The sequence below is a fragment of the Winogradskyella epiphytica genome (assembly GCF_003217215.1).
Classification (GTDB): Bacteria; Bacteroidota; Bacteroidia; order Flavobacteriales; family Flavobacteriaceae; genus Winogradskyella; species Winogradskyella epiphytica.
Window position 1 is genome coordinate 1 of the sequence record NZ_QJTD01000009.1, and the last position, 55,729, is coordinate 55,729.

General features: G+C 34.0%; 61 protein-coding genes, 1 tRNA gene and 2 pseudogenes. 37 read left to right on the forward strand and 27 right to left on the reverse strand.

Annotated elements, in window-relative coordinates:
- Positions 1 to 26 precede the first annotated feature (26 nt).
- From DFQ11_RS13630 to DFQ11_RS15475, 7 genes and pseudogenes are all read right to left on the reverse strand, one after another.
- Positions 27 to 953, reverse strand: coding sequence for a pyridoxal-phosphate-dependent aminotransferase family protein (locus tag DFQ11_RS13630; protein WP_110476439.1), 927 nt, complete (start codon positions 951 to 953; stop codon positions 27 to 29).
- Between the two features lie 69 nt (positions 954 to 1,022).
- Positions 1,023 to 1,424 carry a RidA family protein gene (locus DFQ11_RS13635; protein ID WP_110476440.1) on the reverse strand — a complete coding sequence of 134 codons (402 nt, stop codon included), beginning with the start codon at positions 1,422 to 1,424 and terminating at the stop codon, positions 1,023 to 1,025.
- A 49-nt stretch (positions 1,425 to 1,473) separates the two neighbouring features.
- Complete coding sequence (locus DFQ11_RS13640; protein WP_110476441.1) at positions 1,474 to 1,686, reverse strand: (4Fe-4S)-binding protein; 213 nt, start codon at positions 1,684 to 1,686, stop codon at positions 1,474 to 1,476.
- A 3-nt stretch (positions 1,687 to 1,689) separates the two neighbouring features.
- On the reverse strand, positions 1,690 to 2,265 hold the full coding sequence (locus DFQ11_RS13645; RefSeq protein WP_110476442.1) for a TMEM175 family protein: 576 nt from the start codon (positions 2,263 to 2,265) through the stop codon (positions 1,690 to 1,692).
- On the reverse strand, positions 2,262 to 3,155 hold the full coding sequence (locus DFQ11_RS13650; protein ID WP_110476443.1) for a pirin family protein: 894 nt from the start codon (positions 3,153 to 3,155) through the stop codon (positions 2,262 to 2,264). Before DFQ11_RS13650 ends, DFQ11_RS13645 begins: the two co-directional genes overlap by 4 nt.
- Before the next feature lie 29 nt (positions 3,156 to 3,184).
- The gene (locus DFQ11_RS13655) at positions 3,185 to 3,469 is read right to left on the reverse strand and encodes a GNAT family N-acetyltransferase (RefSeq protein WP_110476444.1); all 285 of its coding nucleotides are present in this window, start codon (positions 3,467 to 3,469) and stop codon (positions 3,185 to 3,187) included.
- 33 nt (positions 3,470 to 3,502) lie between these two features.
- A pseudogene (locus tag DFQ11_RS15475) lies at positions 3,503 to 4,431 on the reverse strand (DUF5996 family protein).
- 183 nt (positions 4,432 to 4,614) lie between these two features.
- Here DFQ11_RS15475 and DFQ11_RS13665 point away from each other — a divergent pair.
- Complete coding sequence (locus DFQ11_RS13665; RefSeq protein WP_110476445.1) at positions 4,615 to 5,055, forward strand: T9SS type A sorting domain-containing protein; 441 nt, start codon at positions 4,615 to 4,617, stop codon at positions 5,053 to 5,055.
- Between the two features lie 92 nt (positions 5,056 to 5,147).
- Here DFQ11_RS13665 and DFQ11_RS13670 read toward each other — a convergent pair whose 3' ends face one another.
- Together DFQ11_RS13670 and DFQ11_RS13675 are read right to left on the reverse strand one after the other, a co-directional pair.
- Positions 5,148 to 5,723, reverse strand: coding sequence for a GNAT family N-acetyltransferase (locus DFQ11_RS13670; RefSeq protein ID WP_110476446.1), 576 nt, complete (start codon positions 5,721 to 5,723; stop codon positions 5,148 to 5,150).
- 14 nt (positions 5,724 to 5,737) lie between these two features.
- Positions 5,738 to 7,195, reverse strand: coding sequence for an FAD-dependent oxidoreductase (locus DFQ11_RS13675; protein ID WP_110476447.1), 1,458 nt, complete (start codon positions 7,193 to 7,195; stop codon positions 5,738 to 5,740).
- A 190-nt stretch (positions 7,196 to 7,385) separates the two neighbouring features.
- Here DFQ11_RS13675 and DFQ11_RS13680 point away from each other — a divergent pair, with 190 nt between their 5' ends.
- The 6 genes from DFQ11_RS13680 (at position 7,386) to DFQ11_RS13705 (ending at position 12,599) form a co-directional block, all read left to right on the forward strand.
- Positions 7,386 to 7,940 carry a helix-turn-helix domain-containing protein gene (locus DFQ11_RS13680; protein WP_110476448.1) on the forward strand — a complete coding sequence of 185 codons (555 nt, stop codon included), beginning with the start codon at positions 7,386 to 7,388 and terminating at the stop codon, positions 7,938 to 7,940.
- A gap of 21 nt (positions 7,941 to 7,961) precedes the next feature.
- The gene (locus tag DFQ11_RS13685) at positions 7,962 to 8,408 is read left to right on the forward strand and encodes a response regulator (protein WP_110476449.1); all 447 of its coding nucleotides are present in this window, start codon (positions 7,962 to 7,964) and stop codon (positions 8,406 to 8,408) included.
- A gap of 3 nt (positions 8,409 to 8,411) precedes the next feature.
- Positions 8,412 to 10,190 (forward strand): CHASE3 domain-containing protein, encoded by a 1,779-nt coding sequence (locus DFQ11_RS13690; protein WP_110476450.1) that lies wholly within the window; start codon positions 8,412 to 8,414, stop codon positions 10,188 to 10,190.
- 199 nt (positions 10,191 to 10,389) lie between these two features.
- A complete protein-coding gene (locus DFQ11_RS13695; protein WP_110476451.1) occupies positions 10,390 to 10,536 on the forward strand; it encodes a lmo0937 family membrane protein in 147 nt (48 codons plus the stop codon).
- 447 nt (positions 10,537 to 10,983) lie between these two features.
- Positions 10,984 to 12,000, forward strand: coding sequence for a helix-turn-helix domain-containing protein (locus tag DFQ11_RS13700; protein ID WP_110476452.1), 1,017 nt, complete (start codon positions 10,984 to 10,986; stop codon positions 11,998 to 12,000).
- Positions 12,001 to 12,140: 140 nt separating this feature from the next.
- Complete coding sequence (locus DFQ11_RS13705) at positions 12,141 to 12,599, forward strand: RNA methyltransferase (RefSeq protein WP_110476453.1); 459 nt, start codon at positions 12,141 to 12,143, stop codon at positions 12,597 to 12,599.
- Positions 12,600 to 12,665: 66 nt separating this feature from the next.
- On the opposite strand, the gene rho is transcribed toward DFQ11_RS13705, so the two are convergent.
- On the reverse strand, positions 12,666 to 14,375 hold the full coding sequence (gene rho / locus DFQ11_RS13710; RefSeq protein WP_110476454.1) for a transcription termination factor Rho: 1,710 nt from the start codon (positions 14,373 to 14,375) through the stop codon (positions 12,666 to 12,668).
- Between the two features lie 230 nt (positions 14,376 to 14,605).
- On the opposite strand from rho, the gene DFQ11_RS13715 reads away from it, so the two are divergent.
- The 6 genes from DFQ11_RS13715 to DFQ11_RS13740 all read left to right on the forward strand — a co-directional run bounded on the left by DFQ11_RS13715 (position 14,606) and on the right by DFQ11_RS13740 (position 18,777).
- Positions 14,606 to 15,016, forward strand: coding sequence for a DUF4293 domain-containing protein (locus DFQ11_RS13715; RefSeq protein WP_110476455.1), 411 nt, complete (start codon positions 14,606 to 14,608; stop codon positions 15,014 to 15,016).
- A 161-nt stretch (positions 15,017 to 15,177) separates the two neighbouring features.
- Positions 15,178 to 15,540 (forward strand): hypothetical protein, encoded by a 363-nt coding sequence (locus DFQ11_RS13720; RefSeq protein WP_110476456.1) that lies wholly within the window; start codon positions 15,178 to 15,180, stop codon positions 15,538 to 15,540.
- 114 nt (positions 15,541 to 15,654) lie between these two features.
- On the forward strand, positions 15,655 to 16,053 hold the full coding sequence (locus DFQ11_RS13725) for a DoxX family protein (protein ID WP_110476457.1): 399 nt from the start codon (positions 15,655 to 15,657) through the stop codon (positions 16,051 to 16,053).
- 19 nt (positions 16,054 to 16,072) lie between these two features.
- Positions 16,073 to 16,504, forward strand: coding sequence for a sulfur reduction protein DsrE (locus DFQ11_RS13730; RefSeq protein WP_233487603.1), 432 nt, complete (start codon positions 16,073 to 16,075; stop codon positions 16,502 to 16,504).
- Positions 16,505 to 16,506: 2 nt separating this feature from the next.
- Positions 16,507 to 18,165 (forward strand): bifunctional metallophosphatase/5'-nucleotidase, encoded by a 1,659-nt coding sequence (locus tag DFQ11_RS13735; protein WP_110476458.1) that lies wholly within the window; start codon positions 16,507 to 16,509, stop codon positions 18,163 to 18,165.
- Positions 18,166 to 18,174: 9 nt separating this feature from the next.
- On the forward strand, positions 18,175 to 18,777 hold the full coding sequence (locus tag DFQ11_RS13740) for a TlpA family protein disulfide reductase (RefSeq protein ID WP_110476459.1): 603 nt from the start codon (positions 18,175 to 18,177) through the stop codon (positions 18,775 to 18,777).
- Positions 18,778 to 18,858: 81 nt separating this feature from the next.
- Here the strand turns inward: DFQ11_RS13740 and DFQ11_RS13745 are convergent, their stop codons facing one another.
- Entirely contained in the window at positions 18,859 to 19,350 is a 492-nt protein-coding gene (locus DFQ11_RS13745; RefSeq protein WP_110476460.1) for a metallophosphoesterase family protein, read from the reverse strand.
- Between the two features lie 239 nt (positions 19,351 to 19,589).
- Between DFQ11_RS13745 and truA the strand changes: the two genes are divergently transcribed.
- Both truA and DFQ11_RS13755 read left to right on the forward strand, forming a co-directional pair.
- Positions 19,590 to 20,339: a tRNA pseudouridine(38-40) synthase TruA gene (gene truA / locus DFQ11_RS13750; RefSeq protein WP_110476461.1), complete on the forward strand. Its 750-nt coding sequence runs from the start codon at positions 19,590 to 19,592 to the stop codon at positions 20,337 to 20,339.
- A 28-nt stretch (positions 20,340 to 20,367) separates the two neighbouring features.
- Positions 20,368 to 22,134: an ABC transporter ATP-binding protein gene (locus DFQ11_RS13755; protein WP_110476462.1), complete on the forward strand. Its 1,767-nt coding sequence runs from the start codon at positions 20,368 to 20,370 to the stop codon at positions 22,132 to 22,134.
- A gap of 42 nt (positions 22,135 to 22,176) precedes the next feature.
- Here the strand turns inward: DFQ11_RS13755 and cdaA are convergent, their stop codons facing one another.
- The 3 genes from cdaA to folP form a co-directional block, all read right to left on the reverse strand.
- Complete coding sequence (gene cdaA / locus DFQ11_RS13760; RefSeq protein WP_110476463.1) at positions 22,177 to 22,959, reverse strand: diadenylate cyclase CdaA; 783 nt, start codon at positions 22,957 to 22,959, stop codon at positions 22,177 to 22,179.
- Positions 22,960 to 23,053: 94 nt separating this feature from the next.
- Positions 23,054 to 23,839: a hypothetical protein gene (locus tag DFQ11_RS13765; RefSeq protein ID WP_110476464.1), complete on the reverse strand. Its 786-nt coding sequence runs from the start codon at positions 23,837 to 23,839 to the stop codon at positions 23,054 to 23,056.
- A 193-nt stretch (positions 23,840 to 24,032) separates the two neighbouring features.
- The gene (gene folP / locus DFQ11_RS13770) at positions 24,033 to 24,860 is read right to left on the reverse strand and encodes a dihydropteroate synthase (RefSeq protein WP_110476465.1); all 828 of its coding nucleotides are present in this window, start codon (positions 24,858 to 24,860) and stop codon (positions 24,033 to 24,035) included.
- A 216-nt stretch (positions 24,861 to 25,076) separates the two neighbouring features.
- On the opposite strand from folP, the gene DFQ11_RS13775 reads away from it, so the two are divergent.
- The 6 genes from DFQ11_RS13775 (at position 25,077) to DFQ11_RS13800 (ending at position 30,308) form a co-directional block, all read left to right on the forward strand.
- Positions 25,077 to 25,619, forward strand: a complete 543-nt coding sequence (locus DFQ11_RS13775) for a DUF1599 domain-containing protein (protein ID WP_110476466.1) — start codon at positions 25,077 to 25,079, stop codon at positions 25,617 to 25,619.
- A gap of 99 nt (positions 25,620 to 25,718) precedes the next feature.
- Complete coding sequence (locus DFQ11_RS13780) at positions 25,719 to 26,813, forward strand: BT_3928 family protein (RefSeq protein WP_110476467.1); 1,095 nt, start codon at positions 25,719 to 25,721, stop codon at positions 26,811 to 26,813.
- A gap of 123 nt (positions 26,814 to 26,936) precedes the next feature.
- Positions 26,937 to 28,013, forward strand: a complete 1,077-nt coding sequence (locus tag DFQ11_RS13785) for an ABC transporter permease (RefSeq protein WP_110476468.1) — start codon at positions 26,937 to 26,939, stop codon at positions 28,011 to 28,013.
- A 147-nt stretch (positions 28,014 to 28,160) separates the two neighbouring features.
- Complete coding sequence (gene tpiA / locus DFQ11_RS13790) at positions 28,161 to 28,919, forward strand: triose-phosphate isomerase (protein ID WP_110476500.1); 759 nt, start codon at positions 28,161 to 28,163, stop codon at positions 28,917 to 28,919.
- 201 nt (positions 28,920 to 29,120) lie between these two features.
- Positions 29,121 to 29,957: a 50S ribosomal protein L11 methyltransferase gene (gene prmA, locus DFQ11_RS13795; protein ID WP_110476469.1), complete on the forward strand. Its 837-nt coding sequence runs from the start codon at positions 29,121 to 29,123 to the stop codon at positions 29,955 to 29,957.
- 75 nt (positions 29,958 to 30,032) lie between these two features.
- Positions 30,033 to 30,308 carry an ATP-dependent Clp protease adaptor ClpS gene (locus DFQ11_RS13800; protein ID WP_110476470.1) on the forward strand — a complete coding sequence of 92 codons (276 nt, stop codon included), beginning with the start codon at positions 30,033 to 30,035 and terminating at the stop codon, positions 30,306 to 30,308.
- A 59-nt stretch (positions 30,309 to 30,367) separates the two neighbouring features.
- On the opposite strand, the gene DFQ11_RS13805 is transcribed toward DFQ11_RS13800, so the two are convergent.
- The 6 genes from DFQ11_RS13805 to DFQ11_RS13830 form a co-directional block, all read right to left on the reverse strand.
- A complete protein-coding gene (locus DFQ11_RS13805; RefSeq protein ID WP_110476471.1) occupies positions 30,368 to 30,637 on the reverse strand; it encodes a heavy-metal-associated domain-containing protein in 270 nt (89 codons plus the stop codon).
- 11 nt (positions 30,638 to 30,648) lie between these two features.
- Positions 30,649 to 32,055, reverse strand: a complete 1,407-nt coding sequence (locus tag DFQ11_RS13810) for an MBL fold metallo-hydrolase (RefSeq protein ID WP_110476472.1) — start codon at positions 32,053 to 32,055, stop codon at positions 30,649 to 30,651.
- Positions 32,056 to 32,127: 72 nt separating this feature from the next.
- Positions 32,128 to 32,931: a sulfite exporter TauE/SafE family protein gene (locus DFQ11_RS13815; protein ID WP_110476473.1), complete on the reverse strand. Its 804-nt coding sequence runs from the start codon at positions 32,929 to 32,931 to the stop codon at positions 32,128 to 32,130.
- Between the two features lies 1 nt (position 32,932).
- A complete protein-coding gene (locus DFQ11_RS13820) occupies positions 32,933 to 33,349 on the reverse strand; it encodes a DUF6691 family protein (protein WP_110476474.1) in 417 nt (138 codons plus the stop codon).
- 2 nt (positions 33,350 to 33,351) lie between these two features.
- On the reverse strand, positions 33,352 to 33,909 hold the full coding sequence (locus tag DFQ11_RS13825) for a YeeE/YedE family protein (protein WP_110476475.1): 558 nt from the start codon (positions 33,907 to 33,909) through the stop codon (positions 33,352 to 33,354).
- A 68-nt stretch (positions 33,910 to 33,977) separates the two neighbouring features.
- Positions 33,978 to 34,613 (reverse strand): Crp/Fnr family transcriptional regulator, encoded by a 636-nt coding sequence (locus DFQ11_RS13830; RefSeq protein WP_110476476.1) that lies wholly within the window; start codon positions 34,611 to 34,613, stop codon positions 33,978 to 33,980.
- Positions 34,614 to 34,696: 83 nt separating this feature from the next.
- Here DFQ11_RS13830 and DFQ11_RS13835 point away from each other — a divergent pair.
- The 5 genes and pseudogenes from DFQ11_RS13835 (at position 34,697) to DFQ11_RS13855 (ending at position 38,941) form a co-directional block, all read left to right on the forward strand.
- Positions 34,697 to 34,770 (forward strand) — tRNA-Arg (locus DFQ11_RS13835).
- Between the two features lie 232 nt (positions 34,771 to 35,002).
- Positions 35,003 to 36,259: pseudogene (locus DFQ11_RS15480) on the forward strand (site-specific integrase).
- A 295-nt stretch (positions 36,260 to 36,554) separates the two neighbouring features.
- Positions 36,555 to 37,208, forward strand: coding sequence for an RteC domain-containing protein (locus DFQ11_RS13845; RefSeq protein ID WP_262508293.1), 654 nt, complete (start codon positions 36,555 to 36,557; stop codon positions 37,206 to 37,208).
- Between the two features lie 621 nt (positions 37,209 to 37,829).
- Positions 37,830 to 38,165, forward strand: a complete 336-nt coding sequence (locus tag DFQ11_RS15115) for a hypothetical protein (protein WP_146221541.1) — start codon at positions 37,830 to 37,832, stop codon at positions 38,163 to 38,165.
- A 227-nt stretch (positions 38,166 to 38,392) separates the two neighbouring features.
- Positions 38,393 to 38,941 (forward strand): hypothetical protein, encoded by a 549-nt coding sequence (locus tag DFQ11_RS13855; RefSeq protein WP_110476479.1) that lies wholly within the window; start codon positions 38,393 to 38,395, stop codon positions 38,939 to 38,941.
- 145 nt (positions 38,942 to 39,086) lie between these two features.
- On the opposite strand, the gene DFQ11_RS13860 is transcribed toward DFQ11_RS13855, so the two are convergent.
- The 4 genes from DFQ11_RS13860 to DFQ11_RS13880 all read right to left on the reverse strand — a co-directional run bounded on the left by DFQ11_RS13860 (position 39,087) and on the right by DFQ11_RS13880 (position 44,369).
- A complete protein-coding gene (locus tag DFQ11_RS13860; protein WP_110476480.1) occupies positions 39,087 to 39,803 on the reverse strand; it encodes a hypothetical protein in 717 nt (238 codons plus the stop codon).
- A 716-nt stretch (positions 39,804 to 40,519) separates the two neighbouring features.
- Positions 40,520 to 40,903: an acyl-CoA thioesterase gene (locus DFQ11_RS13870; RefSeq protein ID WP_110476482.1), complete on the reverse strand. Its 384-nt coding sequence runs from the start codon at positions 40,901 to 40,903 to the stop codon at positions 40,520 to 40,522.
- A 493-nt stretch (positions 40,904 to 41,396) separates the two neighbouring features.
- On the reverse strand, positions 41,397 to 42,281 hold the full coding sequence (locus DFQ11_RS13875; protein ID WP_110476483.1) for a hypothetical protein: 885 nt from the start codon (positions 42,279 to 42,281) through the stop codon (positions 41,397 to 41,399).
- Positions 42,282 to 42,299: 18 nt separating this feature from the next.
- Complete coding sequence (locus DFQ11_RS13880; RefSeq protein WP_110476484.1) at positions 42,300 to 44,369, reverse strand: TonB-dependent receptor; 2,070 nt, start codon at positions 44,367 to 44,369, stop codon at positions 42,300 to 42,302.
- 665 nt (positions 44,370 to 45,034) lie between these two features.
- On the opposite strand from DFQ11_RS13880, the gene DFQ11_RS13890 reads away from it, so the two are divergent.
- Positions 45,035 to 45,409: a Fur family transcriptional regulator gene (locus DFQ11_RS13890; RefSeq protein WP_110476485.1), complete on the forward strand. Its 375-nt coding sequence runs from the start codon at positions 45,035 to 45,037 to the stop codon at positions 45,407 to 45,409.
- Positions 45,410 to 45,470: 61 nt separating this feature from the next.
- On the opposite strand, the gene DFQ11_RS13895 is transcribed toward DFQ11_RS13890, so the two are convergent.
- Together DFQ11_RS13895 and DFQ11_RS13900 are read right to left on the reverse strand one after the other, a co-directional pair.
- Positions 45,471 to 46,601, reverse strand: a complete 1,131-nt coding sequence (locus tag DFQ11_RS13895) for a PepSY-associated TM helix domain-containing protein (RefSeq protein WP_110476486.1) — start codon at positions 46,599 to 46,601, stop codon at positions 45,471 to 45,473.
- 61 nt (positions 46,602 to 46,662) lie between these two features.
- On the reverse strand, positions 46,663 to 49,041 hold the full coding sequence (locus tag DFQ11_RS13900) for a TonB-dependent siderophore receptor (protein ID WP_110476487.1): 2,379 nt from the start codon (positions 49,039 to 49,041) through the stop codon (positions 46,663 to 46,665).
- 381 nt (positions 49,042 to 49,422) lie between these two features.
- Between DFQ11_RS13900 and DFQ11_RS13905 the strand changes: the two genes are divergently transcribed.
- The 10 genes from DFQ11_RS13905 to DFQ11_RS13950 all read left to right on the forward strand — a co-directional run bounded on the left by DFQ11_RS13905 (position 49,423) and on the right by DFQ11_RS13950 (position 55,332).
- Complete coding sequence (locus DFQ11_RS13905; RefSeq protein ID WP_110476488.1) at positions 49,423 to 49,881, forward strand: YciI family protein; 459 nt, start codon at positions 49,423 to 49,425, stop codon at positions 49,879 to 49,881.
- Positions 49,882 to 49,923: 42 nt separating this feature from the next.
- Positions 49,924 to 50,472 carry an SRPBCC family protein gene (locus DFQ11_RS13910; RefSeq protein ID WP_110476489.1) on the forward strand — a complete coding sequence of 183 codons (549 nt, stop codon included), beginning with the start codon at positions 49,924 to 49,926 and terminating at the stop codon, positions 50,470 to 50,472.
- Between the two features lie 10 nt (positions 50,473 to 50,482).
- A complete protein-coding gene (locus DFQ11_RS13915) occupies positions 50,483 to 50,938 on the forward strand; it encodes a VOC family protein (RefSeq protein ID WP_110476490.1) in 456 nt (151 codons plus the stop codon).
- A 2-nt stretch (positions 50,939 to 50,940) separates the two neighbouring features.
- Positions 50,941 to 51,378: a hypothetical protein gene (locus DFQ11_RS13920; protein ID WP_110476491.1), complete on the forward strand. Its 438-nt coding sequence runs from the start codon at positions 50,941 to 50,943 to the stop codon at positions 51,376 to 51,378.
- Between the two features lie 7 nt (positions 51,379 to 51,385).
- On the forward strand, positions 51,386 to 51,748 hold the full coding sequence (locus DFQ11_RS13925; protein ID WP_110476492.1) for a DUF2200 domain-containing protein: 363 nt from the start codon (positions 51,386 to 51,388) through the stop codon (positions 51,746 to 51,748).
- Positions 51,749 to 51,753: 5 nt separating this feature from the next.
- Positions 51,754 to 52,116, forward strand: coding sequence for a nuclear transport factor 2 family protein (locus DFQ11_RS13930; protein ID WP_110476493.1), 363 nt, complete (start codon positions 51,754 to 51,756; stop codon positions 52,114 to 52,116).
- Positions 52,117 to 52,157: 41 nt separating this feature from the next.
- Positions 52,158 to 52,610 carry an SRPBCC family protein gene (locus DFQ11_RS13935; protein WP_110476494.1) on the forward strand — a complete coding sequence of 151 codons (453 nt, stop codon included), beginning with the start codon at positions 52,158 to 52,160 and terminating at the stop codon, positions 52,608 to 52,610.
- 133 nt (positions 52,611 to 52,743) lie between these two features.
- Entirely contained in the window at positions 52,744 to 53,079 is a 336-nt protein-coding gene (locus DFQ11_RS13940) for a hypothetical protein (RefSeq protein WP_146221542.1), read from the forward strand.
- 1,611 nt (positions 53,080 to 54,690) lie between these two features.
- Entirely contained in the window at positions 54,691 to 54,948 is a 258-nt protein-coding gene (locus DFQ11_RS15120; RefSeq protein WP_123796506.1) for a hypothetical protein, read from the forward strand.
- Between the two features lie 174 nt (positions 54,949 to 55,122).
- Positions 55,123 to 55,332, forward strand: a complete 210-nt coding sequence (locus tag DFQ11_RS13950) for a hypothetical protein (RefSeq protein ID WP_110476497.1) — start codon at positions 55,123 to 55,125, stop codon at positions 55,330 to 55,332.
- Here DFQ11_RS13950 and DFQ11_RS13955 read toward each other — a convergent pair.
- Entirely contained in the window at positions 55,306 to 55,587 is a 282-nt protein-coding gene (locus tag DFQ11_RS13955) for a hypothetical protein (protein WP_110476498.1), read from the reverse strand. The genes DFQ11_RS13950 and DFQ11_RS13955 overlap by 27 nt on opposite strands.
- Positions 55,588 to 55,729: the final 142 nt, after the last annotated feature.

Here is a 55,729-nt window from a genome sequence, read left to right on the forward strand (position 1 = left end):
TAACACGTTCCTTAAGTGATAATCGTTTATGCTTTTTTGTATTCATACAACAAATCTAAAATTTTGATTTGTTGCGTTAAGTTATTGAATTCGGAATTTAATGCCATTCGCATGGCTTTACCAGCTCTTCGGTGTCGGTCGAAACGATTTTGTAAACCTTCCTTCATAGTGAGTTGCAAACTCTTTTCTAAAGCAATAATGAGATTCACAGCAGGTGTGCCAAAATATGATGCTTGATGATTCTCATAAGCCCGCATTATAGGTAGCCAATTAGACCAATCGGCATAATAATTAGCCACTGGATGTTGTCGTTTTTCAAAGGCTTGGATTGCCTTTGGAGACGCTACTAATAGCGCAAGTCCTGGTGGTACACCTATAGCTTTTTGAGAGGCTGTGACCACGACGTCAATGTTCCATTCTTCTTGCTTAATATCTTCAGCTGCAACAGAGCATACGCCATCTAGAATGGTTAACACATCGTGTTTTTTACCTAATTCTCCAATTCGTTTGGCTTCATTTAATACAGCTGTTGAGGTATCGACATGAGTAAAGGTTAATAGTTTGTAGTCTTTAGATGAAAGTTGCTTTTCGATTTGTTCAATAGGTACGATATCGCCGAGGTCTGCTTCAATAATATCCACATGAGCGCCGTATCGTTTTAGAATTTCGGCATAACGAAGCCCGAAGTACCCTGTTGAAATCACCAATGCTTTATCGCCAACTTCGGTAAGATTGGCTGCGGCCATGTCCATAGCAAAAGTTCCCGACCCGGCGATAATAAAAGCTTGTCCGGATGGACATTGACAAACCTCTTTTAGAAGCTTAATGCTATTAGAAAAGGTATTTATAAAATCGGGATCAACATGACTTGGAGTAGGAATGGACATACATTGCATGACTTCACTTTCAAACTCAATTGGGCCAGGTATCATAAGTAGTTTTCTCGATTTCATGTTGTCTGTTTAAATCGGCGTTATTTATGACATTAATTATTAAATAAACTCTAAATTCAATAACCTCTACTATGAAATTTCAAGTGCTTTAATCACACAATCAGCTTCTGTTTCGACCAGCCATTCAGGATCGATTAATCCCTTAACTCCAATAAATGTACAAGCTGGGCGGATTTTAGAGAAATATTCTCCATGCGCCTTTGCTGCCTCTCCCCATTCTCCGACATTTTTTAGATAGATGCGAGTACGAATAATATCTTCTTTTTTTCCACCTGCTTCTATTATAGCTTTTACCATGATATCAATGCACCTTTTAGTTTGATTGTATAAGTCGCCTGGAAACGCGGTTTTTCCATCTTCAGCGATTGGAGCTGTACCAGAAACAGATATTAACTTACCTATACGTACCGCTCTTGAAAAACCAATAGACGCTTCGTATTGTGAACCGGACGAAATGTTCTTTCTAACCATTTAGTTTTTTTTAAACTCTTGATCGTTATATCGCTCTTATCAACTAGTCTTAGTTATTATTTTTTATACTTAAAGCTCCTGAAGGACATTTTGATACTTGGTCGATTAGTTCTTCTGATGTCGCATTATTAGGTTTTATCCAAGGTCTTTCTTTTGGATGATATACTTCAGGCAATGTTTTTACACAAATGCCTGAATGAATGCATTTTTCAGGTTTCCATAAGATGGTCATCTCTCCGTTTGAATATTCTTTTGTTTTCATAATTTAATCTTTTAGTGTTTTTTCAATTCTAGGATCTGGAACTATCCACATTAGTGCTACACCTAAATAGATAATTAGACTAACAATTGGGAAAAAGAAAGATACGATAACTCCAGTTAAATAGAGTAAAAGCGACAAATTCATTCGCTTGTCTGTTCTATACACCCTGCCTATATTAGATTCTTTCCCTTCATTTTTAATAACGCAATGCACCATGATTTTAAAAGCTACTGCAGCCATTAATAATACGATACCGTAAACGGCGGTTGGGTTATCTTCGAAATGATTCTTACCCATCCAATCTGTAGCAAAAGGAAATAATGAAAGCCAAAACAACAAGTTTAAATTGGCCCACAATATTTTACCATTGACTTTGTTCACCGCTTGTAATAAATGATGATGGTTGTTCCAGTATATCGCTACATAAATAAAACTTAATACATAGGTTAAGAAAATGGGGATAATGGGTTTTAGATCTTCAAATCTATAGCCTTCGGGCGCACTCATTCCTAATACCATAATTGTTATGATTATAGCTAATACACCATCGCTAAAGGCTTCAAGTCGGCCTGTTTTCATAGTCTTCTCGGTTTTGGAAGCGGTACATATTCATTTTCGTCTCCAACTACTTTTGGAAATGCCTCCAAATTTTGAGTCTCCCAGTCTTTTTTGGCTTGTTCAATGACGTCCTTACTAGAGTTCACGAAATTCCAATGGATATAGCGTTCTTCATCAAAAGGGAGTCCACCGAAAATATAAACGGTGGTATCAGGTTCCATTTCAAAGGAGCATAAAGTACTGTCTTTAGCCACTAAAATTTGCTTAGGACCATAGTTATGGCCGTCGGCATTAATACTACCTTTTAAAATATATAGTGCACTTTCACCATAAAGATCTTTGCCTATATTAATTTGTTGCTTATCTGCGGATTTTACTTCAATAAAATACAACTCACTATGTACTGGAACAGGTGATGTTTTGTCAAAGGCTTTACCTGCAATTAATTTAAATTCGGCGCCCTGTTCTTTCCAATGCGGAATGTCTTTTTCTTCAATATGTACAAAACTTGGTTCGGTTTGCTCCAAATGTTTTGGTAATGCCACCCAAATTTGGAGTCCGTGTAATGATTTTTCAGAATTCCTTAAATATTCTGGGGTTCTTTCCGAGTGAACAACGCCTTTTCCTGCGGTCATCCAATTGACGGCTCCTGGTTTAATTTCAACATCTGAACCTAAACTGTCTTTATGCTGAATGGATCCTTCGAATAAATAGGTTAGTGTAGATAAACCGATATGGGGATGCGGTGCTACGTCAAGATTTTCATCTTTACTCATGTTGGAAGGTCCCATATGGTCTATAAATGTAAACGGACCTACGGATCGTTTTTGTCTGAATGGTAACAAACGTCCTACCATAAAGTTTCCAATATCTGCTGCGCGTTCTTCAATAATTAATTGGGTATTCGACATATTCTATTTTTATTAATTTTTAAGTTAGTTTAAGCTAAAACGTCATTAATGCTTTGATCTCTTTCGAATCTACTTTTCGCATAAGGGCAAAGAGGTATGATTTTAAGGTCGTTTTTACGTGCATAGTCTACACCTGCCATAACGAGTTCTTTCGCCAATCCTTTACCTCCAAATTTATCTTCTACACCAGTATGGTCTATAATAAATTTGTCTTTTCCAGACCACACAAAAGTCATTTCTCCGGCGAATTCACCATCATTATAAATGATGAATCTTCCTTTTTTACCATTATCTTCTCTCTCTATTTTTGTCATGTATATATGTATATAATGTTGGTGTTTTCTTAATTATAATTCCTCTAAATCGGGAACTCTGAATTTTTCTATATCCCAATTCGCTTTTTTAGCTCCTGCTTGATAAGTTGATTCTAAAAAGTCAAGTAAGTCTTCTCGTGGTTGTTCTGATTTTAATAAATCCTTATACTTTAAAAGAGCCATAGGAGAACCATTGCTTTCAATCCACTCTGCTGAAGCCGGTTTTATAGTTTCCTTATCAATACCTTCAGGTGATGGGTAGGTATATGAATAAAATGCCGGCTCTGGTACATTTTCATCACCTGGCCAAAATCCGAAGCTGATACATTCATGAGAATAAGCATCTTTATCGGAAAGTCGAGCGTCTTTTGACATAGGAGGTGCCTCTTCACCTGAAAAACGTGTAACAACTAAATCAAAAGAATGCCAATACAATTGAACCGGACAGGTTTTCCATAGAAACGACCACTAAATTCTTGAAATACATTATTTATCCACAGTAAGGTTCGCCATAAGTTTTTGACATATTTACTGTCGTAATGATGGTATTCTATAATGTCTTTAAATGACTTATCGATTCCTAAATCAAATGGAACATCTACAATGGAAACTGATATGTTCAACTTGTTCAATAATGTAGTTAGTTTATGATAAAAGTCGGCAACTGTAAGTTGATTGTCAAGAGGGAAGAATTCAAATTCATCTTGGCTAGTGTTGACTTCTAATTGGTGTTTTAACACGTTAATCGTAATATCGAATTGATCTAATCCAGAATTATAAGGAATTGGACCTGTTGTAAAACCACGAGTATCGATGTATTCAGTGATGTACCACCAGTGATTTTTTCGAGGTGTCGATTTAAGACGAATTTTCCCAATAATCTGCAAAAACAAATGAAGGGTTGTTTTTGTTTGAATAGTCTCTTTGTAAGGAAGATGAGGTAGCCTAAGTTGATTTTTCATAATGCTAAATTTTAAGATGTTAACTTGAAGCTCTTATTCAGTCAGATTAAAATTACAAGCAGGATCATTGAATAAGGTCAAAAGTTAATAAAATTTCAGCTTCTTTACGATAGTTTCTCTCCTTTTTTACATTTTAAAAGTAATAAATTATAAGATTAAAATCTCTGTTTATTTATTTTGAAGATGAAGGTTGGTGTTATTATTAATATTGGCTCAGGTGCTATGTCTTTTATGGAAGTCACCGATGTGTTTGAAACAGACAATGCGACTTATTTTTATGATGGAGAGAGTCAAATGTGGATTGCAGGAGATAATCCGTTATGGCCTTTAGGTGGTTTTGAACATGCTATGGTTTCTCTTTATGGTCAATGTACTACTTTAGGTATTGGTGATGTATCAATGAGTCCGTTTACACATTATACAAAAAACAATATACTTCATATTGAAAGTGCAGATCTAATTCAGGAAGTAGCTATTTATAATCTTTTAGGTCAGCAAGTGATATCTGAACGAATTCAGTCTAACTCATCAGCTCTAAACTTAAATACTTTAAAGGATGGCGTTTACTTAACAAAGGTAAACATCAACGAAAAGATTCAGACCTTTAGAATTATTGTGAAGTAACCAATCATTAGTAATTATACTATGAAAACCGTCTCATTTTGAGACGGTTTTTTTTGTTTCTCAATGGTATCGAGTTTGATTAAAATATAAGATTAATATCCATTTATTCGAGAGGGTTTCAGTTGGAGGTGTTCCATGTCTTTACCTGCAAGAATCATTTCTTCCATAGTTTCAAAACCTAATTTTAAATAGAGTCGTTTAGCGTGTGGATTATCTTTATCTACTAATAAACCTAGGGTTTTGTTCTCCCTTATAACGTATTGATCAATTAAAAACTGAAACAATTTAGAGCCAATGCCAGCACCTTGTTGGTCGGATCGAACACTAACACAATCAATATAAATTTCACCGGCTTTGGTTTCGTCCTCTGGGCAAATATCTCTATTAAACTGCCTGTTAATTTTCTCTAAAACAGGCGTTCTAAGCTCTTCAAGTTTTGCACCATCGTAAATATTTGCCACGGCAACAATCTCGTCATTTCGTTCTACGACCCAGCAGTTTTCGTATGAATATTGATTGGTATTTTCACAAATTAATTCCTCTAAAAACAGAGTAGCTTTGTCCGCGTTCTTTATGCCAATAAATTCATAAACTATGTTTTCCATAGCAAGCAGTAGGAGTGGGGCAATTTTATTCGCTTCGTTGCGTTCAGCTTTTCTAATATTCATTATAATTATTTTATTTATTCGTTTAATCTTTTTAGACAGCCACCTCGAGGTTCATCACCTTTAAATAGAATGGTTTCGGTGTGTAGAAATTCAGCAGCTGCAGCTGAATCTTTCACTTTTTTAGCACTGCGTTTTAGCATTTCGGATTCAAAGGAAGTTAAAACACTTTTTCTAAGTCCTATGTCTCTCCATGATGATGAAGGTCGGCAGCCTTTAGAAATTCCACGTGCTAAAGCTAAAGCGTCTAAAAGCGCTTGATTTGCACCTTGACCTTTAAATGGACTCATAGGATGTGCTGCATCTCCAAGTAGTGTTATTGGTCCAGCATTATCTAATTGTTCTAAGGTTAACAACTCACGATCATAAACTGGGTAACCCGAAATTTGTTTGGCATCAGTAGCTTCTAATATCTGTGGAATAGGAGCGTGCCATTGTGTGCGTTTACAGGCTTCTTTTTTTAGTGCTGTAGTCCCTTTATTACTTAAAGCTTTAGCCTCATTTTTTGAAATTGGAAAACTGAGTTGCCACATAATCGCATCTTCGGAATAGGGCATCATATAAATGCGTTCATTTCCATTGGCGGTTTGGAAAACGGTTGCAGAATCTAATAAAGGACTTTCAATATGATTTAGGTTTTTTAATGGACAAATTCCAAGAATGACAATACAACCTAAATAGCGTAATGGGGCAACATCTTCTCCAAGTAATAATTGTCTTACTGAACTTCGAATACCATCTGCACCAATTACAAGGTCGGCTTTCTCACTTTTTATTTTGCCATCAACTTGAAAGTTGAGTTTTATACGTTTATCATCTTCAACATTAAAATCTAATAATTGATGATTCCATTGCACTGCACCATTTCCACCGAGTTGTTCAAGTAAAGCTAAGCGTAAAGATTGTCTTGCAATATGAATATTGGTTCGTTTTGATGAGGATTCTGTATCTGAATGCACCCATTTTCGCATACCCCATTCACCAATAACTTCGCCTTCTGTAGTATGTACAATATGTCGTGTTGAGGTTACACCTTCACCTAATGAGACAAGTCCAAAACCTTTAATGACCTTACTCGCTTGCTGTAAAGTGAGTCCATAGCCTTGAGATCGAGAATTGAAATTTTGATCGCGCTCATACAAAGTAAAGGGGATGCCTCTATGTAAGCAAGTAACAGCTAAGGCAACACCTCCAATACCAGCACCAATAATGGCAACATGTGGGTAGGTTGCTTTATCTGGAGAAGGAAAATGTTCGGAAGGAATTAAACCAGAGCCAGAACAAGAGGAACAAGTTTTAAACTGTTTTTTAGGTGGAAGTGGAGCTTTGCCTTCTCCATTAGAATTTTTAAACTGCTCTAATTGATATTGGTAGTGAAGTCGTGCTTTCTTTCGGAGTCGTTGACTTTTTTTGCCGAGTCCATGACAATCTGGGCAGGTCGTCCAACTAGTTTTATCGATGTCTACTTGTTTCAATTAGCGCTGAGTTATCTATTAAATTACGTTCTTATATTAGAAGCGAAATTAATAAATGTTAAGCTAATAAAGGCTTACTAACGTTCCTGTTTGTATTTATAAATACCGTAAAACACAATCTTAAAAGTCTCTAAAAAGTATCGGTTATAACCAAAATAAAGTTTTAAATTAGCAGAAGTTAAATTTTGAGATGAAGCTATTATTAAAATTCGATTTCACTAATGTTTGCAACAGGCTTTTAGAGGAAAAGTTGAAAGCTCATCATGTAAACTATAGGCAAACAGCCTTTGGTGAAATTACATTGTTAGAAACGGTTTCAGAAGAGCAAATGAAAGCCTTTCAAAACGATATTAACTTTTACGGTATTGAAATTTTAGAAGACCCTAAAAATATAGTTGTTCAAAAAATTAAGGACGTAATTGTGGATATGGTGTTTAACGAGAAGGATGTCAATGTAAAAACTTCAGTATATTTAGCAGAGCAACTTGATCAGAGTTACAGTTATTTATCTAATTTGTTCTCGGAAGTAACTTATACCTCGATTGAAAATTTTATAATTATACAAAAGATAGAGTATACGAAATTACTTTTAACAAAGGAAGAACTTTCCCTAACTGAAATTGCTTATAAACTGAATTATTCGAGTGTAGCTCATTTGAGTAAACAGTTTAAAAACACAACGGGAATTACACCTTCCGCTTTTCAGAGAATTATTTCAAAAAGGAAAGAAAATAAAGAAAACTAACACCAGAACCAGCTTATAATTATGAATAGCGATTATATAAATATAGCTTTAGCTGATGATGATGAGGACGACCGATTGTTCTTTACGGATGCTTTTGAAGAGTTAAAGATAAAAAGTAAAGTGTCAACATTTGAAGACGGTATCGAATTAATGGAGTTCTTGGAGAATTCTAATAATACGCATCCGGATTTACTGTTTTTAGATTTAAATATGCCTAAAAAATCGGGATTAGAATGTCTTGTGGAAATCAAGACCAATGATCGATTTAAGAATATGGTGATTGCTATTTATTCGACATCATCTTCAGAAATGGACATAGAAAATACCTTTGTTCAAGGTGCTAATATTTATATTAAAAAACCTAATAATTTTGAAACTCTAAAGAAAGTGCTTTCCGAAGTGGTAACTACAAATTGGCAGTATCATACCAATGGTTTAAATAAAGAAAATTTCTTATTACGTCTCTAGTTTATGAACTTAACTCCAAATAACTATTTAAAAGCGGCGTTTGGTATTGGGCTATTCATCATATTATGTATTGGCGGATTCACTTATAAGCATATCCAATCACTATCAGAATCGTCTAAAACGGTAAAGTCTACTTATTCTGTAAGTAGTGAATTGGCAAAAATACTTTCTAATTTAAAGCAGGCCGAATCTGGTCATCGCGGATTTTTATTAACCTCCGATTCTATATTCTTAGACCCTTATTTTTCAGGGGTCACACAACTTAAGGAAAATTTAGGCCGATTAGATACTTTGGTTCCAGAAAATACGGATCAAAGGAAGAATCTTAAAAAACTTAAATCTGATATTGAAAAAAGGTTTAGCATTTTTAAGCGATCTTTCGGCTTGGTAGACGACAAATTAATTTTATCGGAAGACCTACTATATGTACTTCATGAAGGCAAAATGTCTATGGATCAGATCCGAAAAGATCTTGTAAACATGCAGGATTTAGAAAGTAGACTTATGGCAGAAAGTCAAGTGAAAAATGAAAAAGCCATGGATCTAACGCCATTAATGTTTTTTGGGATTCTCATTCTAACCTTAATATTACTTCTTCTGGCCTATGCTAAAATGAACAAAGATTTAATGGAGCTCAAAGATACCAATGATGATCTTGTGGTATTTAAAAAATTGACCCAACAAGCTGAAAAAATTAGTCATAGTGGTACATGGATTTGGTATGTGGAAGAAGATGAATTTTATTATTCCGATAATTTATTCAATCTTCTTGGAGTGGAACCGAATAGCTTCGAGCCTAGTTTAGAAAAGTTTATTGGCTTTGTTCATGTAGATGATAGAGAAGGCTTGGGGCAGCAGATAAATAAAATGATTAAGGAGGAGGATCTTCCTTTGGTTACCTTCAGAATTGTGCAACCTGATGGCACTATTAAACATTTAAAAGCTTTCGGAAAACTTATTGAAAATGCTTTTGAGGAGAAACAACTCATTGGAGTAACCGTTGATGCTACAGAGGAGTATGAGAATTTTAAACTCATTGAACAACGCAACCAGGAATTAGAACGAAATAATAAGGAATTATCGGCTTTCAATTATGTGACGAGTCATGATTTACAAGAACCATTAAGAAAAATTCAAACCTTTATTTCGCGATTAGAAGTTAAAGACAAGGATAACCTTTCAGAAGCAGGAAATATTTGTGTCGAAAAAATAAAATCGGCTTCCGCTAGAATGCGATTACTTATTGATGATTTATTACAGTATTCACGTACCAATAAAACAGAATCCGACTTTAGTGAAACAAATATGAATATGCTTTTGGAGAGTGCTAAACAAGAGCTTATCGATAGTATAGAAGAAAAGGAAGCCGTTATTACTAGTCAGAATTTGCCAACTATGGATGTGATATCGTTTCAAATCCAACAACTCTTTATAAATATTATTGGGAACTCTTTAAAATATTCCAGAGAAGGTGTGCCTCCAAAAATAGATATTAAGCATGAAGAAGTGATATCAAGTGAGGTCGAAGAATTGAAAGACTCATTTATAAAACATTATCATAAAATTAGTATCAAAGATAATGGTATAGGGTTTGAACAAACCTATGCCAAAAAAATATTCGTGTTATTCAATAGATTACATGGAAAAACCGAATATTCTGGAACCGGTATTGGTTTAGCGATATGTAAAAAGATTGTAGATAACCATAACGGTGTAATATTGGCAGAAGGAATTCCTAATGTGGGCGCTAAGTTTATAATCTATCTTCCATACTTGAAATAGGCTAATTTATACATTGTCGGGAATTGTATAACACATTCTAAAAATTGTATAATAGTTGTTTCATCTGTTATATCCACATTTGTAAGGCTATTAAAACTTAACATAAAGCTTAAAAGATTCTACAATATTGATAAACAGAGTTAGCTGCAGAGTCGACTTTTGTGTGAAGTTAATGCCCTAATTTAATCAACATTCTCTTATGAGATCTTTGCTTTACGCTTTCTTAGTTATAATCATCATTTTGTGGGCACTTGGATATTTTGTGTTTTCTTTTACATCACCGATTCACTTCTTATTATTAGTAGCAATAATTATAATTGTTGTTTTGAGCAGAACTAAGTCTTAAGTTTCCTCTCCAATCAAGATATCTAATATATTTATTACGCTTCACTTTAGCCTTTCTTCTTGAAAGTTTTGCCCTCTATTGTTTTTAGATAAACCTAAAAACGATCAACACGCTACTTATATATTGTGTTTTGTTTAACACTAAATAGCAATGATATAACAGAACCAAAAAATTGTATAACAGAAGAGGCTTTCAATCTTCGTTACTTTGGAGTATCTAAAAACACTAAACTTTTTAAAGCTATGAAATGGACATCAGAACAACTACAAAAACAATTTGCAAGGGTAGGAAAAGTTTTTCCTAAACCGCAAGAACAAAAAATTAACGTTTTAAGCGCAACTAGTGCTAAAGCCAACAAAAAATCGCTTCAATATTAAATAGTAGAACAATGCCCTAAAGTCTGAACCACCTACGCCAATTTAACTGTCTAACCTAATAACAAGCATTATGAAAACGATTGAAATTAAAGCCGAAAATATAACATCAATGTTCAATACATTAACGAACGAGGTTGGTGGAACATTTACGAGTAACCGTCAGGAGGTGGAATTATCCATTGATAATGATTTTGGGAAAGGCTTCATAAGAGGAATGGAGTTAGAAAGAAATACGGTTTATATTGAGTTTGATGTTAAATTTAAACATGATGTGACTTTTAAAGTAGAAAGCGTGAAGCGTTCTGTAGTTAACTTTTTGTATTGTGCTAAAGGTGAACTTTCTCATTCATTTTCAGAACATGGCGGTGCTAAAAAAGTTGAAACATTCCAAACTGGGATTGCTTCAAATATCACATCTGAAGAGAATTATATAAGTTTCTATAAAGATGTATATGTACACTCAGCAATTATTTCAGTGAATACCTCAAAAGAAAGCTCTAAAGAGTTTGGTATTAATAATATGGTTTCAGATCTTTTTGTGATGGATAGAACAGATAATTATTCCTATGTGGGATCATATAATCTTAAAATCGCAGAGAGCATTAATCAACTAAAAGCCATTAAGCAAGAAGGCGTTGTGAGAACGTTGCTAACACAGGGATTAGTTAATCTAATTTTAGCTATGGAAATTGAGCAACATAAATTAGATGTCATAGATGCTCAAAATCCCAAAGGATCGCTTACATCTTTTGAATTGAAACAAGTTAAAGAACTTTCAGATTATATTAATAATTACCCGGAAACCAATTTTAGTGTCACAGAATTGTGTTCTAAAATTTCACTGAGTCCATCTAAAGTTCAAGAAGGATTTAAGCTGATGCATGGAAAAACTTTGAACTCGTATATAAGATTTGTACGAGTTAGAAAATCTGAAGAGTTGATTAAAACTACAGATCTTAATATTTCAGAGATCGTATATTCATTAGGTTTCTCGAGTAGAAGTTATTTCTCTCGTATATTTAAAGAACAATATAATTGCTCGCCTATTGAATATAAGCAAAACAATAGGTTAGCTGCTACAGCATAATATATATGTAGAAAGCGGTTGTGTAAGTATGTAGATTGAAACCTAATATGGAAACATATTTTGAATTCAATTCGATATTCACACAACCCTTTTTTTATTGAAAAATTCTAAATATAATTTGAAATTCATAAGTTTGATTTATGAATGATAATTTAAAAAACGAATTTTTCGGAATAGGTATTCAAAATGGTAAAACACCTGAAAACTTGGGTGTTTTATGGCGTTCAGCTCAAAACATGGGAGCAAGATTTATTTTCACTATCGGAAATCGTTATGCCAAACAAGCTTGCGATACCCATAACGCTGTGAAGTCTATGCCTTATTTTCATTATGAAACCTTTGAAGATTTCTTCAAAAACTTACCAAAAGGAGCGCGATTGGTGGGCGTAGAACTCACTGAAGATGCTGTGCCACTAGAAACCTTTCATCACCCAAGACGTTGTGTATATTTACTAGGAGCCGAAGATCATGGTTTGTCTCGAAAAGCCATAGAGAAAAGCCATTTTTTAGTGAAGTTTAAATCGGAATTGAGCCTTAATGTTTCGGTTGCGGGAAGTATAGTCATGTACGATAGAGGTATCGCTAAACCTAGAGTTTAGAAACATATAAAAACAAAAAAACCTTGAACAATTAGTTCAAGGTTTTTTTTATAAATTCAAAAAGAATTACCCATTCATTGATATAAGGAACTCTTCATTGTTTCTTGTTTGTTTGAAACGTTCGTTGATAAATTCCATGGCTTCAACAGGATTCATATCTGCAAGATACTTTCGCATTACCCACATTCTTTGGATAGTGTTTTCATCTAATAAGATATCATCACGTCGTGTACTCGATGAGGTTAAATCGATAGCAGGGAAAATTCTACGGTTAGAAATCTTACGATCTAACTGTAATTCCATATTACCAGTTCCTTTGAATTCCTCAAAGATCACTTCATCCATTTTAGAACCAGTTTCCGTTAAGGCTGTAGCAATAATGGTTAAAGATCCACCATTTTCAATATTACGTGCAGCACCAAAGAAACGTTTTGGTTTGTGTAAAGCATTGGCATCTACACCACCAGAAAGAATCTTACCAGATGCAGGTTGAACGGTGTTATAGGCTCTAGCTAAACGTGTAATCGAATCTAAAAGAATCACAACATCATGACCACATTCTACTAAACGTTTTGCTTTTTCTAAAACAATATTAGCAATTTTCACATGTTCATGGGCTTCTTTATCAAACGTTGAAGCAATAACTTCTCCACGTACATTACGTTGCATATCTGTAACTTCTTCTGGACGTTCATCAATTAATAAAATCATTTGATAAACTTCAGGATGGTTCGCTGCAATAGCATTTGCCACATCCTTAAGAAGCATAGTTTTACCCGTTTTAGGTTGTGATACAATCATACCACGTTGTCCTTTTCCAATTGGAGAGAACAAATCCATAATTCGCGTAGAAATCGTAGCTTGCTTTTCAGCAATATTGAATTTCTCTTGTGGGAATAACGGTGTTAAATGTTCAAAAGCTACTCTGTCTCTTACAACATTTGGATTCTGACCATTGATTTTACTCACTTTAATTAAAGGGAAATATTTTTCACCTTCTTTTGGAGGTCTTACATGTCCAAGGACCGTATCACCTGTTTTTAATCCAAATAATCTAATTTGAGATTGAGATACATAAATATCATCAGGAGAAGACAGGTAGTTATAATCCGAAGATCTTAAAAATCCATAACCATCTTGCATGATATCTAAGACACCTTCACTTTCAATAATAGCATCAAATTCAAAATCTGGCTCACGGTAGCGATTTCTGCTATCCTTATTACCATTATTTTTTGAGCTACCACCATGTGTGTTGCCATCTTTATCTTTAGAACGCGGTTGTCTTGAATCGTTGCCTTGAGAACGTTTTTTATCGTCTTTGCGCGGATTAGGCTTCTTATGTTCTGGAGATTTTGGATTAGGCTTATTGTCTTTTGTAGACTTTTCCTCTTTAGACTTAAGGTCTTGTGGTTTGTTCTCTGGAGCTGTGCGCTCTTGAGGTTTGCGAGGATTTGGTTTATTTTGTTCTTGAGGCTTAGCTTTAACGTCTTGCGTATCGTCCTTAAGCTCTAAAGATTTTTGATTGGTACTCTCTCTTGGCTTTTGTGGAACTCGAGCACGTTTTTGAGCTGGCTTATTTGGTGGTGTAGGTTCTGATTTAGCTTCAGTATCTACTTTAGCTTTAACCACCTCTGGATTAGCTGCTTGATAATCTAAAATCTGATAAACCAAGTCTAATTTTTTTTGTGTACGGTACTTAGGTACGTTTAGTTTTTTAGCTATCTCCTGTAATTCAGGAAGTTTTTTAGCCTTTAACTGAGAAATTTCAAACATTCTGTATGTTGTATATGTATTATAATTTTGATATTATTAATTCAATATTTTCTAAATGAAATTTCGAAATGAAACAATAAAGAAAAAAAGTGAGATTAATTTGGAAGATTAGAAAGATGTAATTCAGTGTGTTACTCTTTCTTATGCAATAATACGATTTTATTTTAAAACAATTTCTATCTTTTTCGAAAATAAACTCCTAATTTTGCAGAACTTTTTAAGTAAAGGATATGATTCAACGTATACAAACTCTATATTTATTTTTGGCTGCGGTTATTTCAGCAGGCTTAATATTTGTGTTTCACTTATGGACGAATAATGAAGGTGACGAAATATATGCTCTAAATAATTATGTATATGCAGGCCTGTTTTTTGGTTCTGCTTTGTTATCTTTGATTTCGATTTTTAGATTTAAGAATAGGAAATCTCAATTTATATTGGGACGACTTAATATAATATTAAACTTTATTTTACTAGGAATCTTTGTGTATCAATCTCTAAATTTATCTGGAGAAACTAACGTTTCTGAGAAAGGTATTGGGATGCTTCTTCCTATTTTTTCTATTGTGTGTTTAGCCTTGGCTAACAAGGCTATTAAAAAGGATGAAGATCTTGTAAAATCTGTTGATCGATTACGATGAACCTAAAATCTTAGTAGTATTAGTGTGAAAAACCCAGACGCTGCCGTCTGGGTTTTTTTATGTCTAATTTTTAAGATTAATTCCTAAACTTTTCTTAATTATTTGAAATAAGTAACATAGGTTACAGAGCTCTTCAACAATTTTCAATACTATTGTAATGAATGAAAAGTAAAGGTTACATAGCACTTCTTTTAGTCTCTATTTTTATGGTGAAATTTATTGCCATAGATGCTCATGCTCTAAGTACAGTATTTAGTGAGAAGGGCGTTTTTTTAGTGAATAAACATTGTAAAAAAGCTAACCTCACCACAAAAATTTCTCGTTCGGCAGAATTGTCCCATGCAAATAATTTAGGGGTTGAAGTGATAGATATGGCTGGATATTGTACCTCACAATTTCATTTTACTCATTTCTCATGGGAAACTTCAGTACTAAAACCTATGGCAGTTTTTAACGAACATTTTATTTCGAGTCTAAGTTTTTTGTACTTAGATAAAGTATCTCCTCCTCCGCGCTTAGTTTAAAAGTCACAAAACTTAATTCGATGCACAAGAAGTAAAATAAGATTTTCCATTTATCAAGGGGATTTCAGTAGTGTGCATGACATCGACTCAATTCATCATTTTATAACGTTAATAATGACTAAAACAATTTCAGTTAGTCGTCGATCCGTTCAGCTATTACGCATACTAGTTAGTGGTATATTCCTTATAGCAGGATTAAACCATTTGCTAAACACAGAGAAAACTGTAAACAGAATTGAACAAGCTAGTTTTAAAGGCATCGCTTATTTTTTTGGCGAACCTCAATTGCTTGTTATTCTTTCGGGTGTCGTAATGCTATCGGCTGGCTTATTATTTCTTTTAGGATTTAAAACGAAATGGACAGCACTTATTTTATTGGCCGTTTTAATTCCAATCACATTAACCGTTCAAGTCGGACAAATTAATACGCTTGGACCCTTATTTAAAAATCTTGCAATTTTAGGTGGACTTCTTTTTTTTATATGGAACGACACTGATAATCTTAAAAAATAAACACATTATGATAATAAATATGTCTCAGACGAAATCAATTCTTTATGGTGCATTTTTTCTAATGCTTACACTGTTTAATGTAAATACGATTCAAGCACAAGAGAAGAATAATGATAAAATTAATTATGTAGTACTCACTAAAAAAATCCCACAATTACAACCGATTCTATTGGCTGCTGAAGCTCTTAAGGCTGAAGATGGCGCTGCCTTTGGTGACTTTCAAGTCATTGTCTGCGGTAAAGAAATTGGAGATATTACAGCTCCAGAAAAGGTAACTAAGTTCCTAAATCGAGCCGATGAACTTGGTGTTCAGATTATCGCTTGCGGATTTTCCTTGAATAAGTTTAAGGTGGATAGAGCAGCTGTACCCAAAGACATGAAAATCGTGGAAAATGGAATTCTACATAATTTACAACTTCAGAAAAAAGGATATATAAGCATTACATTATAACTATGAAAATCTATATAAAAGCAACTTTAAGAACTGTCGGCCTCATTGGAATAGTGTTATTTTTTAATTCTTGTAAAAACAATTTGGCTAGCTCAGAGGTGAGTAACACAAGTAAAAATGACACCTTAAGTGTAACCATATTACAAACCGCTGATATTCATGGGCAATTAGATACGCATCCTGAATTGTTTTGGGAAAATGAAGAAATTGTATTTAAAAATCGAGGTGGATTGGCTAATATCAAAACACTATTTGATCGCGAACGTCAAAACAATCCTAATCGGACAATCATAGTTGATGGTGGTGATTTGATTCAAGGAAGTGGTTATGCCGCTTTATCTGAAGGGAAAGTTATGCCAGACATCATAAAAAATATGGGTTACGACCTAATTATTCCAGGAAACTGGGAGGTGGTTTATGGTAAAGATATCATGATGGAGGTGATGACGGGTTATGACACTGAGGTGATTGTGCAAAACATGTATCATGAAGAAGATGAGAAACCATTGTTTCCGGCATCTTGGGTTAAAGAAATTGAAGGAATTCGTTTTGGCTTCGTGGGTATTAATGATCCTGATGTTCCTGTAAGACAAAATCCTATTTTCAGTAAAGGGATGAGTTTTAGTGGACTTAATGCGGACTTAAAGAAAACAGTGGATGACTTCAAAGTAAACGAAAATATCGATGTTCTTTTTTTAGTGACTCATATAGGGATTTTTAAACAAGTAGAATTAGCTAACAACCCAATAGCGGAACATGCCGATTATATTTTAGGAAATGATACACACGAGCGTGTACGTGAACTAATTCCAGGCAAATACGCTAAAGTTACGGAGCCAGGAGCTTTTGGTTCTTTCGTTGGAAAATTGACCTTGCATTTTGTAGATGGTAAATTGGTTGGCGACGATTACGAACTTATAGATGTTGATCCAGAGGTGTTTCCAGCAGATCCAAAAATTCAAGATCTAGTCGATAAGGCCAAAGCACCTTATAAAGATCATTTAGAAACGATAGTGGGTTATACTACGACTCCGATTTATCGCTACTTAACAGTGGAAAACCCAATGGATAACATGATTACAGATGCAGCACGTTGGAAAACTGGTGCAGATATAGCGATTTCCAACGGGTTCCGTTTTGGAAACCCTATAGTTCCTGAAGATGGAAAACCGGCTCCTATCACAAGAGCTAATTTATGGAACCTACTTCCCGTAAACGAACCTGTAAAAACAGGAAAAGCAACCGGAAAACAAATTAAAGATTGGTTAGAAAAGGAAATGCATAATGCTTTTTCTCAAAATCCAATGGAACGGTTTGGAGGCTGGTTAGTGCGTTACTCGGGAATGACTGTTGAATTTAAAAGTCAGAATGAAAGAGGAAATCGAATTACATCCATAACAGTTAATGGAGAACCTATGCAAGATGAAAAATATTATACCATATCAGCATGCGTGCGTCCAGGTGATCCCATTGATAATTTATGTAGAATGTCTGATGTAAAAGATGTTGAAGTCAAAGATTATACGATTCATGATGCGGTAGAAGAGTACCTTCAAAAAAATTCACCAGTTTCACCTGTTTTAGAAGGTCGTGCCTATTGTGATTATTTAGGAACTTATTCGTTTTCAACGGTTCCAAAAACAGATTATAAATTTCAATAATAGTAACTAATGAGTAGGAAGAAAAATGATAAAAAGGCCACTTGGGTTCAATACGGAGTCACGGCTTTAGTTGTAATTATACTTTACGTAACAGGTTTGCACACAGAAGTCATTGGCTTTGTGCAGCGCGGACTTCTAGCCACTGGATTAATGAACCCCGATGTGGAACAAATCTCAGAAGAATCTTCAAGTTCTTCTAAATCAATACCGGCTGACTTTAGTTTACAACTGATCGATGCTTATGGTAATTTCACAACCTTAGAAGAAATGAAAGGTAAAGTTATCTTCATTAATTTTTGGGCAACATGGTGTCCGCCTTGTATTGCCGAAATGCCCAGCATAGATAAACTTTATAAAGAAATGGGAGATGATGTGGCCTTCGTGATATTATCAGTCGACCAAGATTTTGAAAAAGCTAAAGCTTTCGATAAGCGTAAAGGGTATAACCTTCCTATTTATGCTCCGGCAGGTCAATTGCCAGAGATGTATCAGGCATCATCACTTCCAACAACCTATATCATAGATGCTAAAGGTAATTTAGCTTTAACACATAAAGGAATGGCCGATTATAACGATGATAATTTTAAAGCATTTCTTAAACGTTTAATGTAAAACGTTTTCAAAAAGTGGCAGGCAAGGAATAAGGGGCTTGTCTGCCCTTTTTTTACAGATAAATCGGAGTGAAGAATATATCTATTTTGAAAACTCTATCACTTCTAAATCTTTAATGGTTTTACCATCAATTTTAAAGCGCAACATGGTTCTAACTTTATGGAATCCGTGTTTACCAGCAGCGCCAGGATTCATATGTAATAAGTCTAATTTTTTATCAGGCATAACTTTTAAAATATGTGAATGGCCTGTAATAAAAATATCAGGCGGATTTTCACTTAGCGCCTCTCTCACTATATTATTATATCGTGGCGGATAACCACCAATATGAGTGATCCATATATCCATTTCTTCACACATAAACCTGTTATTAAGTGAAAACTCAGAACGTGCTTCGGCACCATCAATATTGCCATAAACTGCTTTTAACGGTTTCAGCTTTTTTATCTGATCAGTTACGGTTAAGTCACCAATATCGCCAGCATGCCAAACTTCATCAGCTTGTTTTACGTGATTAAGAATGGCCTCGTCTATATAACTATGCGTGTCTGATAAAAGGAGTATTTTTTTCAAGAAATATTTTCATTTTTTCGTTCCCTCGAAATCGGGGAACTTGTTATTGTACGTAGGTCTTTTTCTTTTACATGGGAATTATAGGAGTGTTGTCTACTGAAGTAGAACTAGTATTAACTCAAATTTTTTGCTTTTGAAAAAACTATAAACTTATATTAAACTCTAAATATTCCGTTAATGAGATTCCTGCCTTCGCAGGAATAAAGTACCTTTGCATTTCAACAAAAGTAAGATTTCTATTGCGATTTTTTATTGAACTTTCATATAATGGTAAAGCATATCATGGGTGGCAAATTCAGCCAACCGCTATTTCTGTGCAGGAAGTGGTAGAAAAGGCCTTATCCACTCTACTTAAATCAGAAATTGCAATTATGGGTGCTGGTAGAACAGATGCTGGAGTTCATGCATCACAACTATTTGCGCATTTTGATTATGACGAGGAAATTGATGAAAAGAAATTGACTTACAAGTTGAATTCATTTTTACCTAAAGATATTGCTGTAAAATCGATTTTTAAAGTGAAGCCTGAAGCGCACGCAAGATTTGATGCCTTGAGTAGAACCTATCATTATAAAATATCGACAGCCAAAGATGTTTTTAATTATGATTATAGCTATCAAGTCCATTTGCCTTTAGATCTTAAAGCGATGAATGAGGCTTGTAAAATTCTATATGAGTATAAAGATTTTCAATGTTTTTCTAAGACGAATACAGACGTAAAAACGTATAATTGTGATATAAAGGAAGCATTTTGGACACAAGAAGATAATCATTTAATGTTTACGATTACGGCAGATCGTTTTTTACGAAATATGGTAAGAGCGATAGTGGGAACTATGGTTAATATTGGTTTAGGAAAAATGAAGGCAGAAGATTTACATCAAATTATTGCCTCAAAGAATAGGAGTGAAGCAGGATTTTCAGTTCCGGCACATGGCTTATATTTGGTGAAAATTGTATATCCAGAAACGATTAAATTAGAAGACTAAAGAAATACCGAATCAAATTCGGCATAAAATGGCAGAAAACCGAAAGAAAATATTTGATATATCGCTTTTTACGCGACTCTTGAAATACATAAAACCCTATCGTGCGGTATTTGTGATTTCATTAGTTTGTGTTATAGGTTTAGCTTTGTTTGGTGCATTCCGACCATATATTTTAAAGGAAGCGATTGATATAAAAATTGCTAACAAAGAATATAATGGCTTTGTATTATACATGGTTATAATGCTGGTCTTATTACTTCTTGAAGTGGTGTCACAATTGCTCTTTATTTATTACGCGAGTTGGTTGGGACAATCCGTCGTAAGAGATATTCGTGTTAAGTTATTTCGACATATGCTTAGGTTTAAAATGACCTATTTTGATAAATCGTCCGTAGGCGTTTTGATTACGAGAGCTGTCACAGATATGGAACGTATTGCGGATATCTTCGGGCAAGGGCTGTTCATGATTTTTAGTGATATTCTAAAAATGATGGTTGTAGCAGGCTTTATGTTCTATATGAATTGGAAGTTAAGCCTTATCGTTATCTTTACACTTCCTATTATTTTGTTTGCGACGAGAGTGTTTCAAAAATATATGAAACGTGCCTTTGAGGATGTTCGTACAGAGGTTTCTAATTTGAATTCATTCGTACAAGAACGTGTAACCGGAATGAAAATATTGCAGCTATTTACACGAGAAGATACAGAATATAAAAAGTTTATGGCGATTAACGAGCGTCATAAAAAAGGATGGTTGAAAACAGTTTGGTATAACTCTATTTTCTTTCCAATTGCCGATTTTATTTCATCGGTGACTATGGGAGCTGTGATTTGGATTGGTGGTTTAAATGCTGTGGTTGGTGAGACCGCTACCTTAGGTGATTTAATTGCCTTTACCATGTTTATTCCAATGTTGTTTAGACCTTTAAACCAAATTGCAAATAAGTTTAATACCCTGCAAATGGGTATGGTCGCTGCCGATCGTGTGTTTAAAGTCTTAGATACCACTTCTAATATTGACGATGTTGGAACCATAGAAGCGAATCATTTTAATGGCGCCATTTCATTTAAAGATGTACGATTCTCTTATATAAAAGATGAAGAAGTTTTAAAAGGCATTTCTTTTGATGTGCAACCGGGTGAAACTGTGGCAATTGTTGGAGCTACTGGTGCCGGTAAATCGACTATTATTAATTTGCTGAATCGTTTTTACGAAATTAATTCAGGAGTTATAAAAGTAGATGATATCGACATTAAAGACTTAACACTAAGTTCGCTTAGAAGTCAGATTGCTGTGGTGCTTCAAGATGTGTTTTTATTTGCAGATACGATTTTGAATAATATCACATTGAATAACGATGATGTAACCGAAGAAGACGTTATTAATGCAGCAAAAGAAATTGGTATTCATGAATTTATCATGAGTCTACCTAATGGTTATCATTATAATGTGAAGGAAAGAGGCGTCATGTTATCTTCTGGTCAAAGACAGTTGATTTCATTTTTAAGGGCCTACGTCACTAACCCTAGCATTTTGATATTAGATGAAGCGACTTCTTCTGTAGATTCTTATTCAGAACAACTGATACAAGATGCCACTGATAAAATTACAAAGGGAAGAACCTCTATTGTTATTGCGCATAGATTAGCCACTATTCAACAAGCTGATAAAATTATTGTAATGGATGCTGGTGAAATTGTTGAGATTGGTACACACAAATCACTCTTAGAACAAGAAAGTGGATACTATAAAAATCTTTATGAGGTTCAGTTCTTGAAGGCTGAAGTGGTTTAGGGAAAAACTTATTGTACTTCAGTTCCCCATGAACTCTGTGTACTAAGCTAAGTCTTCTTTAATTTTATCTCTTAGCTCATCCGTGTTTTGAAACATAACAAATTCGCCATTTTTTATATAAGAAATTTGTCCAGTTTCTTCACTTACACATAATGCGACAGCATCAGTCTTTTCGGTAATACCAATTGCAGCTCTGTGGCGTAAGCCAAAACGTTCTGGTATGGTTCTATCATTACTTACAGGAAGTATAACTCGAGTGGCTTTTACTATGTTATTATCAATAATAATAGCGCCATCGTGAAGTGGACTATTCTTAAAAAAGATACTTTCTATGATAGGTTGTGAGACAAGGATATTCATCTCATCACCTGTATTAGTTAAGAAATCTAAGTTATTATTTCTTTCAATAACAATTAATGCGCCGGTATTTGTAGCGCCCATTTTATTGCAAGCATTAACTATTGCATCAACATCCGTTGTGGTTTGGTCGTCGTTTTTAAGGAATTTGAAATTTTTAAAAATATTTCGTTTGCCACCTATATTAGTAGAGCCAACCATTAAAAGAAATTTCCTGATTTCAGGTTGAAAGACCACAATTAAGGCAATAATACCAACTTTCATAAACCCATCAAAAATGCTATACAGCATATACATATTGAGGTAGTCTGTTAGTCGCCATGCAAAATAAATGATAAGAATACCAATAAAAATATTGATAGCGACCGTTCCTTTAACTAGTTTATAGATATAATAGAGTAGGATGGCAACGAGAAATACATCCACAAAGTCTATAAATCTAAAATCCCAAAGTTGTAAGTTGTCCAAAAGCTATTGTCTTTTTGCTAATTTAATAATTTAAGTTTAGTGGAAGGAGAAATCCGATTTCATTATTCGCGTTTTATGGCAGTGAATGCTTCAATTAATAAATGTACTCGGTAGAGTCAATCTTTATCTTATCGGATTTTATTTTCAATAGTTTCGTTTTTATTGATATATAATCTTGAAAGCTAAGGCCTTTATCAAAATAGAAATTCACTTTAAAACCATGAATTTTTTCATCTTTAGATGAAGGTGAGTGAAGTTTTAATAAATCTCGATAAGTCACCGTTTTTTTCTTGAATTTATCTTGATTTTCAGCATGGATTCGCACTTTTAAAGGTGTAAATTCAACTGAAGGTTCTTTAGCTGAGCTTTGGCTTATATTATCTTCACTAATATCTTCCTCACTTAGGTTGTCATTAGTTTCCTCCGCTTTGTCTTCTTCATTTTCTTTAGAAGTGCTCGGGAGTAATTCAATAAGGTCTATTAATTTTTTTTCAGGGTTTTCAAATTCGTAATAGATATCTGTAAACTCTATAAAGCCTAAATTTTTAATATTCGTAGCGTTACAGGTGTAATAATTCTTGGCTTCTTCATTTTTATGCATTCCAGCATTTCGCTTCTTGTCTTGCATCAATTTAATTTTTGGAATGGCTTGATTTAATGTCAAACGTCTATCAACATTAACCAACCAATTGGTAGAAATAATTAAATTTTTCCGATTGAGTAAAGTCGAATCTGTTTGTGTTTCATCATAAAAAATATAGGCTGGTGACACGTCTAAAACTTCTGTGATTTCTGCCTGTTCAATTTCTGGAAGATGTAAAATACGTTCCTTACTGCAATTTAGACATGTTAAAATAATGAGTAGATATATATAGCGCATTGGTTTTTTAGGATATATTGAGTTTTTTATGTTTTTGCCGTTTCTATTATTTTATACAGCCCTAAAGTCTCCTTGAGGGGACATCCCTAATCGATTAATCGGAACATTGTCCCCTTGAAGGGACTTTAGGGGTGTTATTTAACGATTAATATGTTGTTATATTTCATAATTTAAAAGTAACATATTTTAAATCCTAATAGGTATTTAGCTGGTTAAAAAGAGTGACACATTCCATCACTTCTTGAACATCGTGAACTCGTAAAATTGATGCGCCTTTTTGTAAGCTAACCATATGTAAGGCCGTCGTACCATTTAACGCGAATTGTGGTGTTGTATTCAATGTCTTATAAATCATCGACTTTCTGGAAATTCCAGCTAAAATAGGTTTGTCAATGAGCTCAAGCAATTCCAATTTATGCATCAATTCAAAATTTTGTTCTAAAGTTTTAGAAAAACCGAACCCAGGATCTATTATAATATCGTTGATTTTTTCTTTGTGTGCAGCGGCTATTCGTTCTGCAAAATAAGCGATGACCTCTTTTGCTAAATCGTCGTACTGAGTTAGTGTCTGCATGGTATTAGGATTCCCTTTCATATGCATCATGATATAAGGTACGCCAAGTTTACCTACCGTAGAAAGCATATTGTCATCCAATTTTCCTGCTGAAATATCATTGACTAATGCTGCGCCAGATTCAACACTTTGTTTAGCCACCTGACTGCGAAAAGTATCAATGGAAATTAAGGTTTTGGGAAAATGTTTTAGAATTAATTCAATTATTGGAATAACACGATTTAACTCTTCACCCTCGCTTACATCGTCGGCATTTGGTCGTGAACTATAACCACCTATATCTATAAAAGTAGCCCCTTCTTGCAGCATCTTTTCAACTTGTTTGAGAATGTCTGAAGTTTCCTTATGTTTACCACCATCGAAGAATGAATCTGGTGTCACATTTAGAATCCCCATGACTTTAGGAGTGGATAAATCTACAAGTTGGCCTTTACAATTAATTGTCATAAATGGATTTGAAATTCGATAATAGAGTGCAAAGTTGTTAATATAAACTAAAAGTTTCAAGTAAAAATTAAAACATTGAACAGCTAACTTTGAACTCTTAACTATTTAAGCGAAATTTACGCAAATTTTACTCGAAAATCGAGATATTTATAATTTCGAGTTTTCTTATTTTTAACCCAATAAAGCTTGTAACAACGAGGAGCTAATTTTTAATAAATGCAAGATACTTCAAAACAATACGATGCTATAATCGCAAAATCAAGAGCGCTATTTGTAAATAAGATGACTGATTATGGGAGTGCATGGCGCATTTTAAGATTACCATCATTAACCGATCAAATTTTTATAAAAGCTCAACGAATTAGAGGATTGCAACAAAATGCCGAGAGGAAAGTTGACGAAGGTGAGGTTAGTGAATTTATTGGAATTATTAATTACTGCGCCATGGCTTTAATTCAATTAGATAAGGGCGTTGTAGAGCAACCAGATCTAAATACAGAAGAAGCTACCGAATTGTATGATGAAAAAATTGCAATAACCAAGCAGTTGATGATGAATAAAAATCATGATTACGGGGAAGCGTGGAGAGATATGCGAGTAAGTTCTTTAACGGATTTAATTTTGCAAAAACTATTACGAGTAAAACAGATAGAAGACAACGCAGGGAAAACAATTGTTAGCGAAGGTATTGATGCTAATTATCAAGATATGATTAATTATGCGGTCTTTGCAATGATTCACTTAGGTGAAGCGGAGTAATACTCAAAATTAAAAAAAAACTAACTTTCAACTGATTTAAAGTTTGACGAGGTCAAATAAATCATAATACTTAAATAGCACTAAGAAATAAATAAGAACATGAAGTATTTAGTACAACTAAGCAGAATTTTTACAGGAATATTATTCGTTATTTCAGGGTTTATAAAATTGAACGATCCACTTGGGTTTTCATATAAATTGGAAGAATACTTCGGTTCAGATGTTTTAAATATTGAATTTTTAATTCCCTACGCTTTGGGAATTTCAGTGATTGTAGTTGTGTTTGAAGTCGTTTTAGGGGTGTTCCTATTAATAGGCTATAAACCAAAATTTACAGTTTGGAGTTTGCTTTTAATGATTGTCTTCTTCACTTTCTTAACCTTCTATTCCGCATATTTTGATAAAGTAAAAGACTGTGGCTGTTTCGGAGATGCTTTAAAATTAACCCCTTGGGAGAGTTTTACTAAAGATGTAGTGTTATTAGTGTTGATTTTAATCCTGTTTTTCGGAATTAAGCATATCAAACCAATTTTTTCAAGTTTAGTAACAACAGTAATTGCTCTATTAAGCTTCATTTTGTCGCTTTGGTTCGGATACCACGTATTGATGCACTTACCAGCGATTGATTTTAGAGCTTATGCTATAGGAAAGAATATTCCGGAACAAATGATTATTCCAGAAGATGCTCAAAAGCCAGTTTTAGAATATACTTGGACGTTTAACGTAAACGGAGAGGAACAAGAGTTTGTTACCAACGGAAGTTATCCAACTGTAGATGGCGAGTATGTTGGTGTTGAAACCAAAACTATTGACGAAGGTTATATTCCACCAATTCAAGATTTATCTATAGAATCTGAAGACGAAGATTTAACAGATCACTTTCTGTCACAAGAGAAACTTATTATGATTACCATGTATAATGTGACCAAAGCCGAATCAAAAGGTGTTGAAAAACTGAAAGCATTTTCAGAAAAGGCGAAAGCTAAAGGTTATACAGTGATCGGATTATCATCTTCAGGAGCTCAAGATAAAGCGAAAGTGAAACAAGAGTACAACCTTGATTTCGAGTTCTATTTATGTGATGAAAAAGTGATTAAAACTATAGTTAGAGCAAACCCAGGAATCATTATTCTAGAAAAGGGAACTGTGATGCAAAAAGCACATTGGAACGATTTAGAAGACCTGAAACTGTAATCTTAGTTTTTAATTACAATTAGCCGTTGGGGGAGAGAAATACAATTATATCAGGACTACTAATGATAAAGCATTGTGTTAATTAACCTAGTTCTATTTAATAGTAAAACAAGAAAATAAGGATTGATTAGATATTTAGCCAATAAAATCTTTTATGCTTTTATCACCTTAATTGGGGTGATTACCGTCATTTTCTTTTTGTTTACAATTTTACCAGGTGATCCAGCAAAGATGATGCTTGGGCAAAATCAAACGGCAGAGCAAGTAGAAGCAGTGAAGCAGAAGTACGGTTTTGACAAACCTATAGGAACACAGTTTTTGTACTATTTGAATGATTTATCACCAGTATCTTTTCATTCTAATACAGCCACAGATTATACCTTTTTAAGTCCAAATAAGTACACGGCCACAAAGTTATTCAGTATAGGAAATACAACAACGGTTTTAAAGGCCCCATATTTACGTGAGTCCTTCACCAAACAAGGCAAGAAAGTTACCCAAGTCATTGGAGAAACCATTCCAAATACATTTGTTTTAGCGATTTCGGCTATTGTTATTGCTATAATACTCGGTATTATTTTCGGTATTATTTCAGCATTGTATAAAGATACTTGGATAGATAAAACTATTCAGATTCTAAGCACTTTTGGTATGAGTGTGCCTTCATTTTTTAGTGCGATTCTGTTTGCCTGGTTATTTGGTTTTGTATGGCATAAGTACACCAATTTAGAAATGACAGGTAGTTTGTACGAACTCGATGATTTTGGAGAAAAAATGACCATCCAATGGAAAAACTTAGTTCTGCCTGCCATTGTTTTAGGAATTAGACCTTTAGCTGTGGTGATTCAACTTATGCGAAATTCCTTATTAGAAGTGCTTAATCAAGATTATATAAGAACAGCGAGAGCTAAAGGGTTAAGTGAATTTCAAGTGATAAAAAATCACGCTGTAAAAAATGCTCTAAATCCAGTGGTCACAGCGATTTCAGGTTGGTTTGCTTCAATGCTAGCAGGAGCCGTGTTTGTTGAATATATTTTCGGTTGGAATGGACTCGGAAAAGAAATAGTAAATGCACTAAACACCTTAGACTTACCCGTAATTATGGGAGCCGTTTTAGTCATAGCTATCATCTTTATTACCATTAATATTTTTGTAGATATTATTTACGCGTGGTTAGATCCAAGAGTTAAGTTGTCTTAAGCTTTAAGTTATCCATTGTCCACAGTAATTTGTCTTTAATATCTTATTTTTGTGAATTGAATTATCCTTTAAGGTTCACGAAACCCAATTGGACAAAATATAATTAGAAGTTTAACTAATAAGATACCCAATGTTATGGGCAATATTATGAGAAAAAATATAGTAGCCGGAAACTGGAAAATGAATAATGATTTAAAAGCCACTAAAAAGTTGGTCAAAAAAATCAGAAAATCACTTAAAAAATCAGACTTAAAAGATACAAGAGTAATCATAGCTCCAACCTTTGTAAATCTTGCTACTGCTGTAAAACGCTCAAAAAAATCAAAATTAGAAGTTGCGGCACAAAACATGCATCAAGCTAAAAACGGTGCCTTTACAGGTGAAGTTTCAGCGGAAATGTTAAGAAGTATTGGTGTTAAAACGGTGATTTTAGGGCACTCAGAAAGACGTGCATACTTTGGTGAAACCGATGAGCTATTAGCCGAAAAAGTAAACGCTGCTTTAGCCAATAAGCTAGAAGTTATCTTCTGTTTCGGAGAAGAATTAGCAGATAGAAAAGCGGGTAAAGAAGAAGCTGTGGTTGAGAGTCAAATCAAAAACGCGCTGTTCCATTTAGAGGCAGAGGCTTTCAAAAAAATCGTATTGGCATATGAACCTGTTTGGGCGATTGGAACTGGCGAAACAGCGAGTCCAGAACAAGCACAAGATATGCATGCATTTATCAGAAAGACTTTGGCGGATAAATACGGTAGCGACGTGGCTAATTCTGTTTCAATTCTTTATGGCGGAAGTGTAAAACCTGCCAACGCAAAGGAAATTTTCTCTAAACCAGACGTAGATGGTGGGTTAATTGGTGGTGCAGCATTAAAAGCCGAAGATTTTTCAGCTATAATTAACGCGTTTTAATCATATCATAATTTGGGCGTTACCACAAGGGTCGCGTCATCCACTATATCTTTTTATGGAATAAGGTCAGCTTGGCGACCTTATCCAATAAAAAGGATGCCGTTTCTACCGCTAACGCAGATTCCGTTAGCAAGAATGTGAGATCCGACGTAGTGAAACATCCAATAGTAATAAAAAATCGTATATCGTAAAATATCAAAAATGTCAAATACAATTTACTTAGGTTACAATTTTAAAGTAGCACCGCTTCAACTAGGAACGGAAATATTAATCGCAGAGCTTGGTTATGCAGGTTTTGAAAGCTTCGTAGAAACGGAAGAAGGTGTCACAGCTTATATTCAAAAAGACGAATGGCATGAAGACATTTTGGATAGCATTCATATTTTAGGTTCGGATGAATTTGAAATCACTTTCGACTTCAATGAAATTGAACAAACCAATTGGAATGAAGAATGGGAAAAGAATTTTAATCCCATTATAGTCGATGATTTAGTTTCGGTACGTGCACCATTTCATGAGAAGCCAGATACAAAATACGATTTAATCATAGAACCGAAAATGAGTTTCGGTACTGGTCATCATGAAACGACACATATGATGATTCAACATATTTTAAAGAATGATTTTAAAGGGAAATCAGTTTTAGATATGGGGTGTGGAACTGGGGTGTTAGCCATTTTAGCAGAAAAAGTAGGCGCGAGCAAATTAGATGCTATTGATATTGACAATTGGTGTTATCTGAATAGTTTAGAAAACGTAGAACGAAATGATTGTAAAAACATTTCAGTTTATGAAGGAGACGTAGCCTTATTAAAAGGTAAGACATACGACAGTATTATAGCGAATATCAATAGAAATATATTATTGGCAGATATTCAACATTATGCTAAATGTTTAAATGAAAACGGAAGCTTATTTTTAAGTGGATTCTATAAGGAAGATATTCAAGTGATTGAAGAAGAGTGTAATAAGTATATGTTAAAATTGAGCGAAACTCTCCAAAAAGGGCAGTGGGTATCTTTAAATTTTATAAATTAGTAGGGTTTTATTTCCTAAAGCTGTAAAATAGGTTCAGTTTTAGAGCAAAACACAATAATCTCAAAATCAATTAAGATTATGACAAAAGAAAAATATTCAGAAGAGTTACTTCTAAAAGAAGAATTATTAAATCAGAATGAAATTGTGTTATTCAATGACGACGTCAACACTTTCGACCATGTTATTGATACACTTATTTATGCTTGTGACCATATGCCGGAACAAGCAGAGCAATGTGCCTTATTAGTTCATTATAAAGGAAAATGTACAGTGAAAACTGGCTCTTATGAAGACTTAGAGCCGCGTTGTTCTAAGCTGCTTCAAGCAGGACTTAGTGCAGAAATAGTGTAATAAAAAAAATCCCACGTTAAGTGGGATTTTTTATTTGTATTTATATCTAAAATCAAGTCTTAATTAGTCATTCTACCCACCGCACAACTTACAAGTGATTTGGCTTTCTTAGGTAAAGAATTCGCATCGCCTTCAATGGGGTAACCTAAACTAGATAGTTTAGTTTTTACAAGGTCAACATCCGCCTCATTCGCATAACTAAAACTGACTTCATCCGTATCGTTATTAACACTAACATCAGATACTCCGTCTAATTTAGATAGTTGAGTGATGATGGTGTTAGCGCAGCCACCACACTTTAAGTTTTGTATATTAAATGTCGTTTTCATGAGGAATTAAATTATAAAGTTGAAGGACAAACAAAATCCGTTGTCTTTAAATCCGTCTTTTTAATAGCACCGAATCCTCCAGCAACATCAATGAGTTTATCATAGCCTCTAGCTTTCAATATAGAAGCTGCAATTACTGATCGGTAACCACCTGCACAATGTACATAGTAAGTTTTGTCTTTACTCACTTCGTTCATCTTTTCATTTATAAAATCTAAAGATAAATGTTGTGCATCCTCAAGATGTGAAGATTGGTACTCACCATCCTTACGAACATCCAGAATATTTATTTTTTCAGCTTTAGCTCTATTTGCAAATTCTTCAGCCGAGATAGAATCTAAGGTAGAAATGTCCTTACCTGCTTTTTCCCATGCATCCATGCCTCCTTCAAGATAGCCTAAGGTGTTATCATAACCCACTCGAGATAAGCGCGTCACCGCTTCTGAAGATTTACCTTCAGGAACTACTAATACGATAGGTTGTTTTAAGTCGGTAATCAAAGCACCAACCCAAGGCGCAAATTGACCATTGAGACCAATGAAAATTGAATTCGGTATATGTCCTTTTATATAATCGGCTTGTGTTCTAACATCTAAAACTAAAGCAGATTCGTGATTAGCCATGGCTTCAAATTCTTCAGGACTAAGAGGAACATCTCCTTTTTCTAATACCGAATCAAAGGCATCATAACCCATTTTATTCATCATGGCATTTTTTGCAAAATACTGTGGAGGCGGAGCAATACCATCAAGAACTTCCTTAATGAATTCTTCCTTCGTCATATCTGCACGTAAAGCATAATTTGTTTTTTTCTGCTCGCCTAAGACACCAACAGTTTCTTTACTTAAGTTTTTACCACAGGCAGAACCAGCGCCATGAGCAGGGTAAACAATAACATCATCCGCTAAAGGCATGATCTTATTTCGAAGCGAATCGAATAACATTCCTGCTAAATCTTCTTTAGTTAAATCCGATTTTATGGCTAAATCAGGTCGGCCTACATCGCCTAAGAATAAGGTGTCTCCAGAGAAAATTGCATGATCTTTACCGTTTTCATCTCTTAACAAATAAGTCACAGATTCTAATGTATGACCTGGAGTATGCAGAACTTTAATAGTTACTTTTCCAAGTTTCAGCTCTTCACCATCTGTTGCCGAATGAATTTTATAATCTGTAGTAGCGCCTGGACCGTACACAATAGAGGCTCCAGTTTTCTTCGCTAAATCAACATGTCCCGAAACAAAATCAGCATGAAAATGCGTTTCTAAAATATATTTAATTGTTGCGTTATTTGCTTTAGCCTTATCGATATATTGTTGAACTTCTCTTAAAGGATCAATTATAGCAACCTCTCCTTCAGATTCAATATAATAAGCGCCTTGTGCAAGACAGCCTGTATATAATTGTTCTATTTTCATAATAATTAATTTAATGAGTTACAAAGTTAATAAACTTCAAATGTTGTGATGTGACATTTGTCACAATGCCTGTTAAAACAGTTCTTTATATATAATATAAAATGCCATAATCAGGGTAAAATAGCCAAATCCTTTCTTTAGTTTTTTACTACTAATATATTTAGAAAGATAGACGCCAAGAATTATACCAACAATGGAAATGGCAGTAAATAGGAGTAGAAATGGCCAATCCACATCCATATTAGGTAAATCGCCTAGGAAACCAATAAGCGATTTTACAGCAATAATTAATAATGAGGTACCTACGGCTTGTTTCATTGGAAGCTTCGCCAATAGGACTAAAGCAGGAATGATTAGAAATCCACCTCCTGCACCGACAAGTCCGGTTAACACGCCAACGACAATTCCTTCAAGAGCAATTAGTGGGTAGTTGTATTGAATAGCCTGTGTTTCGCCCTCAAGCCCCTTGTCTTTTTTCGTTCTTATCATAGAGAAGCTCGCTAATAACATGATTATAGCGAACAGCATCATAATAAATATGGAATTCGTAACCTTAAAGTCGTTCACCGTAAAAACCACTTCAGGAATCAGAATAATAAGATAACGTCTTGTGAGATATACGGCGATAAATGCTGGAATAGCAAATAAGGCAGCCGTTTTTAAATCGACCAATCCTTTTTTGAAATTCTGAAAAGCCCCGATAGATGAAGTGACACCGACAACAAAAAGAGAGTAGGCTGTGGCAACTAATGGGTTAAAACCTATAAGGTATACTAATATAGGCACGGTTAAAATTGATCCACCACCACCAATAAGGCCTAAAACCAACCCTACTACTAATGCTCCTAAATAGCCTAAAATCTCCATTAATTCCATATTAGTGCGGTAATTTATCTCGTAATAGTCCGTAAGTAAATGTGCCTAATAACGCTGCAGTTATAACAATAAGCATTGGCGCAACACCAGTTCCTAATAGTACATACATAGGTCCAGGACAAGCACCACATAAAGCCCAACCTAATCCAAAGATAATTCCGCCAATGATATAACGGGTAAGACCACGTTCTTTTAAGGGAACACGAATATTTGTCCCTTCTATAGTTTTTATTTTTTTAAATTTTGAAATTGACAATAGAATAACTCCAGTCACAATGGCAGAACCAATGATGCCATACATATGAAACGATTGAAATTTGAACATTTCAAAAATACGATACCAAGAAACCGCTTCTGATTTAACAAGAACAATTCCGAAGAAAAGACCAACAACAAAAAACTTTATATATTTTCCCATGATTAAAATAGTATTGGATAAATAAGGTGAATCATAATTAAACCTCCTAAGAAGAAACCTATGGTTGCAACTAAAGATGGTAATTGTAAACTGCTTAAGCCAGTAATGGAGTGCCCAGAGGTGCAGCCACCAGCATAACGGGTTCCAAAACCAACTAGGAAGCCACCAATTATTAGAATTAATAGACCTTTTACACTTAAAACCGAATCCCAACTAAATAATTCAGGTGGTAATAAGCTTTGTCCAGCATCGTTAAAACCTAGAGCTGATAAGTCTTGAACTGTTGCTTCACTCAAATCAATATCGATAGGATTAGACAAAAAGTGATGCGCTATAAAACCACCAACGATAGCACCGAGTACTACAACGAGATTCCATCTTTGACTTTTCCAATCGAAATCGAAGAACTTTGCTTTTTTACCGGCACCACCAATGGCGCATAATGTTCTCAGGTTTGAAGACATGCCAAAAGTTCTTCCGAAGTATAATAGAAGAAACATCACGATTGCCATACATGGTCCTGAAACGTACCATGGCCAAGGTTCTAATATGTATTCCATAAATTAAAAGTTGATTTAAATTTGATGCAAAAATAGGATTATGTAATTAAGACTGATATAATAAGACGTTAAAAGTCTATGACATGAATTTTGTTTCGGCCAAGTTCAATTTTGCCTTCACGTTCTAACTGTTTTAAAAGTCGAGAAATTACGACTCGCGATGTATTTAAGTCTTCGGCAATTTCAAGATGAGTCATTTCTAAATTCGTAGAACTAGCGAGCTTAACCTGATCAGTGAGGTATTTAAATAAGCGTTCATCCATTTTCATGAATGCCAAGGTGTCAATTGTTTCGAGCATTTCATCAAACCGAACTTGATAACTTTGTAAAATAAAGTTCCTCCAACTCTCATTAGTATTAAACCAAAGTTGCATATTTTCGATAGGAATCATAATAACGGTTGCGTCTTCATCTGCTATTGCACGAATCTTACTTGCAGATTTTACCATGCAACAGGTTAAAGACATGGCGCAAGTATCACCAGACTCTAAAACATAAAGTAAAAGTTCGTCGCCTCTATTATCTTCTCTCAGTACTTTTATATTCCCTTTAACTAGTAATGGGATGAAGTTTAAGTCTTGACCGATATCAATAATAATATCAGATTTTTTGAAAGTTTTGAGAAAGGCAACTTCCGCTATATTGTCGAGTATTTCTGCGTCGAATAAATAGTGGAACGGCTGAAGTATTTCTTTAGATATCATGCTTCAAAAATAAGAATAAGAAAATTGAAAAAATAATTTGGTTGTTTTTTAATAAAAGTGTTATATTTGCACCCACTTAAAATGGCCATGTGGCGCAACTGAATAGCGCACTTGATTACGGCTCAAGAGGTTGCAGGTTTGAATCCTGCCATGGTCACTAAAAAGAATGTGAATTCTTAGCAAAACCACTCAATCACTATGATTTGAGTGGTTTTCTGGTTTTTAGACAAACATTTAATTTGGTCTTATTTCAATTTAAATGGTCTACAAATCGGTTACCACCAATTCAAAGTGTCTACACTGTAGACACTTTGAAGAAAAAAAGTGTTCAAGAGTACAGTTGATTTGACTTTCGTCCTAGCGATGTTTAATATCTAAAGACGACAACTATGCGCGCAAAACACACATTCTCGACATTCTTCTGGTTGCACACTACTAGAGTAGTCAATCAAGATGCACCTCTTTATTTACGGGTTACTGTAGATGGAAAAAGAGTAAACATTAGTCTAAAAAGACGTGTTCCAATTTCTATTTGGGATCAGAAAAAGAAAAAAGCAAAAGGAACCTCAGCCGCGGCGAGACAAATTAACCTATATATAGATGAGGTTAATTCCAAGATTTTTCAGATTTATCAAGACTTAAAATTTAAAGACGAGCTTATAACTGCAAAACTAATCAAGGCCATTTATAACGGCGATGATCAAGACAGCAAGTCTTTAAAGGATATTTTCGACTATCACAATGAAAAAATTAGAGATACTCTAGCTGCGGGATCTATTAGAAATTATGGAATTACGCAAAATTACGTATTCCGGTTTATTAAGGAGAAAATGAAAACTACAGATATCAATTTAAACAAACTCAATTTCGAATTCTTAAGTCAATTCAAATTATTCCTTTGTAAAGTTTGACCAACTGGTCATCCAAAAGCACTAAGCAATAATACCCGAATGAAGCACATACAGCGCTTAAGAAAAGTTGTAACTCTAGCCTACCATTTAGAGTGGATAGACCGAGACCCTTTTGTTAAATGGAAAATGAAATATGACAAAACCACCAGAGAATTTTTATCCGAACTCGAATTAAAAAAACTGGAAGAAAAAGTATTTATTTCAGAACGATTAGACCGCGTTCGCGATCTATTCGTATTCAGCTGCTATACAGGAATTAGCTACGTAGATATTATGAGTCTTACTACCGATAACCTTGTGTTATATATAAACGGTGGGAACTGGATAGAAACCAAAAGGCAAAAAACCAAAGCAACAGTCAAGGTGCCTCTATTAGACCAAGCTTTCAGAATCATAAAAAAGTATGAAGACCATCCTATAACAGCAGTAACTGGGTCCTTACTACCTGTGATCACAAATGAAAAACTAAACGTTTATCTCAAAGAAGTAGCCAACTTTGTTGGAATACAGAAAAAACTAACATTTCATATGGCACGTCATACATTTGCTACTACAGTAACTTTGTCAAATGGGGTGCCAATAGAAACCGTTTCTAAACTTTTAGGACATTCAAAAATAGCGACCACCCAGATTTATGCACGAGTATTAGAGCATAAAATAAGTAACGATATGAATATTCTACAGAATATTTTAAGAAACAAAAACAAGGAGTCAGAAAGTAAAAATAAAGCATAACGAATCACATAAAAGGAGTTAAAATATAATTTGTAATCAATTGATTTTGAAATAATTAAATTATTATATAATTTGAAGGTTTATTTCAATTTTTCAGAATATGCAGGAAATTGGGCCAATCACAAAGAGCTATACCAAGCAAGTAACCTTAATTAAACCATCGAATCTTCAAGATCTAAAAGTTTTAAACAAAGGATAACACCTTTCTATAGATACTTTAAATCAACTGAGAAAATTACTAAGAACGAATAAGTGCTTTTCTAACCAAGAAAAGGAAATATTTTTCTTTAAAATAATCAAACCATGTATAAACGTACGAATCGAATTTTTCTCAAAAGTAAGAAGATTTATCTTCGAGAAACCTAATGCAGACATATTACAGCAAATAGATTATGTTACCTATTTAATAGCTAAACTCGAAAAACATAAACTTCGTAATCTAGAATTTTTTCAATACATGAAGCAATCTAATTCTATGTTAGATCACATTTATTTTGTTCGTGAAGTGGATAGGTTAGATTTTCCTGTAGATACAACCCATTACTATACCGATCCCGAATTCTCAACAAGTCATGATAATTTGGCAGCCCAAGTTATTTGCTATGATTTGCTCTCTAAATATTATCATAAAGAGCTTAACTATTTGAGGAAGCTAAATGAAAATATCGCTGATGAAGAAAGGCCTCCAGCTTTTAATCGAATAGCTTGGACAGCGTCGAAAACAGATCTTGTCGAATTATTATATGCCTTACATAGCTTAGGAGCAATAAGAAACGGACAAGTAGAAATTAGCAAAATGGCAGAAGCATGTACGGGAATTTTTGATATTAATCTCAATAATTTCTATAAGACTTATGCTGAAATCAAGAATAGGGGAAAGGATACTACCAAGTTTTTAGATCATTTGAAAATCTCCCTGCAGAAACGTATCGAACTTGACGAGGTCTAATAATCAATTGGATTAACGTCGTTTATATGCTGTTTGTGTTAAATTTCTTCGGTACTACCGAAGACATACCGAAGAAATCACTCTAATTCCTATCAATACACTTTAAATACAATCAACTTACTACAAGTGTTTATAAAATAATAAGTAATGAGTAAATCCGCTAAAGACAAAAGATTATAAGTAGTTAACCCTATTAAGGCGGATTCACGAATACCATAATATAAAATAATGAGTGATGAGTAAATCTGCTAAGGATAAAAGATTGTAAGTAGTTCTAGCTGAAAAGCAGATTCACGAATCCACGAAAGTCAATCACTAACCAAAACAAATAACAACATGAGTACTCCAAAAGCATTCTAGAAGTGGTTCAAAGACAACCATCACTATTTTGAAGCCCATCCAACCATCGATAAAGACAACCTCTATTTCGACCTTCAATTGCGCCTCAATAACTATTGCCCTAACTTAGGTTTTGCAGTCGTAGGACCAACAGACGAGAATGAAAAATATAAACTAATAATTACCACTAAAGAGAGTAGGGGCCTAACAATCAAAGCAGCCTACCTAATTAGTAAAGCACCGAAAATCAAGGGTTGGAGATTCATAGCATCAATCAGACCTATGCAAGACCTCAGCGCCATCACTGAAGCCATTGATACCGAATACCAGTTTCAAAATTTCAAAATAAAAATCAGTGATCTTTTCTTTTTACCCAACCTATATTGCATAAAATCTAAAAAATTCAACATCACCATTTACCTTCAAGACTACTGGCAGTACCCAAAAGAATTACTACGTCAGGCGGTAACTATGATGCTTGAAGATCTTTTAGGAGTGAGACTCACATACTCTAAAATAAATAAACTAACCATTAGCCAGCTGCCCAACATCACAGAACACCTAATGCCTATAGCAGACATGGAAACCTTCTTTGATAATTTTGATGTGATAGAATAGCGATTATATCAAGTAAACTGTAGTGAAAATTCCTTGTAAAAAAAACAGTTAATTAATCCAAAATGTATGATAGAGTTAGTTTCTTAGGTGCAAGCTTGAAAATAAGAGAATTGGGTTTGATATTAGCAAAATAAGGTCAGTATTTGTGCAAAGACTAAAAAAGACTAATATATAATCATTACTTTTAACATTTAAAATCTCTAAAAGTAATACTGTCAAATGCTTTAATGGGACCTCTAAAGTATGAAAAGAATAAATTCATAAAGCAGGCTTCGATGATTGAAATTGGTAATGTGCCAGAAACTACAAACAAATTCGGATCATATAAGGTAATTGTAGATCGGCAAGTTGTCGTTGAATATTATCGTGGGGTTATCAATGTGAACGATTTAATTCAGCTTAAAAAAAATATACTTAAAGATCCAGATTACAACAAGTTTTGGAATACTATAGTTGATTTTAGAGACTGTAAAATTACAATTAAGCCAAATGATGTCACTAAAATGATAGAATATATGAAAGCTGACTATCAAGGTGAAGAAACTAGACACATAGTTCTTCTTGCAAATAAACCACATGAAGTGGCAATCTCAACATTATATACAGTACTCCTACAAGAATCGGGATTAAATTTCAAGTCGTTTATTGCGTCAGAGGTAGATTCAATTATTAATAGATTTTGTGATGGCATATTTACAGAAGATGAAATAGTTGAAATTATTTACCAACTAAAGACAAATTCAATCAATAGGCTTTTACCAGATACTAAGAATTAACAGTAGTATAAGCTTCGAGGCATGCCGCCTTAATTCTCTATTAAGTAAAATCAATAAATGGATTGCTGATAAAAGGCAAAGTAAATTTAGGAAGCAGCACAGAATTAACTGGTTCTTCAACTCAGTTCTTTGTAGGTAGTAGTTTTTAATTATTAAAATCAACTGTATAATTCAATGTTGTTCCTGCATCGACAAATATTGTGTCGTTTTCTCTTGTTGTAATATCGTTAATTTTACGCACTATTTCTATAACAACAGGTTGATTTCCAGCTATTTCCAATAATTGATTACTCTCAAAATCGTTTGTCCAACTTCTAATTGCTCCATCGATAGATTGTGAAAAGCCTGAAGGACTTGGGTATTCAAAATTTGTCCAGAATTTGTTACTACCTTGAATGTCGTCTAAATTTAACAAAGTCAAATTCACAAACGCTTTTTTAACTACATTATGATTTTGTAATAATAGAGTATCCCGATTCAAGTTAAATAAAGCAGTAATTCCGTTCAGATTAGGTGCCAGAAATTCACTATTCTCAATTTCATCATGGTACAATCTATGGAAGCCATTATCTAACTCATCGTCCCTGAGATAGAATTTAAGACTATAATTTCCTTCGTCATCTGTTTTAGTTGATGCCTTTTTTCTGATGAGATTAGGACCTGAATTTGGATTATGGTTCCATACTAAGCTGATTTTTAAATTCGGAATAGGTGTAGAACCATTATTGGTCATAACTTTTCCAACAATTTCAGTACAATTAGCTTCACAATTTTGACTAATTAAGTCATCTTCCTCTTTTGAACAACTAATAAAAAGAACAATACCTAAAATTATTAGTAAACTTAATTTTCCTATTTTCATAATTGCATTTCTGGCTATAATTAATAGATGAAGAAATTCCGAAATGGTTGCGTCAAATTACAGGTAACGTTGTTGTATTTGGTTAGTTGCGTGTTCCAGCAACTAATTGAGCAAATAAATCACAGATAGAATATTCCGCAGGACCCGAGCAAAGCGAACTGGCGAAGCAATGTTCGTAAGTCGGCTATAAACAGCAATGAATTATTCACCGTGTTCTCTATAGTTTTTTGTCACGATCTGTAATTTCTTTCCAATAATTTATTTGCGTCGGAAGTTGATTTTGAGAACGAGGCGTTTGTATTTGACATGGATAGCACGGCTATTTTGCCTTATACGGCACCTGTAAGTCAGTTGGCAGGAGTAGGGAAGGGCTGGTTTTCAAGAGAGGCTATGCAAAGATTGCTTTCTCTTTGTTACCAATCATTTGAAAGAAAAGAAGCTGTTTCATTACTAATTAAATCGGATCATCATGAATATAATAGAACGATCAAAGAAACCGACTCCTAAGTTTTTCATGGTTGGTTCCAGACAGACGTTTAGAAGCGTGTGTTAAGTGGTAATATTATGATAACGAAAGAATATGCACAGGTTGAAGCTGCTATCTGGTTGAAACCTGATGAACCCTTAAGAATTTCATATTCTTTCGCGGTTTATTAATATTCCTTTCAAGTTATATTATCAACAATGAAGCTAATTGCTGCTGTAATTCTGGATTTTTAAATAACTTTTACAGGCTTTTTGTTTTCATCTATTGCCACAAAAGTAAATTCTCCAGAAACAGCCTTTTCTCTATAATCGGAATACATTTCTTCCACATAAATATCTACTCTTACCTTTAGGCTAGTGTTTCCAACATGGGTTATATACCCCACTAGTTCCACAATGGTACCCGCTGGAATTGCTTTTTTAAAATCTATTTTATCACTGCTTACTGTTACCATTTGTTGTCTGCTAAATCGGGTAGCAGCAATAAAAGCAGTCTCATCCATCATTTGCATTGCTGTTCCACCAAAAAGCGTGTCGTAGTGATTTGTAGTGTTAGGGAAAACAGCTTTAAAAATTTTAGTTGTTGCGTTTTTTATTCGTTCAGCTTTGTCCATAGTGTTTTTGTTGAAATTAAACAGAATTTTAAAGGGCTAAATATATAATTTTATAAAGAATATAGTATTCATTAATGGTAATAAAACAGCGGTTTTTTAAATGAAAATCTGTTTTTAATTTTATGACTTTTGTTTTCCATTCAGCAAGCAAACAAGTATTTATTTTAAACACTTAAAATGGTTTGGAAGGTGACTTCTAGATTGTTTTAAGTGTTTTTTTTTAATGTAATATCATCAGAATGTTAAGGAGTAATAACTCCTAGCTCACCACTTGTTAAACTATTTTGGAAATCTTGTTGATAAAAAACAACTTTCTTACAGCGTCATGTGTCGTTCTGAATTGTAATTAGGTTTTCTAAGAAGACCAAAATCATTCATTTTTTAAAATAGAATTTTGGGTACATATAAGCAAAAATGGTATTAAGAAGCTAGCTTCTCAATACCATTTTAAGACTAATTAAATAAAAAGTTTATTTTTTAGGTAATCTAGAGTTTACATCCAATAGTTCCCACTCTCAAATGGGGTCTCTACAGCTTCCAACCAATCTGCTTCTGCTGCTTCTGCAGTAACATGGAATTCGTCGGCAATCTCCTGAATAAATTGATCAAAATCATCATTGCTTGGGCGTTTCGTAAACACTCTAACCGGAATTTTAATATTTAAATCTTGTGTTCCTAAAAACGCATTACTAGGGGCATTAAAAGGAAACGGGTTTCCATTACTATCCCATTTAGTTCCATGAATTAAGTGTACTAAAATCACATTTAATTCAAATTGTGTATAGGCTTCATTAACAAAAAAATATCCTTTTAAGCCAATAGGATCATCGGCTCCTCTTAAGCTCACGCCTTCATTGGTATACATACCGTCTTCTGGATTGGTGTCACGGTAAACGTAGTCTAATATAGACTCGGCATTAGAAAAATCCATATCTGTATCTATGTGCTTGGCGTTTTTTGTGAGAAAAAAATGCTGATGAATCGGTGCATTTATTTCCGAAGTAAACTCCGCATTTATACGTTCGCCATTTTTATTAAAGTATGTGATTTCTAAAGCATAGATTTCGCCTTTAATTAATCGAATAGGAGAATCCGGTAGTATTAAGTTTCCTGCTTCATCATACTCATAACTAATTTCTTGAACGGCCTTGAAATACCTGACATTTTCATTGCTTGGGCTTCCATGAAAAGTGGATCCATGTAAATGTCCGCGGTGAAATCTAAAGCTAACTTTTGACCATTCCTCATGGCCTAATTCGGTATTTTCATCATTAGGAGTTGCAGGCAAATCGTCATCTTTACTACATGAGTTTAGGCCAAGCATAAGTATGCTTACCAATGCAAATAATACAGGTTTAAAAAATTGTTTTGTTTTCATAATAAAATAAATAAAGGGTTAAAAGTTACATTGAACGTTCACATTCATACTACGTCCGCTATCGTGAACAAAATAACGGTGTAAGTTTAGGTAGTCTTTATAAAGCGTATTAAACAGATTGTCTATGCTTGCGCTTATTCTTAATGTTAGTTTTTGGTTAATAGGATAGCGGGAACTAGCTGCTATATTAAATAGGTGATAGGCTGAAGGTGTTTGGGGTGATAATTCATAATCCGGATTAAAATTGTTTTTCTTCCCAACCCATTCATGACCAAACTGTAGATTGATTTCTTCAAAATCACCCAAAACAGGAAGCTGATAATTTATGGAGTTGTGCAAGCGTAGGGGCGAGATATTAGGTAGCGGGTTTTTAGAGCTAATCTCCTCTCCCTGAATCCATGTGAATTTATTTGTAAATTCTAATTTGGGAGTTATGGTAGAAGAATGAATCAGGTCTATACCATACAATAAAGCATCTTGTTGCTTGAATTGAAAAATAGCTGCGGGTCCTGAAAAAAGTTGTTTGTACTGATGCGTTGGTACAGAATAGATGTAATTTTCTACTTTATTAATAAAGCCTTGAAATTCAAAACGGCTGTTTTTTGCTTTGTAAGTAATAGTGTTCATCCATTTTGTTCCTTTTTCCGCACTCATATCCTTATTACCAACAAAATATATAGGAATACCGTGTTGTTTTCCGTTCGCATATAATTCAAACGATTCAGGAATACGCCAGCCATGACTTAAAGAAGATTGCAAGTCCCATTTCTCTGTAGCTAGTTTCGCTGCCACTTGCGCTGATAGGGCAGAAAAATCTTTGTTTTCACCATATTTTTGTCCTAGAAAATTAATTCCTCGAGCATTCATGATTGCCCAATCATATCGTAAGCCTGCGTTTAAAAGCCATTGATTGACGTTTAAAGTATGGTGTGTGTAAACAGATTTTTCTTTGTATAAATAATTAGGCAATGCAGGAGTTACACCGGTTCCAGGTTGATTATAGTTTTCTTTATTTCTAATTTGAACACCAAGAGCAGCATGCAAAGTGTTGTTTTTAAAACCCAATTCAAAATTAAAATGATTAGCACTTAGGATCATGTCTTGTACGGGAACAGTATTTGACACGCTTCGTCTTACATCAAATTCTTCTCTATGGTTTTTTTGATAGGTATATTGTGATTTTACAAACCATTTTCGCGAAAATTTCCATGTAGTAGTGGTGTTTGCAATCTGATGGGTACTTTCTTGGTAAGGCGCTTCAATTTTAAATGCATAAGGAAAAGTAACCAAAGGTTGTCCGTGTTCTATACGTTCTTCAAATTCTTCCACATTTCCAGTTAGTGTTCCAAAATAGTTGCCTTGTTTGGACTTGTAATTAGAATAAAAAGATTCTATCTCTACGTTTTGAAGTTTATAAGTTAGCTCAGCCCGATAGCTCGCTACGCTTGTTCCTGAGTTTGCTACATTATAGTCTGCCGTATGATAATCGCCGTTTTTTGAGTTGTTAGCACTTAAACGCCAAGCGAAACCTTGTATTAGGCCTGAGTTTTGCTGTATTTTTAAGTGAGCGCCCCTGCCTCTTGTATTTCCGGAGTAGTATAATGTTGCCGAACCGTTTATGTTTTTGTTACTTGAAATTCTCCCAGCATCCACATGTACAACTCCTCCTAAGGCATTTGAGCCGTGTTTTACAGATTCTGCGCCACGTAATATGTTTAGATTCTTGGCTAAATCTGCATCTATTTCAGGTGAATGTGCGTCTGCCCAATCTTGGTTTTCTAATTTCACTCCATTAACCATATACACCAATCGGCTACTAGATAAACCGTCTATTATTGGCTTTGAAACATTTGCTCCAGATTTGCGTACTTGAACTCCTGATAAAGATTTTAACTGATTTGCTAAATCTTTTCCGGTATTAATCTGCTGTATAAAGTTACTAACTTTTTGTGCTTGATAAATAGATTTTTGGAGGTTAACAGACTTTATTACCACCTCATTTAATTGTATAGTAGTGCTATCCTGTTGGCCAAATACTACTATAGGAAGTAGTAAGAAAGCAAGGAGTAGCATTTTATAATAATGCATTCTTTCTTGTTTTTTTTAAGAAATATTTTTTGGCTTGCCGAAACGTATTGGATGTAATGGTTCTTAGACCAAGAACAAGCAACTTATTTCATTATGAAAATTCCCATATTTTACTTGCAGCTAAGGCAATAAAACATATAACCTCCTCATCTTAGTAAGGAAACAGATTGAGGTTTTATGGAAGTAATATGTAAAGAGAATCTATAGGAAGAAAGGGGGAGGCCTGCAAAAGAGCAGGTTTACCGCAATGTTATGTAGTAAAACGCAACTATAATGTTTAAAGCGTTCTTTCTTGACAACAGGTACATTGTTTTCAACTGTAAAAACATCGGAAACCTGATGGAAGCATGGAGTTAATTTCTGCGCAATCGCATAGTCGCAAATAACACAATGTGAAACTTGGTCTTTATCCTCTTCATGGGAAAGCGTATGCAGTCCAACCATTTTCATGGAGAGAAAAAGGAAAAGGAATAAATAAACAAGCTTATTTTTAAAACAATTAACTTTCATCAAGTAATATAAACTTACAATATTAATACGCTATGAGACTACCAATACATCTTTAATGCAATTTTGTCGCATTTGTTAGTTTTGCAAATATATTATATTTTTATACTATTGCAAGATAATCGCAATAAATTATCGCGAATTAATCGCATTAAGAAATGAAAAGAAGAAACACACCAACGAAAGAAGCTGTTCTAGAGGTTTTAAAAACTGCTGGCAAAGCCATGAGTCAAGATGCGATTGAACAAGAAATACACATGGATATTAATAGAGCCACTATATATCGTGTTTTAAACCGCTTTTGTGAAGATGGTGTGTTACATAGGATTGTTGCCGACGATGGAAAACAGTATTTTGCTTTAAGTGATAAGAATGATAACAATAAGGTTTCGGATAATCATTTTCATTTTAAATGCTTAGCGTGTGATACTATAGAGTGTTTGCCTAATAAAGTTAGTTTTACAGTTCCAAATGCATATTCTGTTGCACATATGAATTGTGTATTAACTGGTATTTGTAAAGATTGTTCTTAAGATTTGAGTGTTTTGACCTTAAGTACAAGCGTTGGGAACTCTAATTCTTAGGAATAGGTATTTATTTTCTTTTTCGCTTCTTTTTCAGCTTATTTAACCATATAATGGTACCTGTTACAGGTAGGCTTGTGGCTATAAGGCATGCTAAAAAGTAAATGATTTTAGAAACCGTTCCAAAAACATCTCCCATATGTAGAGGTCTAATTAAGGATGCTATTTGTTGGTTCCATGGTTTGTCGTCAAACAGCTCTACTTTTAATAGCTGCCCATAAGTATCTATATAAACTTTATCTGAAATAGAAGGGGACCAATTTTCTTCAGCATACTTTCTAAAACTATAGTAATTGCTTTTAGGGCTAGGGAAGCTTACTGAAAGCTCTCCAGGATAATTTAGCGTTTTATTAGCTAAAGCGACGGCTGCATCATAAGAAATAGCTTCCATATCCGTTTTGTTTTCTAGGGAGAATTCTGGTGCAGATCTATCAAAAATCTTTGTCCCTATAATTTGCCCCAAGCCATCTCTATAGGATTCAAAAGACCAGCATAAGCCAGTTATAGCCATAATAAGCAAAAAGATAGAAGCGTAAAAGCCTAAAGTATTATGTAAATCATGGTTCACACGTTTCCAATTGGCTTTTGTCTTTATTTTTAAGCCTTGTTTTATATTTTTCCATTTTAACTTTTTGGGGAACCATAGTACAATTCCGGAAATAGATAATAATAAAAAGATAATAGTGGCAACGCCAACAATAGGTCTACCAATACTAATATCTAACAACAACCATCTATGTAGCTTAAACATCGTAAACATAAAAGCATCCACTTTTGTTTTTTCACTTTTATGTATAGCCTTGGTATAAGGGTTTACAAGAACTTTTGTTCCACGTCGCTCTTTTAAGTCTTCTTTTACAGTAAAAGTATAGGGCTCGTTATCCTTGTAGGGGATACTCACTCCTGTAACATATACCTTATTAGTCTCTTTTAAAGTTTGTGTTAAGTTAGTCAGCTTATGTTTTTCAGCCTTTGCTTCTACCATAAAGTCCTCTGCAAAAAAACTCTTTATTTCTGCGTCAAATACTAAAATCGTTCCTGTAAAACAAACGATAAACAAAATGATGCCACTTGCTAATCCTAGCCATAAGTGCAGGTCGTTTATAAACTTTCTAAAACTGTATGTGTTTTTGTTTTTCATAATGTGCATTAACATGATAAAGCGTAATCTTAATGACTACGCTTTATTTGGACTAATTGAATTAAAAGGAGTAGCTTAAAACTCCCGCAAAATTTCTAGGATCTGTTTGGTTGATATATCTTGTTCTATATGCATTATATCCCACTTCATCAAATACATTGTTTAGTATAAATCTAAAGTTCCAATGTGTGTTTATACGGTAAGCCGCTTGTAAATTAACTTGTGTATAGGAATCTACATTAAAAGGCTTCTGATTAGGTACGATTCCTTCGTGAGTAATAGCTCCAGAACTCCAATCGTTTATTGGTCTTTCGCCAGTAAAGTATACTCCAGCACCTAAAGAAAGTCCGTCTAGCTTTTCTTTAAAACTATAATTAGCATAGGCATTAAAAGTATGTTTTGGCGTGTTTAAAGGGGCCGAACCATATACGTAGGAAGTATGTTCTTTATACTGTGCATCTATATAAGAATATCCTGTAATAACTTCTAAGTTGTCTAATAGTCGGCCACTAAGTTCTACCTCAATTCCCTTACGCTCATCGTTACCTCCTTTTTGGTAATATCCTGTAGCCACCCAGTTTTCGTCATAAACAGGAAGGTTGATGTCTTTGTTGTTGATTTTAAAGAAGGTAAGGTTAAAGCGTAATCTATTGTTTAGCCAGTTGGTTTTAATTCCAGTTTCTAGCTGATCAAAACGCTCATTACCTAATTCTTGACCATTGGCATCTAATCGCGTAGCCGTTCTTGGGTACGAACTATTGGTGTAGGAAGCAAAGACGTTTATATTTTTAAATGGGCTCAGGATAAGACCACCTAATGGATTAAAGGCGTTGCTTTCTGTAGTTTCCGTAGCCGTGATAGTTTGTGTTCTGCTAAAGCGAGCACCTAAAAAGGTTTTAATATACTTGTTGAAAGTGATTACATCCTGAGCTACAAAACCAAAAGCTTTAGACTGAGCACCTAATAAGGTAGCCTCTGGAAATGCCATATCACTAGGTAGCTTATGGTTGTTGCTAGCGAATACATCGATAGTATCAATATTGGAAACACTCATAGAAGATGTGTTGTATTTTGTAGTACGGTAATCAAATCCAACTTGGAAAGTGTGTGAAATACTACCGGTTTTAATATCATCACCAATAAGGTCAAATTGCATTACGCTATTATTGTCTTTTCTCGTAGAAGCGGAATAGCCACGATTTCGTTGGTTATAAATTGGTGTACCTGAAGTATCTTTTATAACATTGCCTAAGCTTGCCCCTTTATCATCTAAGTCTAAATTAGATTTGTAGTATGCAGCTTTTAAGCTTAATTTATCACTAAGTTCTCTACTAAATCGGATAGAGTAGGTGGCATTGGTAGTTAAAGACTTATCGTTTTCAAAACCTAGAAAAACATCATGCGGCAAATCGTAAATATGGTTTTCGTCATTTTCACCAAGGTTTACCGTTCCTAGGTCTGGGGTACGGCTATCTTCAAAATAATCCATCTCCACAGTGAAGGTTGTTTTATCATCTGGCTTCCACTCTAAAGAAGGATTGATATAAAAGCGATCTGAAGAGACCATAGACCTATAGCTATCGGCACGTTCTAATGCGGTATTCACTCTAAATGCAACTTTACCACTTTCTACTAATGGTCCATACACATCAAAAGTAGTTCTTGCTTGACCGTAACTTCCAATACGTAAATCTGCATTACCACCAAAAACGTATTTAGGTGTTTTTGTTACTAGGTTCACCACACCACCTGGGCTTCCTAAATCCGTGGCTACACCTTGTGTGATAGAAGCAGCCCCTTTTAGCACCTGAATATTATCAACTCCTTGCATATCGGTTAATACACCAACCCCTCTAAAGTCAGAATGTACACGTACACCGTTTTTTAGTATAGGAATCCCTCTAAAACCACGAGAAGACATACTTTCTCTTTTATTTCCATAGGTGGCAAAAGTGTAGACTCCAGGAACGTTTTTTGTAGCGTCAGAGATCGTTAGGTTTCCTTGTTGCGCTATCAATTTATCAGAAATAATTGAAATACTCTGAATTTGCTCATAAGGAGCTAAAGGTAGTCTTGTTAATGCTTCAATTTTATCCGGGTGGGTAAACCTACTTCCAAATACTTCTACCTCGTCTAATTGTGAGTCTTCTTTTAATTCAAAATGCAGGATGCTATCCTCATTTTCCTGTATGGTGATTGTTTGAGTAGCCGATTTAAAGCCAACAAATGAAACTCGTATTTTGTATGTTCCAGGCAGCACATCTTGTAATTCGTAGTAGCCGTTTTCATTGGCTGATGTTCCTTTGGAAGATCCTTCAATAATTACCGAAGCAAATGGTATAGCTTCTTGTTTTTCGGTACTAATGGTACCACTGATTTTGTTTTGTGCGAATGTTATCTGTATCGCAAAAAGCATAAATAAACTGATATTTTTAAGCATAATAATTTAGATTGATTTTAAATAAAGCCGCAAATGTAAAACCCATTAGTTGTTTTTCAAAGTTTATTTAGATTAAATATAAATAATAATTATTAACGACTTGAATATTAAAAACATAAGGAGATAAGTTTTTTAATGCTGATCAATTTTTCCTGAATCCTGAGGCTGCACAATGGTTTGAGGGAGAGTTGAATGAAAAAATATAATAGAAAACAGAGCTATTTCTTATCAGTGTTTTTCCTATTTTCTATGAAAGGCATAATTAATTATTCCATAACTTAGTAGAGTAATTGCATATAGCCGTAGGGCGTTTCTGAAAAGTAAAATACTAGAAAGAAGGGTGTAGATAATCAGAAATTAACAGTATAAAAATATAAATCGATGAAACTTACTCTAACTTTAGTAACTATAGCATTGTCAATCAACGCTGTGTTTGCCCAGAAAACGAATCCAAACTACGATCCCGAATTAGCTACTGAATTAAAAGCAGATGACTATGGAATGAAAACTTACGTCTTCGTCATCCTTAAAACAGGAACTAACGAATCAAAAGATGAAGAATTAATCAACAGCAGTTTCGCAGGGCATATGGCCAATATCAAACGACTAGTTGAAGAAAATAAATTAATAGTAGCCGGACCAATGCTTAAAAATGAAAAAAACTATAGAGGAATTTTTATTTTAAATGTTTCAACTATAAAAGAGGCCGAGCTCCTACTTCAATCAGATCCCGCCATATTGGAAAAGTTCTTAGAGCCAGAATTGTTTTTATGGTACGGATCTGCAGCACTTTCAGAATACCTAGAAGCATCAGACAAAATTTGGAAAACCAAATATTAAGTACATCCCTAAAGCCTAACCAATCGTAAACATTACGCACAAATGAAAACACTAAAGAAGATTTTAATCGTTATTGGAATTATTATCGCAATACCATTAGTAGCAGCACTATTTATAAAACAAGACTACGCCGTAGAAGAAGAAATTATAATTAATGCACCTAAATCTGAAGTCTTTGCATATATAAAGCAGCTTAAAAACCAAGACCATTTTAGTAAATGGGCGAGTATAGACCCAAACATGAAAAAAACTTACACAGGTACAGATGGGCAAGTAGGGTTTATTTCGGCATGGGAAAGTGAGGATGAGAATATAGGTGCCGGAGAACAAGAAATTATAAACATCACCGAAGGCGAAAGAATCGATTTCGAGTTACGATTTTTTAAACCTTTCCAATCCACAGAAGCGGCCTATATGATTACCGAGAATGTAGCTCAAAACCAAACTAAAGTAAAATGGGGATTTACAGGAAGGTCGGAGTATCCTAGTAATTTATTCCTAATATTTATGGATTTTGAAAAAATGGTTGGTGATGATTTTCAAACTGGCTTACAAAACCTAAAAAACATACTAGAAAACAGTAAGCAATAAATCTTAAATTATGACAACAGTAAATACATACATTACATTTAAAGGCAATTGCGAAGAAGCCTTTAATTTTTATAAAGCAGCATTCGGTGCAGAATTCTCCTATGTAGGTAGGTTTAAAGATATGCCGCAAGAGGACCCTAACTGTAAAGTAGACGAATCAGAGCTTAATAATATTATGCATATATCCTTACCAATAGGCAATACGACCTTAATGGGGAGTGATGCAGGAGGCGAATGGGCTAGTAAGGTAACCGAAGGGAATAACTTTGCCGTTTCTATTAATACCGATACCAAAGCTGAAGCAGATAGATTATTTGATGAATTATCTCAAAACGGACAAGTAGCGATGCCAATGAATAAAACATTTTGGGACTCTTATTTTGGAATGTTTACGGATCAATTCGGAATTAACTGGATGATTAGCTTTAATCCCAATCAAAAAGAAAACAATCAAAAAGAAAAATAGACATGGAACATCATAAACAAAAAGTGCCCGTTTGGTTTTGGATGATAGCAGTGGTTTTCCTTTTATGGAATTTCATGGGCGTCCTTTCCTTTTTTGCACATACCTTTATTTCCGAGGAAGCTTTAGCCAAATTACCACAAGCAGAAAGAGAACTTTATGGAGATTATCCGCTATGGACTACTATTATTTTTGCCATTGCGGTATTTGGTGGTTTTATAGGGTCTATTGGCTTGGTGCTAAGAAAAAAATGGGCAAAATCAGCCTTTATCCTATCCTTATGTGCTATCATTCCGCAAATGATACACAATGTGTTTTTTACAAAATCTATGGAAGTTTATGGACCAGGACAAGCAGCTACTATGCCAATTATGGTGGTGGTATTTGGTGTTTTAATAATAGGGTTTGCCCATTTCAGTATTCAAAAAAAATGGTTAAAATAAAACAGATATGAAAACAACCCCAGAGCACAACCAACGCATTACAAAAATGACATTTGCCTCGGTATATCCGCATTATATAACTAAGGTGGAGAGTAAAGGAAGAACTAAAGAAGAATTATTACAAGTAATAGAGTGGTTAACTGGATATACCGAATCTGATTTAAAAACCATGATAGAGGAGAAGGTCAGCTTCGAAACTTTTTTCGAAAAAGCAACGTTAAACCCTAATGCACCTTTAGTAAAAGGCGTAATATGTGGCTATCGCATAGAAGAAATTGAAAACCCATTAACCCGAAACGTACGAGATCTAGATAAGTTGGTAGATGAATTAGCAAAGGGTAGAAAAATGGAGAAAATTTTAAGAACTTAAGCACTATGAGCATCCAAGAGATAGCACAAGATTTCCTACAATTAGTGAGCAGCGGAAAAGTACATGAAGGTTTCAATAATTATGTATCGGCAAATTTTATTCATCACAATCAATACTTCAAAGGAACTAGAGAAGCTTTGCAAACCGCAATGATAGAAGCGCACGAAACCAGTCCGAATGAATTTTTGGAAGTGAAAAAATCGTACGTGGACAAAGATACCGTCATTACACACGCCCTAGTGAAAAAACAGGATATGGAAATCGCGGTAGTGCATATCTTTAGATTCGAAGATTCTAAAATAGTTGAACTCTGGGACATAGGACAGGTCATAGATACGAAAAGCCCCAATGAAAATGGTTCGTTTTAGCAGCCTATATTTAACATGAATTATAAGAAAATAAGTTGTACATGGAAGTATCACAGAAAGTACTAATTAAGCAACCAGTAGAAACGGTTTGGAAGGTAATAACCGACTTTAAAAATTGCACAAACTTTATCAGTAGTATTAAAAAAATTGAAGTTCTTGAAGAACCAAAAGAAACCTTAATCGGATTTAAGTGGAAAGAAACCAGAGAAATGTTTGGAAAAGAAGCCACTGAAATCATGTGGATTACCGAAGCGGTTAAAAATGAATACTACCAAACAAGAGCAGAGAGTCATGGCGCCATTTATATCTCTAAATTAGTAGTGCAAGCCAAAGGGGATGTTACCCAACTAAGTATGTCGTTTTCATCATCTGCTCAAACAATCATGGCGAAAATTATTTCTAGTCTTATGGGCTTTATCATAAAAGGCAGTATGAAAAAAGCTATGGCTAAAGACTTAAAGGATATGAAATTACACTTAGAATCTAATGTCTAACGCTCTAAAATTCTGTTAACATAAAACCCTAAATAAATGAAGTATGAAATATGTATGGATACCATTGCTTTGTATATATCTCTTGTCTTGTAATAAAATAACTAACAATAAAACTTTCAAAGCCAAAACCTGTGTGGAAAAAGTCATTCTTAGAGACCAGGAATTAGGTGAAATTAGAAATCAAGCAAGTCTCAAGGTCTCGCTAAGTGAATCCATTGGCACTTACACGTCTCACTTAATGTCATTAAATTATGAGTGCTGTCCAGAAACATTCCAAAAAGAATTTAAAGAACATATAAGTGCCTGGATCAATATTAAAACAGTGACGGATAAATATCCCGAATTACGTGGAGAAATGCATGATCTATTCCTACTATTAGAAAATGGAAGAGACGCGGAAGAATTTAAAATGTTGAGTAAGAAAATATGGCAAACTTGGAATAGTATTCAATATAATTATAAGGAATAAAAGCCCCACGTCACAAATAAATCACAATCGCTCTTTATGAAGAACACTAACACAAGTTTGTAGGTAAACTTATTAGGCTAATTTTAAGAATAAAAAAAAAGCAGATCTAATGATCTGCTTTTTCCAACTTAACTAAAAGCAGCTGATTAATAGCAAGCTAAGTTATGTAAAAATAAATTAAAATCATTGTGTTTTTTAGTTTTTTTATGATTTACAACCCCGAAAAATCATGAATAGATCAGTCTATTTCCTATAAACAAAACATGAAAAACACCAATTGTTTCCCTAAATGCCTAAATAAAGAACCCATACTATTTTGGCGCATATCATAATTTAGAAAGAAATAACACTTCATAATTAAATTAAGGGTATATCAATATGAACAACATTCGGACGTAACAAGAACCATATTCATAGACAAATCACAATCGCTCAGAATTATGAATACAGACTCACCTGCTAATTTGTAACCATAATGTCTATATGGGCAATTTTTAAATAAAAAAGCAGACCATAAGGCCTGCTTATATCATCTTAAAAGATGAATATACAAAAGATAATAGGTTGGTTATTTGTGAGCAATTTAATTAAAATAGTGTATTTAATCATAATATTTTATGACTTATTTTAGGAATACACCAAAAATTGAGGGTAAAATGCATGGAGACAATTATATTCAAGTAACTATGAAAAAGTACTAAGATTTTACCAACGCACTTCTGTAAGATTCCTCACAATAGCAATCTTAGTTTTAAAAACAAACAAATGGATAAAGCCTTGTTTCAAATGTAATATTCATAAAATTAAACACTTAAGGGCTTCGTTTCTTTATAACCACGGCATTAGCTTTGCCTAAATACCCGTTTGAATTCTTCAGCGAAATTCATTGCTTTACTCTATCTTTTGGTTATGACGGAAAATTATACCTGATGTTCCATAACCAGCTACACAAAAACCATGATAAAACTTAAATCAAAAAAAATCAACATCACCATTTACCTTCAAGACTACTGGCAGTACCCAAAAGAATGACTACGTCAGGCGGTAACTATGATGCTTGAAGATCTGTTAGGAGTGAGACTCACATACTCTAAAATAAATAAACTAACCATTAGCCAACTACCCAACATCACGGAGCACCTTATACCTATTACTGACATGGAAACTTTCTTTGATAATTTTGATGTGATAGAATAACTAAATTTATTTTCAAAACAGTAATTTCCCACATTTACTATAATTTTCACTAAATTAGACACTTAAACCAATACCAAGACATACCAATAGTATTTATATAATTGAAAATATATGTACTAGTAGATATATACGCATGTTGCCAGTAATTTAACGGAACAGCTAAAAGTCAATTTGAATTGAAGGAATAGTAACCGAAAATCACAATTATATTTAAATAAGAAAATAGAATCTTAACCGAAAATGACTTTAAAGAATAAAATATTACTAAATAAATTTCTTGTACCTACGATGTTGTTAGTTGTCTTAATAATCTATGTATTAAGTCAAAATTATTTAGAATTCGGATTTATAATTTATTATCTCATTTTGTGGTTAATAGTTTCACTATTTCTCTTTTACAAACAGAAAAACCATTTGATTGAATACAATGCTGAACCGAATGAATTAAAAATCAAATATTATACAGGAATAAATAAAACTGCTGAAAAGATTATTCAAATAGATAAAATTGTGAGCAACAAATTAGAAACGAGAATGTTTGACTTCGGATTTGATGTTTTGTCTATAAAGTATATTGACGAACAAAATTTATATGATCTAATAGATTTAAGAGTTAATAAAAAAGAAGATTGGATTGATATTTTAACTTCAATCAAAACAAAAGCTGAATAAGTAAGTCGGTGAAATAAAAACTACTGGCAACAATGTATAACCGCAATTACGGCGGATTCGACTACGTCCGAATCCACTCGGAATTGCTAAAGTCAGTTCTAAATCGAAAAATTTGCGTACTTTAACCCGTAACTGACGGTTATACGAGACCGTTGTGTACCATTTGAAAAGACTATGAACAACACAATTGAACATCCAAAACCCTATAAACACAAAAACTCTGAATACCAAAAAGAAATTTTAAATTACTTAAAACACGAGTTAGGGACAGTTAATTGGAATATAAAAAAACACGGAGAAAACTATGAAAGAAAAGCCCATAAAGAAATTTTAGAATATCATATTGCTATGGAGGACTTAACTCTCGGTATCAATCTCACGTAATTCTATGAGAAAATCTATAATAGCTTTTGAATTTTCTTCTGATTGGTTTGCTTGGAAATTTTTAGATAAAATTCCGATGCGTTTTTTGACCTTAAAAGAGTAAAATTTATCATCTTTAGGTTCTACAAATCGGACTTTATAAACTTCGTCTTTTAATTTAAGAATTATGTTATTAATTTCTTCTTTAGTATTTTTATAAAGAATTAATTTTTCTAATAAAGTTATAATTTTATCGGCAGGATTATTTACTAACATAAGAATAGTTTTAGAGGAACAATATCGGAAAAATAAAAACGGTACACAACAAAGTACTGTGGTAAAAAACAAGTAAAAAAGCATTAATTTCTCACCAAAGAACTTCTGTAACTATCCTCATATATTAGTCCAGATTTAGCAA

What these genes read in the sequence shown, in the direction of transcription:
- DFQ11_RS13630 (WP_110476439.1), bottom strand. Translation starts at nt 953, where the DNA reads ATGAAATCGAGAAAACTACTTATGATACCTGGCCCAATTGAGTTTGAA.
- DFQ11_RS13635 (WP_110476440.1), bottom strand. Translation starts at nt 1,424, where the DNA reads ATGGTTAGAAAGAACATTTCGTCCGGTTCACAATACGAAGCGTCTATT.
- DFQ11_RS13640 (WP_110476441.1), bottom strand. Translation starts at nt 1,686, where the DNA reads ATGAAAACAAAAGAATATTCAAACGGAGAGATGACCATCTTATGGAAA.
- DFQ11_RS13645 (WP_110476442.1), bottom strand. Translation starts at nt 2,265, where the DNA reads ATGAAAACAGGCCGACTTGAAGCCTTTAGCGATGGTGTATTAGCTATA.
- DFQ11_RS13650 (WP_110476443.1), bottom strand. Translation starts at nt 3,155, where the DNA reads ATGTCGAATACCCAATTAATTATTGAAGAACGCGCAGCAGATATTGGA.
- DFQ11_RS13655 (WP_110476444.1), bottom strand. Translation starts at nt 3,469, where the DNA reads ATGACAAAAATAGAGAGAGAAGATAATGGTAAAAAAGGAAGATTCATC.
- DFQ11_RS13665 (WP_110476445.1), top strand. Translation starts at nt 4,615, where the DNA reads ATGAAGGTTGGTGTTATTATTAATATTGGCTCAGGTGCTATGTCTTTT.
- DFQ11_RS13670 (WP_110476446.1), bottom strand. Translation starts at nt 5,723, where the DNA reads ATGAATATTAGAAAAGCTGAACGCAACGAAGCGAATAAAATTGCCCCA.
- DFQ11_RS13680 (WP_110476448.1), top strand. Translation starts at nt 7,386, where the DNA reads ATGAAGCTATTATTAAAATTCGATTTCACTAATGTTTGCAACAGGCTT.
- DFQ11_RS13685 (WP_110476449.1), top strand. Translation starts at nt 7,962, where the DNA reads ATGAATAGCGATTATATAAATATAGCTTTAGCTGATGATGATGAGGAC.
- DFQ11_RS13690 (WP_110476450.1), top strand. Translation starts at nt 8,412, where the DNA reads ATGAACTTAACTCCAAATAACTATTTAAAAGCGGCGTTTGGTATTGGG.
- DFQ11_RS13695 (WP_110476451.1), top strand. Translation starts at nt 10,390, where the DNA reads ATGAGATCTTTGCTTTACGCTTTCTTAGTTATAATCATCATTTTGTGG.
- DFQ11_RS13700 (WP_110476452.1), top strand. Translation starts at nt 10,984, where the DNA reads ATGAAAACGATTGAAATTAAAGCCGAAAATATAACATCAATGTTCAAT.
- DFQ11_RS13705 (WP_110476453.1), top strand. Translation starts at nt 12,141, where the DNA reads ATGAATGATAATTTAAAAAACGAATTTTTCGGAATAGGTATTCAAAAT.
- rho (WP_110476454.1), bottom strand. Translation starts at nt 14,375, where the DNA reads ATGTTTGAAATTTCTCAGTTAAAGGCTAAAAAACTTCCTGAATTACAG.
- DFQ11_RS13715 (WP_110476455.1), top strand. Translation starts at nt 14,606, where the DNA reads ATGATTCAACGTATACAAACTCTATATTTATTTTTGGCTGCGGTTATT.
- DFQ11_RS13720 (WP_110476456.1), top strand. Translation starts at nt 15,178, where the DNA reads ATGAAAAGTAAAGGTTACATAGCACTTCTTTTAGTCTCTATTTTTATG.
- DFQ11_RS13725 (WP_110476457.1), top strand. Translation starts at nt 15,655, where the DNA reads ATGACTAAAACAATTTCAGTTAGTCGTCGATCCGTTCAGCTATTACGC.
- DFQ11_RS13730 (WP_233487603.1), top strand. Translation starts at nt 16,073, where the DNA reads ATGTCTCAGACGAAATCAATTCTTTATGGTGCATTTTTTCTAATGCTT.
- DFQ11_RS13735 (WP_110476458.1), top strand. Translation starts at nt 16,507, where the DNA reads ATGAAAATCTATATAAAAGCAACTTTAAGAACTGTCGGCCTCATTGGA.
- DFQ11_RS13740 (WP_110476459.1), top strand. Translation starts at nt 18,175, where the DNA reads ATGAGTAGGAAGAAAAATGATAAAAAGGCCACTTGGGTTCAATACGGA.
- DFQ11_RS13755 (WP_110476462.1), top strand. Translation starts at nt 20,368, where the DNA reads ATGGCAGAAAACCGAAAGAAAATATTTGATATATCGCTTTTTACGCGA.
- DFQ11_RS13765 (WP_110476464.1), bottom strand. Translation starts at nt 23,839, where the DNA reads ATGCGCTATATATATCTACTCATTATTTTAACATGTCTAAATTGCAGT.
- folP (WP_110476465.1), bottom strand. Translation starts at nt 24,860, where the DNA reads ATGACAATTAATTGTAAAGGCCAACTTGTAGATTTATCCACTCCTAAA.
- DFQ11_RS13775 (WP_110476466.1), top strand. Translation starts at nt 25,077, where the DNA reads ATGCAAGATACTTCAAAACAATACGATGCTATAATCGCAAAATCAAGA.
- DFQ11_RS13780 (WP_110476467.1), top strand. Translation starts at nt 25,719, where the DNA reads ATGAAGTATTTAGTACAACTAAGCAGAATTTTTACAGGAATATTATTC.
- tpiA (WP_110476500.1), top strand. Translation starts at nt 28,161, where the DNA reads ATGAGAAAAAATATAGTAGCCGGAAACTGGAAAATGAATAATGATTTA.
- prmA (WP_110476469.1), top strand. Translation starts at nt 29,121, where the DNA reads ATGTCAAATACAATTTACTTAGGTTACAATTTTAAAGTAGCACCGCTT.
- DFQ11_RS13805 (WP_110476471.1), bottom strand. Translation starts at nt 30,637, where the DNA reads ATGAAAACGACATTTAATATACAAAACTTAAAGTGTGGTGGCTGCGCT.
- DFQ11_RS13810 (WP_110476472.1), bottom strand. Translation starts at nt 32,055, where the DNA reads ATGAAAATAGAACAATTATATACAGGCTGTCTTGCACAAGGCGCTTAT.
- DFQ11_RS13815 (WP_110476473.1), bottom strand. Translation starts at nt 32,931, where the DNA reads ATGGAATTAATGGAGATTTTAGGCTATTTAGGAGCATTAGTAGTAGGG.
- DFQ11_RS13820 (WP_110476474.1), bottom strand. Translation starts at nt 33,349, where the DNA reads ATGGGAAAATATATAAAGTTTTTTGTTGTTGGTCTTTTCTTCGGAATT.
- DFQ11_RS13825 (WP_110476475.1), bottom strand. Translation starts at nt 33,909, where the DNA reads ATGGAATACATATTAGAACCTTGGCCATGGTACGTTTCAGGACCATGT.
- DFQ11_RS13830 (WP_110476476.1), bottom strand. Translation starts at nt 34,613, where the DNA reads ATGATATCTAAAGAAATACTTCAGCCGTTCCACTATTTATTCGACGCA.
- DFQ11_RS15115 (WP_146221541.1), top strand. Translation starts at nt 37,830, where the DNA reads ATGCAAGACCTCAGCGCCATCACTGAAGCCATTGATACCGAATACCAG.
- DFQ11_RS13855 (WP_110476479.1), top strand. Translation starts at nt 38,393, where the DNA reads ATGGGACCTCTAAAGTATGAAAAGAATAAATTCATAAAGCAGGCTTCG.
- DFQ11_RS13860 (WP_110476480.1), bottom strand. Translation starts at nt 39,803, where the DNA reads ATGAAAATAGGAAAATTAAGTTTACTAATAATTTTAGGTATTGTTCTT.
- DFQ11_RS13870 (WP_110476482.1), bottom strand. Translation starts at nt 40,903, where the DNA reads ATGGACAAAGCTGAACGAATAAAAAACGCAACAACTAAAATTTTTAAA.
- DFQ11_RS13875 (WP_110476483.1), bottom strand. Translation starts at nt 42,281, where the DNA reads ATGAAAACAAAACAATTTTTTAAACCTGTATTATTTGCATTGGTAAGC.
- DFQ11_RS13880 (WP_110476484.1), bottom strand. Translation starts at nt 44,369, where the DNA reads ATGCATTATTATAAAATGCTACTCCTTGCTTTCTTACTACTTCCTATA.
- DFQ11_RS13890 (WP_110476485.1), top strand. Translation starts at nt 45,035, where the DNA reads ATGAAAAGAAGAAACACACCAACGAAAGAAGCTGTTCTAGAGGTTTTA.
- DFQ11_RS13895 (WP_110476486.1), bottom strand. Translation starts at nt 46,601, where the DNA reads ATGAAAAACAAAAACACATACAGTTTTAGAAAGTTTATAAACGACCTG.
- DFQ11_RS13900 (WP_110476487.1), bottom strand. Translation starts at nt 49,041, where the DNA reads ATGCTTAAAAATATCAGTTTATTTATGCTTTTTGCGATACAGATAACA.
- DFQ11_RS13905 (WP_110476488.1), top strand. Translation starts at nt 49,423, where the DNA reads ATGAAACTTACTCTAACTTTAGTAACTATAGCATTGTCAATCAACGCT.
- DFQ11_RS13910 (WP_110476489.1), top strand. Translation starts at nt 49,924, where the DNA reads ATGAAAACACTAAAGAAGATTTTAATCGTTATTGGAATTATTATCGCA.
- DFQ11_RS13915 (WP_110476490.1), top strand. Translation starts at nt 50,483, where the DNA reads ATGACAACAGTAAATACATACATTACATTTAAAGGCAATTGCGAAGAA.
- DFQ11_RS13920 (WP_110476491.1), top strand. Translation starts at nt 50,941, where the DNA reads ATGGAACATCATAAACAAAAAGTGCCCGTTTGGTTTTGGATGATAGCA.
- DFQ11_RS13925 (WP_110476492.1), top strand. Translation starts at nt 51,386, where the DNA reads ATGAAAACAACCCCAGAGCACAACCAACGCATTACAAAAATGACATTT.
- DFQ11_RS13930 (WP_110476493.1), top strand. Translation starts at nt 51,754, where the DNA reads ATGAGCATCCAAGAGATAGCACAAGATTTCCTACAATTAGTGAGCAGC.
- DFQ11_RS13935 (WP_110476494.1), top strand. Translation starts at nt 52,158, where the DNA reads ATGGAAGTATCACAGAAAGTACTAATTAAGCAACCAGTAGAAACGGTT.
- DFQ11_RS13950 (WP_110476497.1), top strand. Translation starts at nt 55,123, where the DNA reads ATGAACAACACAATTGAACATCCAAAACCCTATAAACACAAAAACTCT.
- DFQ11_RS13955 (WP_110476498.1), bottom strand. Translation starts at nt 55,587, where the DNA reads ATGTTAGTAAATAATCCTGCCGATAAAATTATAACTTTATTAGAAAAA.